At 73.5% G+C, this 57,671-nt stretch carries 31 protein-coding genes and 2 pseudogenes (2 of these 33 running past the window's edge); 11 read left to right on the top strand and 22 right to left on the bottom strand.

Features of this window, described 5'->3' with window-relative positions; translation table 11 throughout:
* The 4 genes in view from ACZ5GH_RS27725 to ACZ5GH_RS27740 are tightly spaced (at most 31 nt apart) and all read left to right on the top strand, a layout consistent with a single transcriptional unit that may run on beyond the window.
* Nucleotides 1-343, top strand: partial view of a hypothetical protein gene (locus ACZ5GH_RS27725; RefSeq protein ID WP_387758626.1) — the 3' portion only. Its footprint begins 317 nt before the window's first position; the window shows 343 of its 660 coding nt (coding positions 318-660); its start codon lies beyond the left edge, outside the window; it ends in the stop codon at nucleotides 341-343.
* A 31-nt stretch (nucleotides 344-374) separates the two neighbouring features.
* Entirely contained in the window at nucleotides 375-875 is a 501-nt protein-coding gene (locus tag ACZ5GH_RS27730; protein WP_464335575.1) for a CYTH domain-containing protein, read from the top strand.
* On the top strand, nucleotides 865-2,235 hold the full coding sequence (locus ACZ5GH_RS27735) for a nucleotidyltransferase family protein (RefSeq protein ID WP_387758629.1): 1,371 nt from the start codon (nucleotides 865-867) through the stop codon (nucleotides 2,233-2,235). Before ACZ5GH_RS27730 ends, ACZ5GH_RS27735 begins: the two co-directional genes overlap by 11 nt.
* Entirely contained in the window at nucleotides 2,235-3,230 is a 996-nt protein-coding gene (locus ACZ5GH_RS27740; RefSeq protein ID WP_387758630.1) for an aminotransferase class I/II-fold pyridoxal phosphate-dependent enzyme, read from the top strand. The genes ACZ5GH_RS27735 and ACZ5GH_RS27740 overlap by 1 nt, the downstream gene beginning before the upstream one ends.
* Before the next feature lie 99 nt (nucleotides 3,231-3,329).
* On the opposite strand, the gene ACZ5GH_RS27745 is transcribed toward ACZ5GH_RS27740, so the two are convergent.
* The 12 genes and pseudogenes from ACZ5GH_RS27745 to ACZ5GH_RS27800 form a co-directional block, all read right to left on the bottom strand.
* Entirely contained in the window at nucleotides 3,330-3,968 is a 639-nt protein-coding gene (locus ACZ5GH_RS27745; protein WP_387758631.1) for a class I SAM-dependent methyltransferase, read from the bottom strand.
* Nucleotides 3,969-4,076: 108 nt separating this feature from the next.
* On the bottom strand, nucleotides 4,077-5,306 hold the full coding sequence (locus ACZ5GH_RS27750; RefSeq protein ID WP_387758711.1) for an aminotransferase class I/II-fold pyridoxal phosphate-dependent enzyme: 1,230 nt from the start codon (nucleotides 5,304-5,306) through the stop codon (nucleotides 4,077-4,079).
* A gap of 65 nt (nucleotides 5,307-5,371) precedes the next feature.
* Complete coding sequence (locus ACZ5GH_RS27755; RefSeq protein WP_464335576.1) at nucleotides 5,372-6,523, bottom strand: alpha-hydroxy acid oxidase; 1,152 nt, start codon at nucleotides 6,521-6,523, stop codon at nucleotides 5,372-5,374.
* Complete coding sequence (hppD, locus tag ACZ5GH_RS27760; RefSeq protein WP_387758634.1) at nucleotides 6,520-7,617, bottom strand: 4-hydroxyphenylpyruvate dioxygenase; 1,098 nt, start codon at nucleotides 7,615-7,617, stop codon at nucleotides 6,520-6,522. The genes ACZ5GH_RS27755 and hppD overlap by 4 nt, the downstream gene beginning before the upstream one ends.
* Nucleotides 7,618-7,703: 86 nt before the next feature.
* Nucleotides 7,704-8,969 carry an MFS transporter gene (locus ACZ5GH_RS27765; protein ID WP_464335577.1) on the bottom strand — a complete coding sequence of 422 codons (1,266 nt, stop codon included), beginning with the start codon at nucleotides 8,967-8,969 and terminating at the stop codon, nucleotides 7,704-7,706.
* Nucleotides 8,970-9,114: 145 nt separating this feature from the next.
* Nucleotides 9,115-10,143: a pyridoxal phosphate-dependent aminotransferase gene (locus ACZ5GH_RS27770; RefSeq protein WP_387758638.1), complete on the bottom strand. Its 1,029-nt coding sequence runs from the start codon at nucleotides 10,141-10,143 to the stop codon at nucleotides 9,115-9,117.
* Nucleotides 10,143-11,189: an SAM-dependent methyltransferase gene (locus tag ACZ5GH_RS27775; protein ID WP_387758639.1), complete on the bottom strand. Its 1,047-nt coding sequence runs from the start codon at nucleotides 11,187-11,189 to the stop codon at nucleotides 10,143-10,145. Before ACZ5GH_RS27775 ends, ACZ5GH_RS27770 begins: the two co-directional genes overlap by 1 nt.
* 111 nt (nucleotides 11,190-11,300) lie before the next feature.
* Nucleotides 11,301-18,371: pseudogene (locus ACZ5GH_RS27780) on the bottom strand (amino acid adenylation domain-containing protein); the annotation flags it as partial.
* A gap of 124 nt (nucleotides 18,372-18,495) precedes the next feature.
* Complete coding sequence (locus tag ACZ5GH_RS27785) at nucleotides 18,496-28,251, bottom strand: amino acid adenylation domain-containing protein (protein ID WP_464335578.1); 9,756 nt, start codon at nucleotides 28,249-28,251, stop codon at nucleotides 18,496-18,498.
* A 498-nt stretch (nucleotides 28,252-28,749) separates the two neighbouring features.
* Nucleotides 28,750-28,962 carry an MbtH family protein gene (locus tag ACZ5GH_RS27790; RefSeq protein ID WP_387758642.1) on the bottom strand — a complete coding sequence of 71 codons (213 nt, stop codon included), beginning with the start codon at nucleotides 28,960-28,962 and terminating at the stop codon, nucleotides 28,750-28,752.
* A 69-nt stretch (nucleotides 28,963-29,031) separates the two neighbouring features.
* Nucleotides 29,032-29,190, bottom strand: coding sequence for a hypothetical protein (locus ACZ5GH_RS27795; protein WP_387758644.1), 159 nt, complete (start codon nucleotides 29,188-29,190; stop codon nucleotides 29,032-29,034).
* 251 nt (nucleotides 29,191-29,441) lie between these two features.
* Nucleotides 29,442-30,680: pseudogene (locus ACZ5GH_RS27800) on the bottom strand (IS256 family transposase); the annotation flags it as partial.
* Nucleotides 30,681-31,018: 338 nt separating this feature from the next.
* On the opposite strand from ACZ5GH_RS27800, the gene ACZ5GH_RS27805 reads away from it, so the two are divergent.
* Nucleotides 31,019-32,002 carry a helix-turn-helix transcriptional regulator gene (locus ACZ5GH_RS27805; protein WP_464335579.1) on the top strand — a complete coding sequence of 328 codons (984 nt, stop codon included), beginning with the start codon at nucleotides 31,019-31,021 and terminating at the stop codon, nucleotides 32,000-32,002.
* Nucleotides 32,003-32,153: 151 nt separating this feature from the next.
* On the top strand, nucleotides 32,154-33,146 hold the full coding sequence (locus ACZ5GH_RS27810) for a DNA cytosine methyltransferase (protein WP_464335580.1): 993 nt from the start codon (nucleotides 32,154-32,156) through the stop codon (nucleotides 33,144-33,146).
* 109 nt (nucleotides 33,147-33,255) lie between these two features.
* Here the strand turns inward: ACZ5GH_RS27810 and drmB are convergent, their stop codons facing one another.
* From drmB to ACZ5GH_RS27835, 5 genes are read right to left on the bottom strand one after another with little or no spacing between them, the layout of a single operon-like run.
* Nucleotides 33,256-35,118 (bottom strand): DrmB family protein, encoded by a 1,863-nt coding sequence (drmB, locus tag ACZ5GH_RS27815; protein WP_464335581.1) that lies wholly within the window; start codon nucleotides 35,116-35,118, stop codon nucleotides 33,256-33,258.
* Nucleotides 35,115-38,372, bottom strand: a complete 3,258-nt coding sequence (locus ACZ5GH_RS27820; protein WP_464335582.1) for a helicase-related protein — start codon at nucleotides 38,370-38,372, stop codon at nucleotides 35,115-35,117. The genes drmB and ACZ5GH_RS27820 overlap by 4 nt, the downstream gene beginning before the upstream one ends.
* A complete protein-coding gene (locus tag ACZ5GH_RS27825; protein ID WP_464335583.1) occupies nucleotides 38,369-40,285 on the bottom strand; it encodes a UvrD-helicase domain-containing protein in 1,917 nt (638 codons plus the stop codon). Before ACZ5GH_RS27825 ends, ACZ5GH_RS27820 begins: the two co-directional genes overlap by 4 nt.
* A complete protein-coding gene (locus ACZ5GH_RS27830; protein ID WP_464335584.1) occupies nucleotides 40,282-45,048 on the bottom strand; it encodes a DEAD/DEAH box helicase in 4,767 nt (1,588 codons plus the stop codon). The genes ACZ5GH_RS27825 and ACZ5GH_RS27830 overlap by 4 nt, the downstream gene beginning before the upstream one ends.
* Before the next feature lie 56 nt (nucleotides 45,049-45,104).
* Nucleotides 45,105-45,338: a hypothetical protein gene (locus ACZ5GH_RS27835; protein ID WP_464335585.1), complete on the bottom strand. Its 234-nt coding sequence runs from the start codon at nucleotides 45,336-45,338 to the stop codon at nucleotides 45,105-45,107.
* A gap of 486 nt (nucleotides 45,339-45,824) precedes the next feature.
* Here ACZ5GH_RS27835 and ACZ5GH_RS27840 point away from each other — a divergent pair, with 486 nt between their 5' ends.
* From ACZ5GH_RS27840 to ACZ5GH_RS27850, 3 genes are read left to right on the top strand one after another with little or no spacing between them, the layout of a single operon-like run.
* A complete protein-coding gene (locus tag ACZ5GH_RS27840) occupies nucleotides 45,825-47,969 on the top strand; it encodes a helix-turn-helix transcriptional regulator (RefSeq protein ID WP_464335586.1) in 2,145 nt (714 codons plus the stop codon).
* Nucleotides 47,966-48,970, top strand: a complete 1,005-nt coding sequence (locus tag ACZ5GH_RS27845) for a hypothetical protein (protein ID WP_464335587.1) — start codon at nucleotides 47,966-47,968, stop codon at nucleotides 48,968-48,970. Before ACZ5GH_RS27840 ends, ACZ5GH_RS27845 begins: the two co-directional genes overlap by 4 nt.
* Entirely contained in the window at nucleotides 48,967-49,836 is an 870-nt protein-coding gene (locus tag ACZ5GH_RS27850) for a DUF6339 family protein (protein WP_464335588.1), read from the top strand. Before ACZ5GH_RS27845 ends, ACZ5GH_RS27850 begins: the two co-directional genes overlap by 4 nt.
* Here the strand turns inward: ACZ5GH_RS27850 and ACZ5GH_RS27855 are convergent.
* Nucleotides 49,776-51,089, bottom strand: coding sequence for a DNA cytosine methyltransferase (locus ACZ5GH_RS27855; protein ID WP_464335589.1), 1,314 nt, complete (start codon nucleotides 51,087-51,089; stop codon nucleotides 49,776-49,778). The genes ACZ5GH_RS27850 and ACZ5GH_RS27855 overlap by 61 nt on opposite strands.
* 11 nt (nucleotides 51,090-51,100) lie before the next feature.
* The gene (locus ACZ5GH_RS27860) at nucleotides 51,101-51,577 is read right to left on the bottom strand and encodes a very short patch repair endonuclease (RefSeq protein ID WP_464335590.1); all 477 of its coding nucleotides are present in this window, start codon (nucleotides 51,575-51,577) and stop codon (nucleotides 51,101-51,103) included.
* 285 nt (nucleotides 51,578-51,862) lie between these two features.
* On the opposite strand from ACZ5GH_RS27860, the gene ACZ5GH_RS27865 reads away from it, so the two are divergent.
* A complete protein-coding gene (locus tag ACZ5GH_RS27865; protein ID WP_387758648.1) occupies nucleotides 51,863-53,290 on the top strand; it encodes an APC family permease in 1,428 nt (475 codons plus the stop codon).
* Between the two features lie 52 nt (nucleotides 53,291-53,342).
* Nucleotides 53,343-54,980, top strand: coding sequence for an amidohydrolase (locus ACZ5GH_RS27870; protein WP_464335591.1), 1,638 nt, complete (start codon nucleotides 53,343-53,345; stop codon nucleotides 54,978-54,980).
* A 162-nt stretch (nucleotides 54,981-55,142) separates the two neighbouring features.
* Here the strand turns inward: ACZ5GH_RS27870 and ACZ5GH_RS27875 are convergent, their stop codons facing one another.
* The 3 genes from ACZ5GH_RS27875 to ACZ5GH_RS27885 all read right to left on the bottom strand — a co-directional run.
* The gene (locus ACZ5GH_RS27875; RefSeq protein ID WP_387758651.1) at nucleotides 55,143-55,850 is read right to left on the bottom strand and encodes a TetR/AcrR family transcriptional regulator; all 708 of its coding nucleotides are present in this window, start codon (nucleotides 55,848-55,850) and stop codon (nucleotides 55,143-55,145) included.
* Between the two features lie 53 nt (nucleotides 55,851-55,903).
* On the bottom strand, nucleotides 55,904-57,268 hold the full coding sequence (locus tag ACZ5GH_RS27880; RefSeq protein ID WP_464335592.1) for a helix-turn-helix domain-containing protein: 1,365 nt from the start codon (nucleotides 57,266-57,268) through the stop codon (nucleotides 55,904-55,906).
* 109 nt (nucleotides 57,269-57,377) lie between these two features.
* Nucleotides 57,378-57,671: the 3' end of a DUF4232 domain-containing protein gene (locus tag ACZ5GH_RS27885; RefSeq protein ID WP_464335593.1), read on the bottom strand. 525 nt of this gene lie beyond the right edge of the window; only the last 294 of its 819 coding nucleotides appear in the window; its start codon lies beyond the right edge, outside the window; the stop codon is at nucleotides 57,378-57,380.

Raw genomic sequence — 57,671 nt, forward strand, 5'->3', positions numbered from 1 at the left:
CGGCAGCTACCGCCACTACCTGTACGGCGACTACGACGAGCTGACCACCGACACCAAGATCGGCGAGCCCTTCATGGTCCGGGACGAGACGCCGGGAACCGGCTACGTGATCCGCCACACGCTGGTCCACTCGGTCGCCGCGGTGCCTGACACCACCTCGCTGATCGTCCGCGGCCCGGCCGCCAAGGACCGCTTCGTGGTCATGAACAGCGACACCGGCGAGGCCTGGTGGCAGTACGGGCACGCGGTCGAGGACGAGGCGGAGATCGCCAAGCGGCGCCTGGGCGCGGAGAAGGTCTCCGGGATCCGCGACCTGCTGGTGCGCCAGGGCGTCCTCCACTGACCCCGGCCACCCCGACTCCCGGAGCGCACCCATGACCCAAGAGATCGAGCGGAAGTTCCTCGTCCACGACTTCGTCCCGCCGGCGGACGCGACCGCGCAGCAGGTCCGGCAGGGCTACGTCGCGATCACCGAGGAGGGCACCGAGGTCCGGATCCGGCGCGCCTCGGGCCGGCACACCCTGACCGTCAAGAGCGGCACCGGTCTGGTCCGGGTGGAGGTCGAACGGGAGATCGGCAGCGAGGAGTTCGACGCCCTGTGGCCCACGACCGCGGCCGCCAGGATCGAGAAGGACCGCTATCGGCTGGCGGACGGCCCGCACACCGTCGTCGTCGACGTCTACCACGGCGCGCTGCACGGACTGTGCACCGCCGAGGTCGAGTTCCCCTCCGTCGAGGAGGCACGGCAGTACACGCCCCCCGGCTGGGTGGGCGAGGACATCACGGGCGTGGTCGGCTACCTCAACCGGTCGCTGTCGACCCGCGGCATTCCCACGCACGAAGAGAGCACGAGGACCGACCACCATGGGAACTGACTTCCCCCACCCCGACGACCTGGCCGCCCTGCGGAGCCTCTCCAGCCTCCAGCCGCTGTACAGCACGGAGCGCTCGCTGGCCGCCATCGCCACGATCGGCGCGCAGGAGGCGGCCCGCTTCCTGGAGACCCTGCGGATGCGCACGCTGGTGATGTCCCGGCTCGCCCCGTACGAGGACCGGCCGGGCGTGCGCGGCTGCATGGCCGCGATGCGCCCCAAGGCGGACAGCCTCAAGCGGATGCACAAGGTCCTGGACGCCAACCTGGAGATGCTGGAGCGGATCGCCCGCGACGCGGGCCTCCAGTTCTTCGCGATCAAGGGGCTCGGCGCCCGCGCGACGTACACCGACCCCGGCGTGCGCGACTTCAGCGACCTGGACATCTTCGTCCGGACCCGGGCCGAGGCCAGCGTCCTGGTACGGGCGCTGCGCCTGGAGCACGGCTACCAGTACCTGAAGGCCGAGCTGCCCTGGATCAAGTACGACCCGACCGAGAACCTCGTGTACGGGCAGTTCCCGCTGGTCGCGCCGGACGGCGCGGACGACCTGCTGAACGTGGACATCCACTTCGGCGACTACTCGGTGCGGCACAGCAGCCGGCTCGGGCTGACCCCGCAGCTGCCCGCCGGGGAGCCCGGGGTCCGGGTCCTCGCGCCCGAGGAGAACCTCGCCTGCGTCGTCAACAACGCCGCGGGCGACTACTTCGTGACGGCCAAGGACACCAACGACCTGCTGATGGCGCTCTCGCTGCCGGAGTTCGACGTCCCGCGCTTCACCGCCCGGCTGCGTCAGTCCGGCCTGGAGGGCTTCCTCGGCTTCATCGTGGCCGAGCTGCGGGCCGGCACCGCCCTGACGGCGGCGCAGGAGGAGCGGCTGCGCACCCTGCCCGCGGTGCGCACCCTGGAGCCGGCGCCGGACCCGCGGGCGCCGCACTGGGAGCGGCGCTGCCTGGGCACCACCGTGCACGCCTTCGAGGAGGGGCGCCGACGCGGCGGGCTGGTCGGCGCGGCGAAGCTGGCGGCCGACGCGTACGGCTACTACCGCGGTCGGCTGTCGCTGAGCGTGGTCCGGCCGACCGGCGGGAAGACCGCCCGGCCGTTCGCGCTGAACCCGTGGACCTGCGTCCGGCTGGTGCCGGTGGACATCGCCGAGGCCCTGCTCGAGGGCGAGCCGGCCGTGCCGGACCCGGCGGTCCCCGCCCGGCCCAAGGCGCTCTCGGCGGACCGGGGCATCCAGCGGCTCGACACCCCGTACGGGCAGTACGTGCGGATCGAGGACGAGACCTTCCTCGCCACCGTGGACTACCGCCTGCCGGGCGAGCTGATCGCCGGCGCCCGCGCGGCCGCCGCGGGCCCGGCCTGATGATCGACCTCGGCGGTCCGCCCCGCCCCTGGCCGACGGACCTGGTGCGCCGCTTCGGAGCGGCGCACGACCGGGCCCTGGACCGGGCGGACCGCTGGAGCACCCCGCCCGCGCAGGGCGACCCCGAACTGCTGGAACGGCTGGCCGAGTCGTTCGGCGCCCCGCCGGAACGGACGCTGGTCACCGGCGGGGTGCGCCAGTTCGCCGGAAGCTGGGCGGGGCGCACCCGGACGGCGGTGGTGGAACGGCCGGGCTTCGCCGACATCGGGACGGTGCTCGCCGGGGCCGCCGGGGTCCGCGCCCTGACCTGGGAGGAGCTCCCCGGCGCGGCGCGCGGCTGCCCGGAGCCGGCGACGGTCTGGGTGACCAGCCCGCACCGCAACCCCGACGGCCGGTCGCTCGGCCCCGCCGAACGCGCGGTCCTGGCGGAACTCGCGGCACAGGGCCACCACGTGGTGGTCAACCAGGTCTACCGGTGGTTCGCCCCGCCGGAGGACCCGCCGGACGGCTGCTGGGGCGTGACGTCCCTGGCGAAGCTGTGCGGCGGCGGCAGCCGGCTCGGCTGGGCGACCCCGCCCGTCGGTGCCGCCCCGCTCCCGACGCTGCGCGCCGCCGGGCCCGCCACCACCTGGCAGCGGGCCTGGGCCGGGTTCCTGGAGCCGTCCGCGCTCGACTCGCTGGTCCGGGCGTGCGTCGAACCCACGCTGGAGGCGCGCCGGCTGTTCACCGACCGGCTCGGGGACCTGCTGGGCTGGGAGTTCACCGGGGGTGGCATGTCCCTGCTGCTGTCCTGGCGCGGTGCCGCGGAGGAACGGGTGCTGGCCGAGTTCGCCGAGCTGGAGCTCGCGGTCGGGCCCGGCTCCGCCTTCGACGCGCCGCCCGGATCGGTGCGGCTCGCGTTCTCCGGCGTCGACGCGGACGAGGCGGTGCGGGCCGCCGACCGGGTGGCCCGGCTGGCGGCCCGCACGGCCGGAGCGCTGGCGCCCGGCGGGTAGGCCGGTCCACCGCCGGCCGGTCCACCGCTGGGCGGTTCCGTTGTCGGCCGGTCCACCGCCGGGCGGTTCCGTTGTCGGGCGGTTCCGTCGTCGGACGGATCAGCGGGCGGCGCGGGCGTACGCGGTCAGCCAGTCGAGGTCGCGGTGCCCGGCGCCGTAGCGCTGCCGCTCGTTGACGACGCGCACGTCGGGCCCGGGGAAGCCGGCCGCCTCCAGCAGGCCGCGGACCCGGTCCGCGGTCTGGTAGCGGAAGAAGCGGGCGGCGTCGGCGCTGAAGGACTCGACGAACTCCTCCTCGCCCTCGCCCTCCTTGAAGCTGACGAAGAGCGCACCGCCGGCCCGCAGCACCCGGCGGAACTCGGACAGCGCGGCCGCCACCTGCTCGTCCTTGAGGTGCAGCAGCGTCGCCTGGGACCAGACGCCGGCGAAGGAGGCGTCGGGGAAGTCCAGCGCGCACACGTCCATGCGCCGGAAGTCCAGCGCGGGGTGGAGCTCCCGGGCCCGGGCGAGGAAGGGCTCGCTCAGGTCGACCCCGGTCACCGCCACGCCCCTGGCCGCCAGCAGGGCCGTGTCGCGGCCGAAGGCGCACCCGGCGTCCAGGACCGGCCCGGCCGGATCGGGGAGCATCCGGGTGAAGCGGTCGAGCTCCTCGTCCGGAACCATGCCCTTGGTGGCGGATTCGTACTTTTCGACGCCGTGCTCGTAGGCGGCGATGGTGCGTGAGAGGTAGTCAAGCATGCCTGGGAACCTACCCTCGTGGGGCCCGGAACGGGCCCGAACCGGCCGGAACGGACGCCGGAACGAGCCGGAAGGGGCGCCCCCGGCGGGACGCCCCTTCCGGGCGGGTCAGGACTGTGCGGCGAGCAGCGCGGCCAGTCCGTCCAGCCCCCGGTCGAGGGTGGCCGGGTCGACCTGGCTGACGGAGAGCCGCAGTTGGTGCTCCCCGCCCGCGCCCGGGTAGAAGTGCGACATCGGCGTCCAGATCACCCCGTACTCCGAGGCCGAGCGTTCGAGCAGCGCGTCGTCCACCACGCACGGCACCGTGAGCACCAGGAAGAACCCGCCGCGCGGCTCGTTCCAGGTCACCCCGCCGCCGGGCGGGAAGCGCCGGGCCAGGCCCTCCAGCACCAGCGAGAGGTTGCGCCGGTAGAGCGCGGCGACCTCGGCGTTGGCGGCCCGCAGGCTGTGGCCGTGCTCCAGCAGCGCGCCGCCGATCACGGCCTGGGCGATCGGCGAGGTGTTCACCGTGGTCATGCTCTTGATCATGCCGAGCAGGTCGGCGAACAGCACGGTGGAGCCCTGACCGTCGTCCACCAGCTGGTCCGCCACCACGTACCCGACCCGGGCGCCGGGCAGGGCCGTCTTGGCGAAGGAGCCGAGGTGGACCACCCGCCGGTCGGTGTCCAGCGCCTTGAGCGAGGGCAGCCGTTCCTCGCCGGCGAACACGCAGTACGGGTTGTCCTCCAGCAGCAGGAAGTCCTCCTCGCCCGCCAGCGCCAGCAGCTCCCGGCGCAGCTCCAGCGGCAGGCTGGCCCCGCTCGGGTTGGCCACGTCCGGCACCAGGTAGAGCGCCCGCGGGCGCAGCCCCTCGGCCCGGGCGGCGGCCAGTCGGCGGCGCAGGTCGGCGAGGTCCACGCCGTCCGGGCCGTCGGCGACCGCCCGTACCGGCAGGTCGGCCAGCAGCGCCGCGCCGGTCAGCCCCACGTAGGTGGGGGAGACGGCCAGCACCACGTCCTCGGGGCCGCGGCGCAGCGCCCGCAGCACCAGGAACATCGCCTCCTGGCAGCCCACCGTCACCACGATCGACTCGGCGGGCACCTCGATGCCCTCGTCGGTGGCGAGGTGGGTGGCGATCAGGTCGTGGATGATCCCCTTGGTCCGCCCGTACTGGAGCACCTGGCGGCGGGCCGCCTCCTCGGTCAGCCCGCGCTCGGTGCGCAGGTGGTCGAGGTAGCGGTCCAGGTGGCGGTGGACGGCGTCCAGCTCGAAGAACTGCTCGGCCGGGCGGCCGGCCGCGAAGGAGACCGCCTCCGGGTACCGGATGGAGATCTCGTTGAGCAGGTTCATCGAGGTCATCGCCGGGTCGGCGAGGGACGTGTGCAGACCCGCCAGCAGCAGGTCGTGCGGTGCGGCGATGGTGGTCACGGGGTGCTCCAGGTGGGGCAGGGCAGGGTGGTGGTGCGCAGGTCGGCGGCGGCCCGCAGGTCGGCGCAGCCCGCGAGGCCGAGCGCGTGCCGCAGCTCGGCGGCGAGCAGGTCGAGGACCTCGGTGCAGCCCGCCTCGCCGCCGGCCGCCAGGCCCCAGATCAGCGGGCGCCCGAGCAGCACCCCGGAGGCGCCGAGGGCCAGCGCGGTGAGCACGTCCGAGCCGCCGCGCACCCCACTGTCCATCAGCACCTGGCAGTCCTCGCCGGCCAGCGCCTCGGCGACGGCCGGCAGGACCGTCAGCGCGGGCACGGCCCGGTCGAGCTGGCGGCCGCCGTGGTTGGAGACCACCACGGCCGCGGCGCCGAGCCCGGCGGCCCGGCGCGCGTCGCCCGGGTCGAGCACGCCCTTGACCACCAGCGGCAGCGCGGTCTGCCCGCGCAGCCACTCGAGGTCGGCCCAGGTGACGCCGGGGGAGAGCAGTTCGGCGGTGTGCGCGGCGACCGCCGAGACGGCCGCGGTGGACTCGTGCGCCCGCCCGGCGGCGCCGTCCTCCAGCAGCGCCGCGCGGACGTCCCCGGGCAGTGCGAAGGCGTTCCTGGCGTCGCGCAGCCGGCGGCCCATGTACGGCACGTCGGCGGTGACCACCAGGGCCTCGCTGCCGGCCTGCTCGGCGGCCTTGACCAGGTCGAGCAGCCGGCCGCGGTCGCGCAGCCAGTACAGCTGGAACCAGAGCGTGGCACCGGTCCCGGCCAGTTCCTCGAAGCCGACGCTGCTGAGGGTGCCGACGGTGAACGGCACGCCCGCGGCGGCGCAGGCGCGGGCCGAGGCCAGTTCGCCCTCGGGGTGGAACAGCCGGTGGTAGGCGACGGGTGCCGCCGCCACCGGCAGGGTCGCCCGGCTGCGCACCAGGGTGGCGGCGGTGTCCCGGGTGCTGACGTCGGTCAGCACCCGGGGCACCAGGCCCACCCGGTCGAAGGCGGTCCGGTTGGCGGCGAGGGTCAGCTCGCGCTCGGCGCCGCCTTCCAGCCACTCCCAGACCTCGGGCGCGAGCACGGCCCGGGCCCGGTCGGCGTACTCCGCGACGGACAGTGCCGGGCGCCCGTCGGCCGGTTCGGTCGGTGGTTCGTCGCGGACGGACGCGCTCATCCGGCCACTTCGCTGGCGTTGCGCTGGAGCTCCACGGCCTCGTAGAGGGCGCGGATGTTGTTGCTGCCGAAGTTGCGGGCCCGGATGCGCTCGATCACCTCGAAGAAGAAGGTGTTCCGGGGGTGCTGGGAGCGGGTGAAGATCTGGAACAGCTGGCCGTCGTGGTCCTGGTCGACCAGCAGGTTCAGCTCCCGCAGCTGGTCGGTGGAGTGGCGCAGCGGGGTCAGGCGGCCGGGCAGGGCGTCGTAGTAGGTCTGCGGGGTGCGCAGGAACGGCACGCCGCGCTCGGCCATGGTGGAGACGGAGTGCACCGCGTCCTCGGAGGCGAAGGCGACGTGCTGCACCCCGGCGCCGCCGTGGCCGGCCAGGAAGGAGGCGATCTGGCCGCCCGCGTCCGCGGCGAGCGGCTCGATCAGGGTGAGGGTGACGCTGTGGTCGGCGCTCTGCACGACGGCCGAGTCCATGCCGAGGGTGCCGAACTCGACCCGCTCCTCGAAGATCGTCCGGAACCCGAAGACCTCGCGGTAGCGGTGCTCGGTCGTGCGCAGCTCGCCGAACGGGACCAGGACCGCGAAGTGGTCGACGGAGCGCAGGCCGACCTCGCCCTCGCCGGTCAGCGGGAGCGGGTCCGGCAGGCCGGGGATGCGGCCGGCCGGGGTCCCGGGGCCGCGCTCGACCAGGGTGTGCACCACGTCGCCGAAGGCGTCGACCACCGCGGTGACGCAGCCGTCGGCGGCCAGCGGCGGGCGCAGCGCGGCGGCGCCGCGGTCGGTCAGGGTCCGGAACGCGTCGGCGGCGTCCGGCACCCGCAGGCCGAGGGCGGCCACGCCGTCGCCGTGCCGCTCCAGGTAGTCGGTGGCCGGGTGGCCGGCGGCCAGCGGCTGGGTGACCAGCAGCCGGATCGAGGACTGGCCGAACAGGGCGGACAGGCAGCGCTCGGCGGCCTCGCCGCGCTCGGTGGGCGGGACGAGCAGCTCGAAGCCGTACTCCTCGGTCAGCCGGGTGGTCTCGGCGCCCAGGTCGGCCGTGTAGAACTCGACGTGGTCCAGCTCGACGGGGATCGGGGTGACGGTGGGAGAGGAACGGTCGGTCATCTGAGGAGCTCTCTCGTGAGGAGGAACGGGAGGTGCCGAAGGGCGGTCGGACATCGGGCGTGCGGGGTGGTGCGGGCCGGCGTCGGTCAGGTGGGCTGGAGGTCCTTGGCGTCCTGCGGCTCGGCCGGGCCGTCGCCCTCGCCCTCGGCCTGCGGCCCGGTCTCCGGGGGCTCCGTCGGGGCCTCCGGCTTGCCGATCAGGTGGGCGGCCGCCAGCAGTGCGCCGACCACCATCACGCCCAGCACCACCCGGAAGTCCAGGGCGGCCACCAGGCCGGAGCCGACGCCGACGGCCAGCGCCTGCGGCGCGGTGAGCGAGAGGTTGACGGCCGCCTGGGCGCGCCCCATCAGCTGCGGCGGGGTGGACGCCTGGGCGGCGGTGGCGAGTCCGACCAGGGCGGCCGGGATGCCCGCGCCCGCGATCACCAGGCCGGCCGACACCACGTACAGCGACGGCGCGAGCAGCAGGACGGTCCCGAGGCCGAACACCGCCGAACCGGCCATGACCGTCCGGCGCGGCCCGAGCCGGCCGATCAGCAGGCCGCCGACCACCGAGCCGGCCAGCGCGCCGACGGCCTCGGTGGTCTCCAGCACGCCGAGGAACTGCGGCGAGCGGTGCAGCCCGTGCTGGGTCAGCGCGAACAGCACCGGCTGGAGCAGGCTCAGGACGAAGCCGGCGGCGGCGGTGGCCACCACCAGCGGCCGCAGCCCGACCGAGGAGCGCAGGTGGACGAAGCCCGCCAGCACCTCGGTGCGCCACCGCAGGCCCGAGGGCTCCGGCTTGACCTCCGCCACCCGCAGGGTGAGGAAGCTCAGCGCCGCCAGCAGCAGCACGGCGAGGTCGGCCACGGCCACCACGTGGCCGCCGAACCAGCCGTAGAGGCCCGAGCCGAGCAGCGGCGCCACCAGGGTGGTGCCGGCCCGGGCGCTCTGGGTCAACCCGGCCGCCGCGCCGAAGTCCTGACGTTCCGTCAGGATGCTGCGCAGCAGCGCGCTCTGGGCCGGCGCCAGGACGGCTCCGGCCAGACCGCAGACCGTGGCGGTGCAGTAGATGATCCAGACGGTGTCCCGGCCGTCGACCAGCAGCAGCGGCAGCAGCGAGGCCGCCACCGCCAGGTTGACCCCGACCAGCAGCGGCTTGCGGCGGACCCGGTCGGCGAGCAGGCCGCCCAGCGGCAGCAGCAGCAGCGGCGCGGAGAAGCAGAACAGCACCAGGCCGGCGGCGGAGTTGCTGCCGGTCAGCACCTTGGCCCAGATGCCGAGGGCGATGGAGAGGGCGCTGTCACCGAGGACGGACAGGGTCTGCCCGGCGAGGTAGCGCCGGAACTCCGGGCGGGCCAACAGCGGGTGCATGGCGGTTCCTTCGCTGCGCCGACGGCGCTTCGGGTGTGCGGGTGCATGCGGTTCGTGCGGTGGTGCGGGGGCCGGGGCGCCCGTGGGCGCCCCGGGTGCCCGGGGTGCGCCCTGACGCACGCGGGGTGCTCAGGGCGCCGGGCGGTCAGGCGACGGGGTGGGCCGGGGCCAGCGGAGCGACGGCGGCGAAACCCTCGATCACCGCGTCGTTGGCGTCCTTCTCGCCGATGGCGACCCGGATGCCCTGGCCGGGGTAGTAGCGGACGGCCACGCCCAGGCGCTCCAGCTCCGCGCGCAGCGGGAGCTGGTCGCCGGGGGCGTCGACCCACAGGAAGTTGGTGACGCTGGGCGCCACCGTCCAGCCGAGCCGCAGCAGTTCGGCCTCGGTGCGGGCCCGCTCCGCCGCGATCTCCTCGATCCGCCGCGTCATCTCGTCCTCGGCGGCGACGGCGGCGAGCAGGCCCGCCTCCTGGAGCCTGTTCACCGCGTACGGCACCTGGTGGTCCCGCACCCGCTGCGCCAGGGACTCCTCCGCCAGCGCGTAGCCGATCCGCAGCGCGGCGATGCCGTGCGACTTGGAGAGGGTGCGCAGCACCACCAGGTTCGGCCACTCGGCGATCCGGGCCGGCACGTCCGGGGCCTGCCAGTCCCGGGCGAAGTCGACGTACGCCTCGTCGAGCAGGATCAGCGCGGTGGACGGCACCCGGCGGAAGAACTCCGTCAGCTCGGCCCAGGAGTAGACCGTGCCGGTCGGGTTGTGCGGGTTGCACAGCACGACGATCCGGGTGCGCTCGTCCATCCGCCCGGCCATCGCCGCCAGGTCGTGCCGGGCGTCGGGGCCGAGCGGGACCGGCCGGGCCTCGGCCCGGGCGATCTCGCAGAACAGCGGGTACGCGTCGAAGCAGGGCGCCGAGTGCACCACGTTGTCGCCGGGCTCGACCACCGTGTGGAAGAGGTCCAGCGCCACGCCCGCCGAGCCGTGGCCGACCACGACCTGCCCCGCCGGGACGCCCTGCCAGTCGGCGATGATCCCGGCGATCCGCTCCGGACGGAAGTCGGGGTAGCGGTGCAGGTCGGCAGCGGCCTCGGCCAGCGCGGCCAGCACCGACGGCAGCGGCGGGTACGGGTGCTCGTTCTGCGCCAGCAGGTATCTGGCGCTCGACGGGGCGGCCATCAGTCGGCCTGGAGGACGTAGAGCCAGGAGTGCGGGGTGGCCAGCGCCTCGACGCGGTCGATCCGCAGGCCGGCGTCGGTGAAGAGCTCCTCGTAGGTGGCCTTGGTGTGCAGCGGGACGCCCATCATCGCGTGCGCCAGCTCGAAGCCCACCGAGAAGACCGGCTGGGCGCCGTCGGAGGTGCCCGGGTCGCGCAGCATGGTGTCGCCGAGGACGAAGGTGCGGGCCTTCGGGAAGGCCTCCCGCATCCGGGTGAAGATCGAGGAGCGGGTGGCCGGGTCGGCCAGCAGGTCGTGCAGCAGGAAGAAGCTCATCACGGTGTCGACCTCGGCCACCTCGGCGGCCTCGGCGTCGTTGTCGATCTGGGTGCCGAGCAGGCCCAGCACGTCCGCGCGGACGGCGGTGACCCGGTCCTGCATGCCGGCCTCGACGATGTCGCGGCGGGCGATGTCGGTGGCCGGGCGGCTGATGTCGATGCCCAGGCCGCGGGTGCCCTCGCGCTGCGAGACCACCCGGCGCACCCGGGCGGAGGTGCCGGAGCCCAGGTCGGCGATGGTGCGGAAGTCGATGCCGTTGAGCACGTCGGTCAGCTGGGCGGCGAACAGCGACTGGTCGCACTGGGCGGAGCCGAGGGCGACCATCGCCTCGTCGCGGAAGACGTCCTTGTCGTACTGGTGGGTGCCGGCGCTCAGGTGGCCGGCGCGGCCGAACACGTCGTGGTAGCCGCCGACGGCCCAGGTGAAGTAGCCGCGCGCGGCGGCGATCTCCAGGCCCGCCTCGGTCGGCAGGTAGGCGTCGCCGTCGGCCTTGAGGTAGCCGTAGTCGGAGGCGGCGCGCAGCACGGCCTCGGTCCGGGCGGTGTCGCCGGCCTGGGCGGTGGCCTCGGCGGCCGAGAGCGGCTCGCCGCGCCCGATCTGCTCCAGCAGGCCGATCCGGTCCAGCGCGAAGATCACGTTGGCGGCGATGAAGCCGTTGTAGGCGTCGGTCGAGGTGAGCGGCGACGGGGTGATGCCACGCCAGGTGTCGGGGATGGCCGCAGTCGTCATGGTGGGTCCGTTTCTCCGTGGGCGGGCCGGGTGCGGTCCGCGTGGTGTGCGCAGGTCGGTCGCCTGCGGTCGGTAGGGGTGCTGAGTCGGTGGGTCGGTGGTGCCGGTGGGTCAGGGAGTCAGGTGGGCGGCGAGCACCGGGCCGATGACGGCGAGCGCCTCGGAGCTCGTCATCGCGCCGTGGGTGCTCGGCACCTCGTGGACGTCGAGCCGGCCGCCCAGGTACGGGAGCCAGCCCTCCGGGTCGGGGGCGTCGGCCGGCCGGTCCTTGGCGGCGGTGAAGAACACCGCGTCGCCGTCGTAGCCGGGCAGCGGGAGCTCGTGGGACAGCTCGGCGTTGGCCTGGAAGACCGCGACCACCCGGGCCACCCCGGCGCCGCTGAGGCCGGCGAGCGGACCCTCGTCGCCCTGGACGAGCGCGGCGTAGCCGTCCTCGTCGGCCGGCCAGGCGGTGACCTCCCCGGCCGGGTGGCCGAGCGAGTCGAGGATCACCGCGAGCTGCGCCGGGTCGTCCCGCCACCGCTCGGGCCCCGGCTCGCCGGTGCCCGGGTAGGCGTCCAGCAGGGCCAGCAGCCGGACCTCCTCGCCCTGCCGGCGCAGCAGCGCGGCGATCGCGTGGGCGACGGCCCCGCCGAAGGACCAGCCGAGCAGGGCGTACGGGCCCTCGGGGCGGACGGCGCGGATCTGCGCGAGGTAGGTCCGGGCCAGCTCCTCGACCGAGGCCGGGTGGGCGGTCGGGTCGGCCAGGCCGGGGGCCTGGAGGCCGTAGACCGGCTGCTCGGCGTCGGTGTGCCGGAGCAGGCCGGTGTAGACCCAGCTGATGCCGGCGGCCGGGTGGACGCAGAACAGCGGCGGGCGCGAGCCGCGGGTGCGGATCGGCAGCAGGACGGGGAAGGTCTCCGCGGCCGGGCCCTGGGCGAGCCGCTCGGCCAGCCGGGCGACGGTCGGCGCCTCGAACAGCGTGCGGACGCCGACCGCGGAGTCCTCGCCGACCAGTTCGCGCAGGCCCGCGACCAGCCGGCTGGCCAGCAGCGAGTGGCCGCCGAGCTCGAAGAAGTTGTCGTCCACGCCGACCTTCTCCAGCCCGAGCAGGTCGGCGAACAGGCCGCAGAGCAGCTCCTCCTGGGGCGTCGAGGGCGCCCGCCCGGAGCCGAGCCAGGTGGTGTCGGGGGCCGGCAGGGCCTTGCGGTCCACCTTGCCGTTGGCGGTCAGCGGCAGGGCGTCCAGGGCGACGATCGCCGAGGGCACCATGTAGTCCGGCAGGGACGCGCCGACGTGGGCCCGCAGCTCGGCCTGGTCGACCGTCCGCCCGGGGTGGGCGACGGCGTAGCCGACCAGCCGGCGGTCGCCCGGGCGGTCCTCCCGGACCAGCACGAACGCCTGGGCCAGGGAGGGGTGCCGGGCGAGCACCGCCTCGATCTCGCCGGGCTCGATCCGGAAGCCGCGGATCTTGACCTGGTGGTCGGTGCGGCCCAGGTACTCCAGGGTGCCGTCGGCCTGGCGGCGGACCAGGTCGCCGGAGCGGTACATCCGGCTGCCGGGCGCGCCGTACGGGTCGGCGACGAAGCGCTCGGCGCTCTGGCCGGGCCGGTTGAGGTAGCCGCGGGCCAGGCCGGCGCCCGCGATGTACAGCTCGCCCTCGACCCCGGCCGGGACCGGCTGGAGCGCGGCGTCCAGCACGTAGAGCCGGGTGTCCAGCACGGGCCGGCCCATCGGCGGGGCGATCCGGCCGCTGAGCGGGCTGCTCATGCTGGCGCAGACGGTGGACTCGGTCGGGCCGTAGGCGTTGACCATCCGCAGCCGGGCCGACCAGTGCTCGACCAGGTCGGGCGGGCAGGCCTCGCCGGCGACCACCAGGGTGCCGCCCTCCGGCAGCGCGTCCGGGGCCAGGACGGCCAGCGCGGTCGGCGGCAGGGTCAGGTGGGTGACGCCCTGCTCGGCGATCAGCGCGGTCAGCGAGGGACCGGGCAGCAGGTCGTCGGCGTGGCCGAGGACGGCCCGGGCGCCGGTGAGCAGCGCCATGCCCAGCTCCCAGACGGCCGCGTCGAAGGACGGCGACGCGAACAGCAGCACCCGGCTGTCCGGGGTGACGGCCAGGCCCCGGCGCTGGCTCTCCACCATGGCGGCGAGGCCGGTGTGGGTGACCACCACGCCCTTGGGGCGGCCGGTGGAGCCCGAGGTGTAGATGACGTACGCGGCCGAGTGCGGGGTGATCGCGACGCCGGTGAGGTCGTGCGCCGGGTGGCCGGAGGCGTCCAGGTCCTCGATCAGCAGCCGCGGGACGGTGCTGTCCGCGAGCAGGTCGTCGACCAGCGCCTTGCTGGTGAGGACCAGCGCGGGCCGGGCGTCGTCCAGCATGTAGGCGATCCGGTCGGCCGGGTAGCGCGGGTCCAGCGGCTGGAAGACCGCGCCGGCCTTGAGCACGGCGAGCTGGGCGACGATCAGCTCGATCGAGCGCTCCAGGGCGATCGCGACGAACCGCTCGGGGGCCGCGCCGTGCTCGATCAGCAGCCGGGCGAAGCGGTTGGCGCGCTCGTTCAGCTCGCGGTAGGTGACCCGCTCGGTGCCGAAGGAGAGCGCCACGGCGTCCGGGCGGGCGGCGGCCTGCGCCTCGAACAGCGCCGGGAAGGTGCCGAGCGGGAGGCCCTCCAGGGTGTCGTTCCAGCCGGTGAGCAGCTGCTCGCGCTCCTGCGGCGCCAGCACCTCGACCCGGCCCACCCGCTGGTCCGGGTCGGCCAGCACCGCGCGCAGGGCGCGCTCGAAGCGGGCGGCGGTGGCCTCGGCGGTGGCCCGGTCGAACAGGTCGACGGCGTACTCGACGGTCAGGCCCAGCCCGGCGGGCGCGCCGGCCGCGTCGAAGCTCTCGCTGAAGGCGAAGGTCAGGTCGAACTTGGCGAGGTCCGAGTCCAGTTGCTCGACCCGGCCGGGCAGGCCGCCGAGGCTGATCCCCTCGGCGTCGCCGCCGGAGGTCAGCATCACCTGGCAGAGCGGGTGGCGGGCGGTGGAGCGCACCGGGTTGAGCAGCTCGACCAGCCGCTCGAAGGGCACGTCCTGGTGCTCGAAGGCGTCCAGGGTGGTGACCCGGACGCGCTCCACCAGCTCCCGGAAGGTCGGGTCGCCGGAGGTGTCGGTGCGCAGCACCAGGGTGTTGACGAAGAAGCCGACCAAGTCCTCCAGCGCCTCGTCGGTGCGCCCGGCCACCACGGTGCCGATCGGCAGGTCGGTGCCCGCGCCGATCCGGCCCAGCGTGGTGGCCAGCGCGGCCTGCATCACCATGAACACGCTGGCCCGGCTCCGCTGCGCCAACTCGACCAGGGAGGCGTGGAGTCCGGCGTCCATCCGGAGCTCGACGGCGGCGCCGCGGCGGCTCGGGGCGGCCGGGCGGTGGCGGTCGAAGGGGAGCGTCAGCTCCTCCGGGAGGTCGGCCAGGGCCCGCTGCCAGTAGGCGAGCTGGTCGGTCAGCAGGGCGCTGGGCCGCTCGTCGGTGCCGAGCAGCTCGTGCTGCCAGAGGGTGTAGTCGGCGTACTGCACCGGCAGCGGCCGCCAGTCGGGGGCGGTGCCGGCGGTCCGGGCCCGGTACGCCTCGGCGAGGTCGCGCAGCAGCGGGACCACGGACCAGCCGTCGGTGGCGATGTGGTGCATCAGCACCAGCAGGACGTGCTCGTCGCCCGGCAGCGAGAGCAGGGTGGCGCGCACCGGCAGGTCGCGGGCGAGGTCGAAGACCTGCGAGCCGGCTTCGGCGAGCGCCGCCGCGAGCTCCTCCTCGGTGGCCACCGGCACGGTGTGCAGCGGGAGTCCGGGGTTCTCCAGGAGCAGCTGGTGCGGCTGCCCGTCGGTGGTCGGGTAGACGGTGCGCAGCACCTCGTGGCGGTCGAGCAGGTCGGTCAGGGCCGCCTGGAGGGCGGCGGTGTCGATCCGGCCGGTCAGCCGGACCGCGCACGGGGTGTTGTAGAGCGCGCTCGGGCCCTCGAACTGGTCGATGAACCAGAGGCGTTGCTGCGCGGGCGAGAGCGGGACGCGCTCTGGCCGCTGGACCGGCCGCAGCGCCGGACGGGCGGCGCCCGGGGCGGGCAGGGCGGCGGCCAGGGCGGCCACGCTGGGGGCGTCGAACAGTGCCCGGACGGGCAGTTCGGTGCCGAGCGCGGTGCGGATGCGGCTGACCAGCTTGGTGGCGAGCAGCGAGTGGCCGCCCAGGTCGAAGAAGCTGTCGTCGATCCCGATCCGGTCCAACCCGAGGACGTCGGTGAACAGTTCGCAGAGCGCGCGCTCGGTGTCGGTGCGCGGGGCGCGGCCCTCGGCCGCCCCGGTGTAGTCGGGGGCGGGCAGGGCGCGGCGGTCGACCTTGCCGTTGGCGGTCACCGGGAGGGCGTCGAGGACGACCACCGCGGCGGGCAGCATGTAGCTGGGCAGGCTGTCGGCGACGGCGGCGCGCAGCTCGGCGGGAGTGCCCTCGCCGGTGGCGTAGACCACCAGGCGCTTGTCGCCGGGCTGGTCCTCGCGGACCACGGCGAAGGCCTGGCCGACGGTCGGCAGGGCGGTGAACGCGCCCTCCACCTCGCCGAGTTCGATCCGGAAGCCGCGGATCTTCACCTGGTCGTCGGCCCGGCCGAGGAACTCCAGCACGCCGTCGGCGGTCCAGCGGACCAGGTCGCCGGTGCGGTACATCCGGCTGCCGGGCTCGCCGAACGGGCAGGCCACGAAGCGCTCGGAGGTCAGGCCGGGGCGGCCGACGTAGCCGCGGGCCAGGCCGGCCCCGGCGATGTACAGCTCGCCGGCCACGCCGGCCGGCACCGGGCGCAGCGCGGTGTCCAGCACGTACGGCCGGGTGTTGGCCAGCGGGCGGCCGATCGGCACCACGGCGGGGACGGGCTCGCCCGGCTCCATGGTGAAGGTGGTCTTGATGGCGGTGGTCTCGGTGGGCGCGTACACCGCGACCACGGAGGTGTCCGGGCAGGCCCGGTGGATCCGGCGGACGGACTCCGGCGGGACGACGTCGCCGCCGGTCCACACCTGCCGTACGTGCCGGAAGGCGGCCGGGTCCTCGTCGGCCATCAGCCGCAGCAGGCCGGACGGGGCCTGGACGAGCGTCACCCGGTGGGTGGTGACGGTCTCGGCGAGGCGGCGGATGTCCAGTTCGCCGGGCTCGGCGAGCACGATCGCCCCGCCGGTGACCAGCGGCGCCCAGATCTCGGTGGTGGAGGCGTCGAAGGCGGTGGGCGAGTGCAGCAGCACCCGCTCGTGGTGGCCGGCCCGGAACTGCGGGTTGCCCAGCAGGTCCACCACGTTGCGGTGGGTGACGGCGACGCCCTTGGGCACCCCGGTCGAGCCCGAGGTGTACATCACGTAGACCAGCTGGCCGGGCAGGACCGGCACGCCCGGGTTGCCCGCCGCCGGGGCCCCGGCGAGCAGCGCGTCGGTGACCTCCAGGGTGGCGAAGCCCTCGGTGGCGAGCACCGGGTGGCCCCGGTGGGCCGGGTCGACGAGCAGCAGGCCGGTACGGGTGTCGGCGAGGATGTGCTGGAGCCGGTCCAGCGGGTAGCGGTCGTCCAGCGGGACGTAGGTGCCGCCCGCCTTGGCGATCGCGAGGACGGCGGTGAGCAGTCCGGCGGAGCGCTCCATCAGCACCGCGACCGGCTGTTCGGTGGTCAGGCCGCGCTCCAGCAGCAGGGCGGCGAGCCGGTTGGCGCGGTCGTTCAGCTCGGCGTAGTCGAGCTGTTCGGTGTCGGAGACCAGGGCGACGGCGTCGGGGGTGGCGGCGGCCTGGGCCTCGAACAGCCGGGGCAGGCTCTGCTCGGCGACCGGGGCGGCCGGCCCGTTCCAGCCGGTGAGCAGCTGCTCGCGCTCGGCCGGGGCGAGGATCTCGATGCCGCCGATCGGCGCGTCCGGGGTGGCGACGGCGGCGCGCAGCACGCGCACCAGCCGCTCGGCGACGGAGTCGGCGGTGGCGTGGTCGAAGAGGTCGGCCGCGTAGTCCACGGCGGCGCGCACGCCCAGGCAGGTGCCGTCGGCCGCGAGCCGCTCGACGAAGTTGAAGTTGAGGTCGAACTGGGCCTGGGCCTCGCCGACCTCGACCGGGGTGCCCACCGCGGCGCCGAAGACGAGGTCCTCGGCCCGCTCCGCGTTCAGGGTGACGACGGTCTGGAAGAGCGGGTGGCGGGCCGGGGTGCGGGTCGGGTTGAGGTGTTCGACCAGGCGCTCGAAGGGGATGTCCTGGTGGTCGTAGGCGTCCAGGTCGGTGCGGCGGACCCGGTCGAGCAGTTCCCGGAAGGTCGGGTCGCCGCTGGTGTCGGTGCGCAGCAGCAGGGTGTTGACGAAGAAGCCGACCAGGTCGTCCAGGGCCTCGTCGGTGCGGCCGGCCACCGGAGTGCCGAGCGGCAGGTCGGTGCCGGCGCCGAGGCGGGTGTAGAGGACGGCGACCGCGGCCTGCAGCGCCATGAACAGGCTGGCGTGCCGGCTGGAGGCCAACTCGGTGAGCGCGGCGTGCAGTTCGGCGTCGAGCTCGAACTCGGCGGCGCCGCCGCGGCGGCTCGGCAGGGCCGGGCGCGGCCGGTCGTAGGGCAGCGCCAGCTCCTCCGGCAGGCCGGAGAGCTCCTTCTGCCAGTGCGCGAGTTGCAGCGAGACGACGCTCTCCGGGTCGTCCTCCTCGCCGAGCAGCTCGCGCTGCCAGAGGGTGTAGTCGGCGTACTGCACCGGCAGCGGCTCCCACCGCGGCTCGGCGCCGGCGGTCCGGGCCCGGTAGGCCTCGGCGAGGTCGCGGAAGAGCGGGGCGACCGACCAGCCGTCGCTGGCGATGTGGTGGGTGAGCAGCAGCAGGACGTGCTCGTCCGGCGTGGGCAGGGCGTACAGCCAGGCCCGGAGGGGCAGGTCGGCGGCGAGGTCGAAGACCTGCCCGGCCGCCTCGCGCATCAGCTCGTGCAGCTCGGTCTCGTCGGCCGCCGGCACCCGGTGCAGCGGCGGGCGGCCCTCGGCGAGGATGTGCTGGTGGGGCTGGCCGTCGGTGGTGGGGAAGACGGTGCGCAGCACCTCGTGCCGGTCCACCACGTCCCCGAGCGCGTCCTCGAGGGCGGCGGCGTCGAGCTCGCCGGTCAGCCGGAGGGCGAACGGAGTGTTGTAGAGGGCGCTCGGGCCCTCGAACTGTTCGATGAACCAGAGCCGCTGCTGGGCGAACGACAACGGGATCAAGGTCTGCCTCCGACTGGCGACGTACGGCTGCTGGGGCTGGTGGGGCGGTGGTGTCTGGTGCGGCGGGGCGGTCGTGCGGCGGGGGCGGGCCGCCACCGGTGGGCGGCCCGCGTCCCGCCTCCGGTCAGTCCTGGCCGGGGCGGCGCATCCGTCGCAGGGCCGGGCGGGCCTTCTTCGGCGCGGGCGCCTCCTCGCCCCCGGGCAGGACGGCGGCGAGGGCGGCGACCGTGGGCGCGTCGAACAGGGTGCGGATCGGCAGCTCCGCGCCGAGGGTGGCGCGGATGCGGCTGACCAGCCGGGTGGCGAGCAGCGAGTGGCCGCCGAGGTCGAAGAACCGGTCGTCGATGCTGACCGTGGGCACGCCCAGCACCTCGGCGAACAGGGCGCACAGCTCCCGCTCGCGCTCGGTGCGCGGGGCGCGGCCCTCGGCCGCCCCGGCGTACTCGGGGGCGGGCAGGGCGCGGCGGTCGACCTTGCCGTTGGCGGTGACCGGCAGGCTGTCCAGGACGACCACGGCGGCCGGGAGCATGTAGCCGGCCAGGCGGTCCGCGACGAAGGCGCGCAGTTCGCCGTCGGTGGCCTTGCCGGTGGCGTACACCACCAGGCGCTTGTCGCCCGGCTGGTCCTCGCGGACCACCGCGAGCGCCTGGCCGACGCCCTCGTGGGCGGTGAACGCCGCCTCCACCTCGCCGAGTTCGATCCGGAAGCCGCGGATCTTCACCTGGTCGTCGGCCCGGCCGAGGAACTCCAGCACGCCGTCGGCGGTCCAGCGGGCGAGGTCGCCGGTGCGGTACATCCGGCTGCCCGGCCCGTCGAAGGGGCAGGCGACGAAGCGCTCGGCGCTGAGCGCCGGGCGGCCGACGTAGCCGCGGGCCAGGCCGGCCCCGGCGATGTACAGCTCGCCCGCCACCCCGGCCGGCACCGGCTGCAGGCCGGCGTCCAGCACGTACAGCCGGGTGTTGGCCAGCGGGCGCCCGATCGGCACCGTGCTCGGCACCGCCGCGGCGTCGGGCATCGGGTACTGGGTGGCGCACAGGGTGGTCTCGGTGGGCCCGTAGAGCGCCCGCACCGCGATGCCCGGGACGGCCTCCAGCACCCGGCGCACGGCCGGGGCGGAGACCACGTCGCCGCCGGTCAGCACCTCGCGCACACCGGCGAAGATGCCCGGGTCCTCCTCCGCGATGACCCGGAACAGGCCGGCGGTGACGTGCACGTGGGTGAGCGCGTGGACCCGGACCAGCTGCCGGATGGCGGCCGCGTCCAGGTCGCCCTGCGGCGCGACGACCACCTGGCCGCCGGAGAGCAGCGGCACCCAGATCTCGTAGGTGGAGGCGTCGAAGGCGTGCGGCGCGTGGAACAGCACCCGCAGGCCCTCGTCGTGCCGCCAGCACGGGTCGGTGGCGAGCTGCACCACGTCCCGGTGGCTGATCGCGATGCCCTTGGGCTCGCCGGTGGAGCCGGAGGTGAACATCACGTACGCGAGCTGCTCCGGGTGGGGCGCGGCCCGGTGGGCGCGCCGCTCGCGCGGACCGTCGAACCAGCCCGGGGTGAGCGGCAGGACGGGGCAGGGGGCGTCGGCGGCCAGCGGGTGGTCGCGGTGCGCCGGGTCGACCAGGACGAGCGCGGCGGCCGTCTCGGCGGTGATCCGGCGCAGCCGCTCGGCCGGGTGGCGGTCGTCCAGCGGGACGTAGGTGCCGCCCGCCTTGGCCACCGCGAGGATCGCCGTCAGCAGGTCGGCGGAGCGGTCCATCAGCAGGACCACCGGCGTCTCGGCGCCGACCCCGGCGCCGGCCAGGTGGGCCGCCAGGTGCTCGGCCCGGGACTCCAGTTCGGCGTAGCTGAGGGTGCCGTCCTCGGCGACCACGGCCGGCGCGTCGGGGGTGGCGGCGGCCCGCGCCTCGAACAGCTCCGGCAGGGTCGCGTCCGGGAAGGGCGCGGCGGTGTCGTTCCAGCCGGTGAGCAGCTGCTCGCGCTCGGCCGGGGCGAGGACCTCGATGCCGCCGATCGGCGCGTCCGGGGTGGCGACGGCGGCGCGCAGCACCCGCAGCAGCCGCTCGCCGACGGCGGCCGCGGTGGCGTGGTCGAAGAGGTCGACCGCGTACTCGACCGCCACCGTCAGACCCGCCTGCGGGCCCTGCTCGGTGAAGCGGAAGGACAGGTCGAACTTGGCCACGTCCAGCTCGAAGGGGTGCTCCGCGCAGCCCAGGCCGCCGAAGGAGTCCGGCACCGTGACCCGGCTCTCCAGGGCCACCAGGGTCTGGAAGAGCGGGTGGCGGGCCGGGGTGCGGGTCGGGTTGAGGTGTTCGACCAGGCGCTCGAAGGGGATGTCCTGGTGGTCGTAGGCGTCCAGGTCGGTGCGGCGGACCCGGTCGAGCAGTTCCCGGAAGGTCGGGTCGCCGCTGGTGTCGGTGCGCAGCGGCAGGGTGTTGACGAAGAAGCCGACCAGGTCGTCCAGGGCCTCGTCGGTGCGGCCGGCCACCGGGGTGCCGAGCGGCAGGTCGGTGCCGGCGCCGAGGCGGGTGTAGAGGACGGCGACCGCGGCCTGCAGCGCCATGAACAGGCTGGCGTTCTGCGCTGCCGCCAACTCGCCGAGAGCACTGTGCAGGTCGGCGTCGACGGCGACCTCCACCAGGCCGCCCCGGTGCCCCGGCACGGTCGGGCGCGGACGGTCGTAGGGGAGCGCCAGCTCCTCCGGGGCGTCGGCCAGGGCCTGCTGCCAGTAGGCGAGTTGGTCGGTCAGCAGGGCGCTGGGCTGCTCCTCGGTGCCGAGCAGTTCGCGCTGCCAGAGGGTGTAGTCGGCGTACTGCACCGGCAGCGGCGCGCGGTCCGGCGCGCTGCCGGTGCGGCGGGCCTGGTAGGCCTCGGCGAGGTCGCGGAAGAGCGGGGCGGTCGACCAGCCGTCGGTGGCGATGTGGTGCATCAGCACCAGCAGGACGTGCTCGTCGTGCGGCAGCGACAGCAGGGTGGCGCGCACCGGCAGGTCGTGGGCGAGGTCGAAGACCTCCTCGCCGGCCGTGACCAGCGCGGTCCGCAGCTCCGCCTCGTCCGCCACCCGCACCTGGCGCAGGGAGAACCCGTCCGCGTCGGTCACCAGTTGGTGCGGGCGGCCGTCGACGGTCGGGAAGACGGTGCGCAGCACCTCGTGCCGGCGCACCACGTCCCGGACCGCCTCCTCCAGGGCGGGGACGTCGACGGCGCCGGTGAGCCGGACCGCGACCGGGGTGTTGTAGAGCGCGCTCGGACCCTCGAACTGCTCGATGAACCAGAGGCGTTGCTGGGCCGAGGAGAGCGGCACGCGCTCCGGCCGCTCGGCCGGCCGCAGGGCCGGACGGGCCGCCGCGGAGTCGGGCAGCGCGGCGGACAGCAGGGCCACCGTCGGGTTGTCGAAGAGGGTGCGGATCGGCAGCTCGGCGCCGAGGCCGGCCCGGATGCGGCTGACCAGCTTGGTGGCGAGCAGCGAGTGGCCGCCGCGGTCGAAGAAGTTGTCGTCGATGCTGATCCGGGTGAGCCCCAGGACCTCGGCGAACAGCCCGCACAGGGCCTGCTCGGCGGCGTTGCGCGGCTCGCGGCCGCCGTCGGCGCCGTTGTAGTCGGGCGCGGGCAGGGCCTTGCGGTCCACCTTGCCGTTGGGGTTCACCGGCAGCTCGTCGAGGACCACGATCGCGGCCGGCAGCATGTAGCCGGGCAGCCGCTCGGTGACGAAGTCGCGCAGTTCCTCGGACCGCACCTCGCCGGTGACGTACGCGACCAGGCGCTTGTCGCCCGGCTGGTCCTGGCGGACCGCCACGCAGACCTGGCCGACCGCCGGGTGGGCGGTGAACGCCGCCTCCACCTCGCCGAGTTCGATCCGGAAGCCGCGCAGCTTCACCTGGTCGTCCGCTCGACCGACGAACTCCAGTTCGCCCGTGGGCGTCCAGCGCACCACGTCGCCGGTGCGGTACATCCGCCCGCCGGGCTCGCCGAAGGGGCAGGCCACGAAGCGCTCGGAGGTCAGGCCGGGGCGGCGGACGTAGCCGCGGGCCAGGCCGGAGCCGCCGATGTACAGCTCGCCGGCCACGCCGACCGGCACCGGGCGCAGCCCGGCGTCCAGCACGTACAGCCGGTTGTTGGGCAGCGGCCGGCCGATCGGGACGATGTTCGGCACCTCGGCGGCCGAGGTCATCGGGAAGTGCGTGGCGAAGGTGGTCGTCTCGGTCGGCCCGTAGACGTTGATCAGCCGCAGTCCGGGGCAGGTGTCCAGCACCCGCCGCATGGCGACCGGCGAGGCGATGTCGCCGCCCGTCCACACCTCGTGCAGCCCGGCGAAGGTCTCCGGGGCCTCGGCGGCCAGCACGTTGAAGAGGCCGACGCTGATCCAGGCCGAGGTGGTCCGCTCGTGGCCGATCACCGCCGCCAGCTCGGCGATGCCCAGCCGGCCGGCCGGGGCGATCACCAGCTGGCCGCCGGAGAGCAGCGGGGTCCAGATCTCGTAGGTGGAGGCGTCGAAGGCGGAGGGGGCGTGCACCGGGAGCCGCTCGTGGCCGCCGCCGGTGAACTGCCCGCCGAGCGCGAGGTCCACCACGGCGCGGTGGGTGATGGCGATGCCCTTGGGCACGCCGGTCGAGCCGGAGGTGTGCATCACGTACACCAACTGGTCGGCCCGCTGCGGCAGTCCGAGGTTCTCCGGGTGCTCCTCGGCGTGCGGGTCGAGCACCGTCAGCCCGGCCAGCGCGGGGTGGTCGCGGTGCGCGGCGTCGGCCAGCACCAGCTCGGCGCCGGCGTCGGCGAGGACGGTCCGCAGCCGGTCCGTCGGCTGGGCGTCGTCCAGCGGCACGTACAGGCCGCCGGCCTTGAGCACGGCCAGGATCGCCACGATCTGGGCGGCCGAGCGGTCGATCATCAGGGCGACCGGGGTCTCCCGGACGACCCCGGCCTCGACCAGCCGCCGCGCCAGGCCGTTGGCCCGGGCGTTGAGCTGGGCGTAGGTGAGTTCGGCGTCGTCGGCGGTGAGCGCGATCGCGTCCGGGTCGGCGGCGACCCGGGCCTCGAACAGCTCGGGCAGCGAGCCCTCCGGCAGCGGGCTGCTGGTGCCGCTCCACCCGGTGACCAGCTCGGCGCGTTCGGCCTCGGTCAACACCTCGACGGTGCCGACGAGTTCGGCCGGGTCGGCGACGATCCGGTCGAGCAGCGCGAGGAAGCGGTCCAGGAAGGCGCGGGCCTCCTCGGGGCCGAAGGCGTCCGGCTGGTGGTCCAGGCGCAGCTGGAGGCCGTCGCCGGGGGTGAGGGCGAGCACCAGCGGGTAGTGGGCGCTGTCGACGTCCTCGACCAGGGTGACGCGGGTGGCGCCGCTCGGGTCGGCGTCGTCCAGGGCGGACGGGTCCGGGTAGTTGCCGTACACCGTGACGGTGTCGAACAGGCTGCCCATGCCGGCGAGTTGCTGGATCTCGGTGAGGCTGAGGTGCTGGTGGTCCAGCAGCGCGGACTGCTCGTGCTGGAGGCGCAGCAGCAGCTGGCCCCAGCTCTCCGCCTGGTCCAGGCGCACCCGCACCGGGACGGTGTTGATGAGCAGGCCCATCATCCGCTCCACGCCCGGCAGGTCGTGCGGCCGGCCGGAGACGGTGGTGCCGAACAGCACGTCCTCGCGCCCGGTGAGCCGGGCCAGCAGCACGCCCCAGGCCGCCTGGACCAGGGTGTTGAGGGTGACGCCGTAGCGGCGGGCGGTGCGGGACAGCGCCTCGGTGGTCTCCGGGCTGAGCCCGGTGTGCAGGCGCAGCGGCAGCTGCGGGGCGCCGGCGGAGCGGCCGGGGGCGAGCAGGGTGGGCTCGTCGGCACCGGCCAGGGCCTGGGCCCAGGCGGCGCGGGCGGCCGCGCCGTCGCGCCGGGAGATCCAGCGCAGGTACTCGCGGTACGGGGCCGCCGGGGCCAGCGGCTGCTCGAAGTACAGGCCCCACAGCTCCTCGGCGAACAGCGGGGTGGACCAGCCGTCCAGCAGGATGTGGTGCGCGGAGGCGATCAGCTGGTGGCGCTCGGGGGCGAGCCTGAGCAGGGTGTAGCGCAGCAGCGGCGGGCGGTCGAGGTCGAAGCGCCGGCCGTACTCGGCGGCGGCGATCCGGGCGGCCTCGGCCCGCGGGTCGGCGTGGGCGCTCAGGTCGACGACGGTGAAGGGCAGTTCGACGCCGTCCGGGACGACCTGCACGGGCGGACCGTCGTGCCGCTGGTGGAACGCGGCCCTGAGGTTCGGCTGGCGGACCAGCAGCGCCTCGGCGGCGGCGCGCAGCCGCTCGGCGTCCACCGGGCCGGTGAGGTCGAAGGTCACGACCGAGGTGTAGACGTCCGCGCCGTCGGCGTCGTACGCCGAGTGGAAGGCCATGCCCTGCTGGAGCGGCGAGGTGGGCCAGACGTCCGCCAGGCGGGCGGGGGCGTGGTGGGCTGCGAGCCCGTCCAGCTCGTCCTGGGTGACGGTGACCAGCGGGAAGTCGGAGGGGGTGTGCCCGCCCGCGTCCGGCCGTTCGGCGTGCTCGGCGAGCGCGCCCAGCGCGGCGAACCAGGCCTCGGCGAAGGCGCGCACCCGCTCCTCGGAGAGCAGTCCGGTGGCGTAGGACCACTGGGCGACCAGCAACGGGCCCTGCGGGGTGTCCACGGTGGTGGCGTCCAGGCCGAGCACCCGGCCGAGCGCGAGGCCGGTCGCGGCACCCTCGCTCATCGCCTCTGTGCCGTCCAGCACGTCCTCGGCGGTGACGCCCTCGGGCGCGAAGCGGCCCAGGTAGTTGAACTCGATCTGCGGGTCGGCGCAGGCTTCGAGGACGGCGGCGGTGGCCGGGTTGAGGTGGCGCAGCAGGCCGAAGCCGATGCCGTTGTCCGGGACGGCGCGCAGCTGCTCCTTCACCCGGCCGAGGGCCCGGCCGAGCTCGGGGCCGGCCGCGGTGACCTCGGACCAGTCCAGCTCCCCGGGGGCGAGCCGGACGGGGTAGACGGAGGTGAACCAGCCGGCGGTGCGGTGCAGGTCGACGCCGTCGACGATCTCCTCGCGGCCGTGGCCCTCCACGGTGACCAGCACGGCGCCGTCCGGCCCGGTGGTCTCCCGGCCGCGCCAGTGGCCGAGGGCCAGCGCGAGAGCGGTCAGCAGCACGTCGTTGACCTGGGCGTGGTAGGCGGTGGTGACCTTGGTGAGCAGCGCCTGGGTGGTCTCGGCGGGCAGCACCAGCCGCAGCAGGCCCTCGGTGGCGTAGGTGTCCTGCGCCGGGTCCAGCGGACGGTCGCCGAGCAACGGGTCCGGGGTGTCCAGCGCGGCCTGCCAGAAAGGGAGTTCGGCGGCCCGGCGGTCGGTCTGCGCCTCGGCGGTGAGCCGCTGCGCCCAGCGGCGGAAGGAGGTGGGCACCGGCGCGAGCTCGACGGCGCGGTCCTCGCGGAGCGCGGCGAGCGCGCCGAGCAGGTCCTCCTCGACGATGCGCCAGGTGACGCCGTCCACCACCAGGTGGTGGATCACCAGCAGCAGCTGCGAGGGCTGCTCCGGGCCGGCGTCGAAGCGCACGGCCTGGACCATCCGGCCGTCCTCGGGGGACAGCCGCCCGCGGGCGGCGGCGGTCTCGGCGCGCAGCGCCTCCGCGGTGGCCGGGCCCTCGACGCGGCGCAGCACGCCGTCGGCGGGGACGGTGCCGGGCTCGGGCACGTGCAGCGTCCACGGGCGCTCGGCGAGCGGGGAGGTGCGGGCGCGGAACAGGTCGTGGTGGTCGAGCAGCGCCTGGACGGCGGTGGTCAGGTGCTCCTGGGTGGTGCCGGCGGGCAGGGTGAGCAGGGTGGACTGGTAGAAGCTCTCGACCGCGCCGTGCTGCGCCGCCAGCCAGTGCACGATCGGCGTCGGCGGCACCTCGCCGAGGCCGGCCCCGGCGGGCTCGACGACGACCGGCCCCTCCAGCGGACGGGCGATCTGCGCCAGCGCCTCGACGGTCGGGGCGAGGAACACCTCGCGCGGGGTGAGCTGGAGGCCCGCGTGCCGGGCCCGGGAGACCAGCTGGATGGCCACGATGGAGTCGCCGCCCAGCTCGAAGAAGGAGTCCGTGACGCCGACCCGGGGCAGGCCCAGGACCTCGCCGAACAGCCGGACGAGGGTGTGCTCCAGCTCCCCGGCGGGGGCCCGGCCGTCCTCCTCGCCGGCGCCGAACACCGGCGCGGGCAGGGCGCGCTTGTCCACCTTGCCGTTGGGGGTGAGCGGCAGCCGGTCGAGCACCACGACGGTGGGCACCATGTGGTCGGGCAGCCGCTCGGCGCAGTACGCCCGCAGCTCGGCCGGGTCGGCGGCGCCGACGGTGTAGCCGACCAGCCGGCGCTCGCCGGGGCGGTCCTCGCGGACCAGGACGACGGCCTGGCGCACCTCGGGGTGGGCGGAGAGGGTCTGCTCGATCTCGCCGAGCTCCACCCGGAAGCCGCGGATCTTCACCTGGTCGTCGGCCCGGCCGAGGAAGTCCAGCTGGCCGTCCGGGCGGTAGCTGCCGAGGTCGCCGGTGCGGTACATCCGCTCGCCGGGCCCGCCGTACGGGTCGGCCACGAAGCGCTCGGCGGTCAGGCCGGGGCGGTTCAGGTAGCCGCGGGCCAGGTGCGGGCCGGCGAGGTACAGCTCGCCCACGGTGCCCGGCTCGACCGGGCGCAGCAGCTCGTCCAGCACGTGGATGCGCACGTCCTGGCAGGGCCGGCCGATCGGGGGCAGCTCCTCGCCGGTGAGCGGCTCGCTCATGCTGACGATGACGGTGGCCTCGGTGGGCCCGTAGCTGTTGAGCATCAGCCGGCCGCGGCCGCAGCGGGCGGCCAGCTCGCGGGAGACCGCCTCGCCGCCGCCGATCAGGGTGCGCAGCGAGGGCATCGGCAGGTCGGGCAGGGTGGAGATCATCGCGGTGGCGACGTCGGCGTGGGTGACGCCGAACCGGTCGATCAGGGCGGCCAGCGGCTCGCCGACCAGCTGGCTCTGGTCGCTCGGCAGCACCAGGGCGGCGCCGGTGGTGAGCGCCACGGACAGGTCGGAGACGGAGACGTCGAAGCTGAGCGAGGAGGCCTGGAGCACCCGGCTGCCGGGGCCGACCCCGGTGGCGGCGACCTGGGTGCCGACCATGCTGGGCAGCCCGGTGTGGGTGACGGCCACGCCCTTGGGCACGCCGGTGGAGCCGGAGGTGTAGATGACGTACGCGGTGTTCGGCGCGCTGACCGGCCGGATCCGCTCGGCGGCGGTGAAGGGCGCGGCGTCCCGGGCGGCGAGGTCCGCCAGGTGCTCGGCGGAGTCGATCAGCAGCCGGGGGGCGTCGGTGGCGGGCAGCTGCCCGGCGGCCGCGGCGGTGGTGAGCACCAGGGCGGCGCGGGAGTCGGTCAGCATGTGGCGCAGCCGCTCGGCCGGGTAGGCCGGGTCGGCGGGCAGCCAGGCGGCGCCGGTCTTGGCGACGGCGAGGATCGCGGCGATCGCCTCGGGGGACTTCGGCAGGGCCAGCGCGACGACGTCCTCGGTGCCCAGGCCGCGGGCGGCCAGCACCCGGGCCAGCCGGTTGGCGCGGGCGTCGAGTTCGGCGTAGGTGAGGGTGGTGCCCTCGGCGTACAGCGCGGGGGCGTCCGGGGTGCGGGCGACCTGGGCGTCGACCAGCTCGGTGAGGGTGGGACGGGTGTCGGTGCCGGCCAGCCGGGCGGCCAGCGCGGCGGGGGTGGCGGCGTCCGACAGGACGGCCGGCGCCAGGCGGACGCCGAACTCGGCGTGCACCCGGGCCAGCAGCCGCTCGGCGGCGGGCTGGTCGCCGCCCAGGTCGAAGAAGCCCGCCGCGGGGTCGACCGACTCCCGGCCGAGCACCTCCGCGAACAGTCGGCACAGCACCTCGGCCGCTTCCGGCCGCTGCTCGGATCTGTGCGTCTGCTGGACCCCGGACATGTGACTCTCTCCCTCGTGCGGCTGGCCCCCGCGGTGACGGGAGCGGCGAGCTGGGTGACCCCGGGGCGGTCGGCCCGACGGTCGGCGGAGCGATGTTGCGGTCGTTGTGCGGTGCTGCGGTGTGCTTCGTGTGACGGCCGCGCGGCGCACCGGTGCGGTGCGGCGGTGCGGAGCGTGGGTACGCGCCGGTGCCGTTCGATGCACGCGCGTAGACGTCGGACACGGGAACGTGCCGACGGCGGGACGGTGCGGCCGCGCGGCGGCGGGGTGTCGCGGGGGTGTGGTGACGCGGTGTCGGCGGGTTCCGGCGGATCGGTGGGCCGACGACCGGGGGAGCGGCCGGTGGGGGGCGGCTCCGGCGTGGTGCTGCGCCGGGGGAGCGGCGGGCCGGGCCAGGCGCCGAGGCGGGGTGGCCGGGTGAGCGGCCGCTCGGCGTGGAGCCCGTACGGGGACCGCGTGGAGTTCAGCGGTCCGTCGGTCGGTGCGCGGTGACCGGGGTCAGTGCTCGGACAGGTGGGCGATCAGGCTCTTCGGGCGCAGGTCCTGCCAGTTCTGCTCGACGTAGTCCAGGCAGTCCTGCCGTCCGGCGGCGCCGAACACCTGCTGCCAGCCGGCGGGCACCGGGCTGAAGGCCGGCCACAGCGAGTGCTGGCCCTCGTCGTTCACCAGGACGAGGTAGCTGGCCTCGGCGTCCTCGAACGGGTTAGCCATCGTCGGTTCCTCTCTGGATCGGAGCGTTGCGAGAAGGGGAGGAGCGGGCTGGTCGGACGGAGCCGCGGCTCACGCACCCCAGCCGGAGTCGTCGCTGGGACCGTGGTGGGCGGTGACGGAGACCGTGGACAGGGACTGCCCGGCGTGGAGTTGGAGGCCCACCACGGCGGCCAGCAGAACAGCGAGTATCCCGAGCATCTTGTGGACGCGTACGGCAAGGCTTGGCATCGCGAATTCCTCTTCCTGAGGAGGGCGGTCTGCCCTCTTCGCTCTGAAACGCATCCTGCCGAAGGCTCAAACGTGCTTGGAAGCTCTGACTGTGATCGTGAACACGCAATGCGGGAACCGGAAGCCCGGGCAGATCGTGTCAAAAGCAGACAGACATGATCCAAATCCCACCGGGCCCTGTCAGATCAGTGGTGGGAACTCTGATGGCGGGGACATCGGAGCGCGGGGGCGGGCACTCCGGCCCGCCGCAGCGAACCCCGGCGCAGTTCCTCCCGGACCGCGGGCCAGTCCTCGACCCACGGCCGGCCCGTCCCGGACGGCGACTCCAGGGCGAGCGTCGCCAGGTAGGCGCGCTTGAGCGCGGCCCGCTCGTCCTGCACCCGGCCCGCGGCCTGCTCGATCCGGCGCAGCCGGGCGTGCAACCGCTCCAGCGCGCCCCCGCCCGTCAACAGCCGCCGCGCCTCCGGGCCGAAGCGGAAGCCGGGCGCCAGCAGCGGCCAGGCCGACCGCCACACCCGGAACACCTCGCGGTGGCTCGGCCCCCACTCCCGCTCGGCCTGGCCGAGCCGCTCCAGCGCGGCGGCCTCGGTCGGCGCCGTACAGGTCTCCCGCAGCGCCCGCGCCAGCGCGCCCCAGTCCTCGCCGGGCGCGTGCCGCAGCGCCGCGTGCAGCAGATGGGCCACCGAACCGTGCACCACCGTGCGCGGCCACTGCTCGGCCGCCGCCTCGGCCAGCACCGCGCCGGTGCCGCCCACCAGCACCCAGACCTCCCGCACCCCGCGCTCGGCGAGCCCGGCCAGCACCTGCGGCCACTCCTCCCCGTCCGCGGCCGGCCACAGGCCCAGCACCTCGCGCCGGCCCTCGACCGAGATCCCGAGCGCCAGGTGCACCAGCGGCCCGCCCGAGCGGCCGCTGCGCACCGAGTCGACGAAGACCACCGGGTAGACCGGGTCGAGCCGCCGCCCGCGCCGCTCGGCCAGCTCGTCGAGCACCTGGTCGGTGATGGCCGAGACGGTCTCCCGGCTGAGCTCCACGCCGTACACCTCGGCCAGGTGCGCCACCAGCTCGCCCGAGCTGAGGCCGCGCGCGGTCAGCGAGATCACCAGCCGGTCGAGCCCGGGCAGCCGGCGGGCCCGGGGCAGCACGGACTTGGGGGTGAAACTGCCCTCGCGGTCCCGGGGCACCCGCACCTCGACCGGACCGATCTCGGTGAGCAGCCGTCTGGCCCGGGCGCCGTTGCGGCCGTTGGTGCCGGTGCCGGAACCCGTACCGGAGCCGGAGCCGCGCAGGTGCTCCTGGAGTTCGAGCTCCAGGGCGCCCTCGATCAGCTGCTTGGCGAAGGCCTGGAGGATCCCGCCGTCGCCCAGCAGCCGGACGGCGCCGGAGCCGACCTGTGCGGCGGCGGCCTCCGCCAACTGTCGTACCAGGCGCTGGTCCACCAGACCGGCGAGGGCGGCGGGCAGTGCCGCCGGGTCGGAGTCAGCTCGCAACTGGGGGTGCCTTCCGTCTGTAGGCCGTTCCATGCACCGGTCACCCGCTCCCGGCGCCCCGGACGGGACACCAGGTGCGATGCGCCGGCAATCCCCCGGTCACCGCCGCCGGGTGAGGCCGTGTCCGCGACCGTCACCGTCGGCTCCCCCACTTGCGTGCACGCCCGACTACCGTCAGCCGATGATTTCCGCGCCCATTGGGCGTACACTCACGGCTGTCGGAGCCCGGGGGGCGGCCTCCGAACGGCAGTCGATTCCATCTTGCCGGTTCGGATGCCTGGCGGTAGCCGGTACGGGCATTCGTGAAATCGCAATGCCGAAGCCGGAAGGATGCCCAGATGTGCCCAACCCAGGACAATTGCGCGGAAACGGGAACCCCCCAGCTCTGCGACCGGGGCATCGAGTTCTACCGCATCGCGCTGGCGGAGGGGGAGGCGAACGGTGAGGCGCCCGAATGCCTGCTCGCGATGGGTCTGCTGCGTCCGCTGCCCGGCTCGGGCGAGCGGCTGGCCCCCGTCCCGCCCGACATCGCCGCCACCGGCTTAACGCGACCGATCGAACTCGCCGTCCTGGCCCAGCAGGAGCGGCTCGCCGAACTGCACACCTCCTTCACCGCCGCCGAGCACGCCTACCGGGACGTCATGCGCCGGGCGCAGTTGCCGATCCGGCTGCTGGCCGGGGAGGAGATCAACCCCGCGCTGGAGAAGGCCGTCGCCGGCTGCACCGAGGAACTGCTCACCGCCCAGCCCGGCGGCGGCCGCGCCCCCGAGCGACTGGCCGACGCGCTCCCGCGCGACCTCGCGCTGGCCGACCGCGGCGTGCGCCAGCGCACCCTCTACCAGCACACCGTGCGCTCGCACGGCCCGACGCTGGCGTACATCGAGCAGGTCACCGCCAAGGGCGCCCAGGTGCGCACCCTGCACGAGGTCTTCGACCGGGTGATCATCTGCGACCGCTCCACCGCCTTCATCCCGGCCGGCGCCGACCGGGAGGCCGCGGCGATCCTCATCCAGCTCCCGCCGCTGGTCGAGTACCTGCTCAAGATCTTCGAGCTGATGTGGGACCGCGCCGAGCCGGTCACCTACCAGCAGGGCCACCACCGGCCCCGGCTGCTGACCGCCCGCACCCGTCAGAACGTGCTGCGGCTGATGGTCAACGGCTACACCGACGAGGCCATCGCCTCCCGCCTCGGCATGAGCACCCGCACCGTCTCCAGCCACATCCAGAAGGCCAGCGAACTCCTCGGCAGCCGCAGCCGCGGCCACCTCGGCTACATCATCGCCCGCCAGGGCGTCCTCGACGAACCCCTCGACGAACTCTGAGCATCACGGCCCGCACCCGCCGGCTCGAGCACCACAGGGCAGTGGGTGCGGGCAGTGCGCCGTGCGTATCCTGACCGTCGACTCCCGTCAGCGGGGACAACGTCATCGGCGGTCAGGGCCCGGCCGTTGCGGAGTTCTCCGAAGAACCCAAATGGTGATCATGGAAACGTCCCATCCCGACCGTCTGACCTGCCTCGCTGTCTGCGCCGGCGCGGGTGGCCTCGCGCTCGGCCTCGAACAGGCGGGGTTCCACCCGGTGTTGCTGCTGGACAACCGCCCGGTGGCTTGCGAGACGTTGCGGCTGAACCGTCCGGACTGGAACGTCCTCGAAGCCGATCTCCTCGACTTCGATCCGGAGGAGCACCGGGAGAGTTACGACGTGGACCTGCTGGCCGCCGGCCTGCCCCGGGTGAAGGCGAGCGCCGCGGTGCGGCGCGAGGACAGCGCGGAGGAGCTCCGGCTGCTCGAGGCGACGGTCATGCTCCTGCACGGCGTCCAGCCGCGCGCCCTGCTCGTCGAGAACCTCGCCGAGTTGGCCTGCAAACCGGCGTACGAATCCATCCGCTCGGACGTCGAGACCGAGCTCGGACATCTCGGGTACCAGCACCGCTGGTTCGTCGTCAACGCCATGGAGCACGGTGTGCCCCAGGACCGCAAGCAGGGGATCCTGGTGGCACTGAAGGGGGAGCGCATCCGGGACTTCGTCCCTCCGGCCGTCGACACCGAGCCGCCGCTCACCGTGGGCGAGGCGCTGGGCGAATCGATGGCGGACGGCGGTTGGCCGCACGCCGCCGCCTGGGCCGCCCAGGCCACACGGGTCGCGCCGACGCTGGTCGGGGGTTCCTGGAAGCGGGGCGGGGCGGATCTCGGTCCCACCGGATCGAAGCGTTCCTGGGCCCGGATGCGGGTGAACGGCGGCACCGTCGCCGATGCGGTGCCCGGGCCCGACCATGCCTGGGATCCCGCACCCGACGGCGCGGACCTGGTGGCGCTGACCGTGGAGCAGGCAGCGCGACTGCAAGGGTTCCCCGCCGACTGGTCCTTCGCCGGCCCCAAGACCCTTCGCTACCGTCAGGTGGGGCAAGCGGTGCCGCCCCCGGTGGGCCGGGCCCTGGGGCTTGCGATCCGGGCAGCGTTGGGGTGACACGGGGCCGTACCGCGGAGCAGCCGGTGAATCGAGCCGTGCGGGCCAGGTGACGCCGGGGCCGGACGGCACACTCGGTGTCATCCGGCCCGGCGTCACCGCCCGGTGCTCAGTGGGTGAGCAGGTGCGAGAGGAAGCCGATCGACGGGTCCTCCGGCGTGCCGACGAGCAGGGCCCGGTCCAGCAGGCCGTTGTTGTACTCGCAACTGGTCTCCGGCAGCATTACGCAGGCGTGACAGGCAGCCAGATTGGTGCCGCCGGCGCCGGAGATCTCGGTCTCGATGCAGAGCGGGTCGGCGGAGCACCACTCGGCCCGATGGACGGCCGAGCGTACGGCCTGGGCCAGTCGGTCGACCTCCCCCTGGGCGACCAGGCCGCCGAGGCTGCCGGCCGAGTCGCTGGTGGCCGTGTAGATCAGCACACCGGCCATCTCGTCGCCCGAGTAGATCCGTTCGCGCAGCGAGGCGGCGGGGTAGCCCGAGTCCAGGCTCCACTCGTTGATCATCACGTGTGCGAAGGTGTGCAGCAGTGCCATCCGCGGGGTGGCGGGGGAGTCAGGCACCCTGGCCGGGTCGGAGGCCCGCTCGGTGAGGACCTGTTGGTGGCGGTGTCGCATGCCTGCCACGCGGTCGGCGACGGCGGGCAGTCCGGCCCATGCGTCCAACCGCTCCTCATCGAACCGGAGGAACACCCCCTCGCCGTGGACCTCCATGGCGGGCAGCCAGTCGGTACGAGTGAGCGACAACTCCGCCTCGTGGCCCTCGGAGGACGTCTCCGGATCGATGACCCGAGTGAAGGCCTTGAGGGCGCGGACCTCGCGGAGCTTCTTCACCAGCATCGGAGTGACCAGGCCGAGGTCGATCAGGGGCTTCTCGTCGCCGATCGGCGGCTCACAGACGAACTGCTCGGTGTGACGGCCGGATTCCTCCGGGTTGCCTGCGCAGAGGCGCTGGTACTCCAGGTCGCGCAGGGCGCGGTAGCGCTGCTCCTGGTCGCGATCGGGAGTGTCCTCGGTGGACGGGTCCTCGGCTTCCATCGCGGAGATCAGGTTCAGGACCTGCTGGGGGCTCACCGGGGGTGTGGACCCCTTGAAGATGTACTTCAGGTGGATGGCGATCTGGTCGAGGTCCGAACACGTGCGGAGATCGTCCCAGTGCTCGTCCAGGGCGTGCACCCGGGTGTCGCTCCATGGCGGGATGGACAGGGCCGAGCGCAGCACCGGCTGCCAGACGGAGGATGAACCGCGCTGGAGGGTCCGCGGAGTCCGGGAGCAGGAAACCCTATCGGCACCCTTCAGCCACGGGCGCTCGCCCGGACAGTCGATGTTCAGCTCCTTGAGGGCGCCGGCCCGGAAGGATCCCTCCATCGACACCTCGGGCACCCCGCAGGAACAGGAGAGCACCACCGAACGGAGGGACGAGGTGCGACCCGACGACCGAAGGCTCATCCGGCCGTCGCAGACCACCGGCACGCCTTCCCCGCGACGACGCCGGTGCAGCCACCCTCGGTACGGGAAGTCGGAGATGTGCCCGTCCTCGCAGGCGATCACGAAACGGGAGGGCACCAGCGGTTCCCCGCACTCGCCGCACTCGTTGCGTCCGGGAGGAGAATTGAACTTTCGCACGTGGTCCAGCGCGTGGCACTCGGGGCAGTGGTGCCAGAGCGGGAAGCGGCGCACCCGGATGCCGTCGCGGCTGCCGTCGCCGGAGGCGGGCGGAAGCCGGAAGTGCGTCACTCCCAGCACCCGGGCGAGGCGGGGTTCGCAAATCACCGGGGCCTCGTCGCGGGGCCACTGCTCGGCCGCGCCGTCGATGCCCGAGACGATGAAGGACTCCTGCTCCACGGCGACCAACGAACCCACACCGTAGGTGGTGATGGCCTGGGCCCGACGGACCGCGCCCCGGCGGGGCAGGTTGTGGGCCGGAGCGGCGGAGCCGGCGGTGCGCCGTCGACGGGACGGGGGCGGGGTCATCGGGATGCCTCCATGAACAGGGCGGACTCGGCGTCGACGTCACGCAGGGACCACAGGGTCTCCCACGCCTCGACGTCCTCCAGGGCGTCGTCGTAAGGCTTGAGCAGCGAGGGAGCGGAACGTCCGCGCTTCGGTTCGTAGCACAGGCCGTCGTTCGCCTCGGCCTCGTCGTACCACCACTGGACGAACTCGTCGAAGGCCGCCTCGACGTGGGCGAGCTCTTCCGGGGCGACGTTCGCGACCCGGTCGAGGATCAGCGGGCGGATCCGGTCCCGCAGCTCCTCGTGGAAGACGTCGATCCTCCCCGCGTCCTCGTCCCTGCGGGCCGCCGGGATCAGGATACGGGCCAGCGCGACGATCACCGCGTGCAGGCCGCGATCGCGAGCCCGGGCCGAGAACGGCGTGACCGAGGTGGATTCGACCTCACGGTAGAGCGCGGAGTGGAAGCGCTGGAAGTTCTCGTAGTGTGAACGGTCCCGTGAACGAGCAGAGTTGAGCATCACCGCGACCAGCCCCGGGTGGGCGCGGCCGACCCGGCTGGTCGCCTGGATGTACTCGGCGGTGGTCTGGGGCTGGCCCATGACGGCCATCAGGCCGAGCCGGTCCACGTCCACGCCGACGGCGATCATGTTGGTGGCCAGGAGCACGTCCACCACGTCCGCCGCGTCGCCGTCCGTCAGTCTGCGCTCGATCTGCTTCAGACGGGCCGGGATGTCGCTGGCGTCCACTCGGCTGGTCAGCTCGGAGTAGTTGCCGACGGAGCGCGGCTCTTGGCCGTCGCGCTCGGCCAGGTGGTCCAGGTAGGCCACGACGTCGTCGTGGACCTGGAGTTCGGCTGCGGACAACAGACGAAGGCTGTTGAAGTAGCCGACCAGGGTCCAGTAGGCGTCACGCACGTCCTCGTCCGCGTCGGTGCGCAGCGCCTGGTGGAGCAGGGTGGCGTAGGTGCGGATCAGCAGGGTGGACTGGCTCGTGCCGGGGGTGAGCAGACCCACGTAGCGGCGGGACGCCTTCTCGTTCGCGGAGGTCTCCACGGCGAACCAGGAATCGCGGGCGTCCAGTCCGGCGGGCGGGAACTGTCGCACCTCGCGGGAGAACAGCGCCCTTCCCTGGTCGGCAGCCCGGCGGATCGTCGCGGTGGAGGCGATCACCTTGGGCCGGTCCGCGAGCACGTCGACGGCGGTTTCGTACAGACCGGTCAGGGTGCCCAGCGGTCCGGAGATCAGGTGCAGCTCGTCCTGCACGATCAACTCCGGTGGAGGGGTGGAGTCCTGGCGGTCCCGGTTGAAGAGGGCGGCGGTCTGTTCGCGCCACGGCATCGAGGCGAACTTGTCGACGGTGGCGATCACCAGGGTGGGCCGGGCCGCGTACACCGCCTGGTCGACCAGGTGAACCGGTAGTCCGCCGGAGAACGGGCAGTCACTGCCTGGGCAGCGTACGTCCATCCGCTTGGCCTCCTCGTCCACCGAGTAGCGGTGGGCGTCGAGAGCGGTCCCGCACCACGGACAGGCGTGCAACTGGACGGGATTCTCCGTCTGGAGCACCCGGCCGGCGCGGGCGGCGGCGAGCTGCCGGGAGGCCGCCTCCAGGGTGTTCGGAGTGGCGGAGCGGCCCACCCACATGCCGATGGAGATCTCCTCGTGGCCCAGTTCCTCGGGGTTCTCCAGGCGCATCCGTTCCATGGCGCAGATCAGGATCGCGGCGCGCTCGAACTGCTGGAGGGTCAGCAAGCGCAGGGTGTAGCGCATCAGGACGGCGACGCCGCCGCCGGCCGGGCCCAGTCGCTTGCGGCGCAGGAAGGTGGTCAGCGCGATCAGGCCCAGGTAGGCCTCGGTCTTGCCACCACCGGTGGGGAACCACAGCAGGTCGGACACGCCCCGGTCGGGGTGCTCCCGTTCGTCCACCCCGGCCAGGCACAGCAGTACGAAGGCGATCTGGAACGGGCGCCAGCGTGCCTTGGCCGGGTCGGGTTCGCCGATCCGACCGTCCTTGACCCAGCCGGCCCGGGCCCGTTGGGTCGCCATCGCCCGATTGGCCAGGCGGAACGCCCACATCAGGTCGGGCTTGTCGCGCAGCAGCGAGATGCCCTCCCGGATCCGTTCCAGGGCCTCGCGACAGGCGCGAACCTGATCGGTGGCGGCCGGTCCGTAGGAGGTGTCGGCGAGTTCGGCGGCCTCGTCCCGCTTCCGCTCGATCCAGCGCTCGTAGCCGTCGGCCAGCCCTTCCAGCGCGGCGATCACCTCGGCGTCCGCAGCCTCGGCGAGACCGAGCATGGTGAGGGCGCTCGCGTCGATCGTCGGGTTGGAGTCGGTGAGCAGCACCTCGTGCGTCGGCACGAACTCGGTGCGCACCTCACTCACCCCGGCCGGGACCACGTCGGTGAGGCCGATCGGGGGCGGGGTCCAGTCCCACACCGCTGCGCAGCCGTGGCCGGTGGCGAAGGTGGGGGCGTGCCGGTGCAGAAGTCGGCTGCTCTCCAGCTCGGAGTCCACGGCGGACAGGGTGGTCGAACGTTCCACGAAGGCGCTCGATCCTTCGGCGGCACGGACCGTCAGCCCCACCTGGAACAGGGCGAAGGCATCCTGGAGTTCCCGCTCGCCGACCCGCTGCTCGTTCACCAGGGTGACCGTGACGGTGACCGTGCCGGTCTCCTGTGACGGTCGGCGGACGTGCACGTCCAGTCGGACCTTGCGGTCGATCGGGTAGTACTCCTCACGACGACCCGGGCTGTCGAGGTCGATCGGGACGTCCGGCAGGTCGAGCTCCACTCGGCGCCAGTGCTCCCGCTGGTCGGAGGTGGTGCGGGCCTCGCTGCGACGCGCCGAGATCCTGCGGCCCTCGGCGTCCTCCGGTTCGTACGCGGCGGCGCGGGCCGAGACCACGATCTGCCGGCATTCGGTGAGGTCGACCGCGAAGGTCAGGCCGACGCTGGAGGGCCGCCGGCCGCCGGAGTCGGGGCGGTCCACGTTGGGGCCCGACTCGTCGAGGCCGGCGGACCTGGGCAGGGGCTCCTCGTCGAGGCCGTTCTGTTCCTCGTCGTCCTCCGCGAGGCGCCGGGTCGCCGCGGCGTCCGCCGGGCGGGGGTAGAGCACACCGATGGGATAGCGGGTGATCGGGGCGTCCTGATCCAGGACCTCGGCCCGGTCCTCGGCGGTGTCTCCGGTGTCGGGACCCAGCAGCTCGCGGCGGAGCCGGGACACCAGGTCCTCACGGACCCGGTAGTGCTGGGCATGCTGCCCTGCGTGGATGGTCATTCCTGCTCCTCCTCGGCTCCGGCGTCGTGCCGGAACCGTCCGATTCCGCTGATGCGAGGGGCGATCCACACCCCGTGGTCACCGAGGCCCGCGTTGGCGCCGGCAGCGGGACTGCCCGCCACCGACTCCAGACAGTCGATCCGCAGCCCGGAGATCTCCCGGGGCCAGCGGATCTCCCACGTCGAGCCGACCTTCAGGACGGAGTGCAACTGGCTTCGGAAGGCTTCGGAGGCGTCACCGATCTCCCGACCGTCGTGCAGCAGGGCGTACCGAGGGCTCTGGTCGGGGCCCATGGGGAAGTCGTCGCGCAGTCGGAACGCCACCGCGTCCCCAGGCCGTACCCGCTCCAGCAGGTACGCCTGGGCGCCGGGGGCGTCGGCCTGGGCGTCGGCAGGTTCCAGGGCGTCCACGTCCCCGGCCCGGACCTCGATGCCGTCGCGCCGCCACTGCAGGCGCTGGTTCGGGACTCCCCGGTACAGCCGTCCGGTCGGTTTGTGCCGGAGCACCGTCACAGTGTCGGGCGGGGCGACGCGGTACAGATCCTCCCGAGCCCGGGTCATCGCCACGTAGAGGGTCCGGGCCTCGGCGGGCACGTCGAGTTCCTCGATCCGCCGGCGCAGCTCGGCGACGGTGGGCGGATTGAGCACGATCACCCGGTCGAACTCGAGACCCTTGGAGCGGTGCACCGTGGACACCACGAGCCGGGCCGGTTCCGGATCGGCCAGCTCGTCCGGGAACCGGCGCTCCGCCACCAGGCGGCGCAGGCGCACCACGTCGACGGTGCCCCGGCCGGTGCCGCGTGCCGCCGACCGCAGGGAGCGCCACACCCGGTCGAGGTCGGTGCCCTCGGGCAGGGGGACAGCGCTGAGCAGTGCGCGCAGTCGCTCCTCGGTCAGGGTGGCGGCCGCGGTCCGACGCAGGACTTCGGCGACCCAGTACGGGATCGGCCGGTCCCGCAGCGGGTGACGCAGGGCGTGCGGGACCCCCTGGGTGTGCAGCAGTTCCGAGACCACCAGTGCCTGTCGGTTGTCGCGACACAGGATCGCGCAGGTGCCGGGGAAGGACCGCAGGGTGTCCAACGTGAACGAGTCGGTGAACGAGCCGAGGTCGGGCAGGTCGAGCAGCAGCTCGCGCAGCTCCTCGTGAAGGCGTTCGGCGGCCGCGTCCGCGCCCTCGGGGGCACTGCCGATGGCCTGGACGGCGGGTCCGAGCGCGAGCGCGGTGCGAGCCTCGGGGGTGACGGCCCGGAAGTTCCGGGTCAACCGCAGCTCCTCCAGATCGTCGGCGTAGGAGATCCGGACCCAGCGGAGGAAGAGGTCGGCGCGATCGGCGTATTCCTCCGGGTCCTCGATCTGGAAGTCGTAGATCGCCTGGGCCGAGTCGCCGACCAGGGTGAACCCGCAGGAGTCCTGGAGCCGGTCGAGCAGCGACTCCACCATCTCTCGGCGCGCACCCACCAGGTCCTGCACCTCGTCGATGACGACGTGGGTCGGCGGCCCAGCCTCCAGGACCTCCAGTGCTCCCTTCTCGATCGCGTCGGTGGCCGCCCGGATCCGCTCGTCGAAGGAGAGCGCCGACCACTCGCCGTCCGGATGGGCCTGGAGCAGTAGGGAGTAGGCCCAGGAGTCGAAGGTCTGCACCCGTACCCGTCGCGCGTGTTCGCCGTGCCGGGCGATCCGGTCCCGCAGTTCCCGGACGGCGGCGCGGGAGAAGCTGAGGACGAGCAATTCGGAGGCCTCCAAGCCCTCGTCCGGGTCGACATGCCCGACGAGCGCGTCCATCCGGCGCACCAGGGTGTGGGTCTTGCCCGTCCCTGCCCCCGCGGTGACCAGCAGCCGGGTGTCCCACGGCCGGTCCACGACGGCCTGCTGCTCGGCGGTGAGGGCGGGACCGTCCTCGGGGCGGGTGGTCATCGGTTGCTCCACAGGTGCTCGAACTGCGTGAAGGCGAGGGCGGTGTCGAAGTTCCGGATGTTGTCGCGCACGTTGAGGATGAGGCAGGTGTCCTTGCCGCCGTTGCGAGGGCCCCGTAGGCCTCGTCCGATCATCTGCTGGTACACGTTCGGGCTGTAGACGGGGCGGGCGACGACCACCGCGCGGGTGGCCGGGGCGTCGAAGCCTTGGGTGAGCACGCCGTAGTTGGTCAGCACCCGCACCCGGCCGTCGCGGAAGTCCCGGATGCGGGTCCGACGGTCGGCGTCGGAGGTGGTGGCGTCCACCGAGGAGGCGGAGATCTCCTGGTCCACCAGCATGGCGGCCAGGAGCTTGGCGTGTTCCACGGAGGTGGCGAACACCAGCACGGGCCAGCTCTCGTCCATCGCCGCAACCTCTTCGACGATGCGGCGGCTGCGGTCGTGGTCCTCCGCCAGCCGCTGCTCGGCGGCCTTGGACAGCAGGCTGAACTGTTCGGCGCTCTCACGCTCCTGGCGGGACAGCTCGATGGTGCCGCCGGTCAGCTCCCTGTGTTCGACGCGTGCCAGCACGCCGATCTCCTGGAGGTACCCGTAGGCGTCGTCGGAGGGGAAGACCCCCTCGTCCAGCCTCCGGGAGCCGAACCTGTTGACCAGCCGGCGGGTCTCCTCCTCGTTGTGGCCGCGGAACGGGGTGGCGGTGAGGCCGAGCAGGTGCCGTTCCGTTTGGTGCTGGGTCAGACCGAGCAGGCTCAGGATCTCGGTGTAGCTCGGACTGGTCGCGACGTGAGCTTCGTCGACCACCACCAGCGCGGCTTTCCGCAGCCAGGCGTAGCGGTCGGTGTCCAGGCACACCCGGAGCTTGGCATCGGTGGCCACCACCAGTTGAGGCCCGTGGGTGACCGGGGCAGCCTCGTTCGACGTCCACAGCCGGTTGATCGTCAGCCGCTCCTGCGCGCCGGCCTTGCTCCAGACGAACTGCCAGCTCTGCACGGCCTGTTCGCACAGTTCCTCGGTCTGGGCGATCCACAGGATCGGCCCCTTCAGCGTGCCGGCCTGCTTGACCCAACGGATGACGGCCTCGGCGGTGACGCGCGTCTTGCCGGCGCCGGTGGGCAGGGAGAGCATGGCACGCTGCGGGGCGAGTCGGTCCAGCATCTCGAAGATGTTGAGGGCGAGACGCTCCTGGTAGTCGTGCAAGCGTGGGAAGTCCCGAGGGCCTTCCACGGTCAGGCTCTGTTCGAGGGCCGGGGCCCGGTAGCCGGCGAAGGGAGCGGGCAGACCGAGCTCGGCGACGAAGGAGACCGCTGCCGGCCCCCCGGTGTAGGAGGACGGGGCACTCGGGAAGCGTTCCTGGATGTCGCGTGCATGGGTCTTGAGCACGGTGTCGCCGTGCGCGTTGAACGCCATCTGCGCGATCCGTCGGCCGGTGGGCTCCTCCTCGCCCGGGACCTGACGCTCGGCCTCCATGAGGCCGGAGGGAAGACGGTCACGCAGAGCCTCCGCGCCGATCAGCAGTTCCAGCTTGGCCGTCACGTCCTCGGCCTCACGGATCGCCTTGAGCGCGGACCGCACCTTCTCGTCCTGCTCCTGGCGGGCCTGGGCCTCCAGGAGTGCCCGGCAACCGGCCTCGCCCATCCGAAGGCCCAACTCGCGGTCCACGGCCCGGAGGGTGCCCAGCCGGTCCAGCGAGTCCACGACCTTGATCACGTTGCCCTGGCGGGCGCTCTCCAAGGACTTCGCCCGGGCGCCGTGCGGGGTGCGGACCACCTCCTCCAGCGTCGAGCAGCGCAGCATGGAGTAGGTGCCGACGGAGCTGCCCATCTTCTGCCGCAGCGTCGGGAACTCCTCGCCCAGCGGAACCGGTTCCACGCTCGACTCGTGTCGGGTCTCCCGGCTGACGACGTCGTCGTGGCGCAGCATGCCCCACTGCTCGACCATGAGGTCGGCGGACTCCCGGTCCGGCATCAGCAGCGCGGGCACCCGCTCGGCCTGCAAGGAGCGGTACTCCTCCTGGTTCGCGGCGACGGCGATCTCGCCGTCAGCCCGGGTGTCCCAGGCGTCACCGATCCGGCAGCGGGTGAGGGAGTCCTCGGGGAAGGGGATCTCCAACCGGGTCAACAGCGCGTAGGTGGAACCGACGAAGGTGTCGTCCTCGCTCTCCTGGAGCTTCCCCAGGAGCTGCTCCCACTGCTTCGGACGGACCTTCTCGACGCTGTCGGCCAGCCCCAGCTTGCGGGCCTTCTCCGCGCTGATCGATGCCACCGGGAGCACATCACGGTACGCGGCGAGCTGAGGCCCCACGGCCTCGGTGAGGAGCTTGAGGCCCTGCGAGGTGCTCACCCGGCCGTGCCGGGTGAGCACCCAGCGGACCGGGGACCACACCGCCTGGCGGGTACCGGTCTGCGCCCCGATCTGCAGCGTCCAGTTCGCGAGCAGCGCGTCTTCGGGCAGTGCCTGGAGGAAGTTCGCACGGGCCTCCTCCGAGAGCCGGGGCAGCAGGTGCAGCGGCCCGCCGACAGCAGCGCCCTCGATCCTGGTCCTGGCCAGGGTCGGCCGGCTCGCCTGGTCATCGAGCGTGCGGCAGTACGCCTTGTGGATGGCTTCCCGGTACTCCTCGAACCAGGGCTCCTCCTCGGGCCTGTGACCGGAGGTCGGGCGGTCCCGCAGGCCCAACCCGCGGAAGAAACCCGCGTCATCGGAGTGGAAGCGGATGTCCACCGCGATCTCGGGGTCGCTCTCGGCGGTGACGACCACACCGGGAAGCAGGCAGTCGCGCATGGCATGGAAGCGGCCGTCCGCTGTCCGTACCATCAGCGTCTCCATCGGCGCGGCCACTCGCTTGGTCACCTCGTGGCCGACCACGGAGGCGCCCGCCCGGTGGAAGAGCTCCCAGAACCGGTTCCACTCCTGTGGGCCGTAGGAGCCGAAGCCCTGCTCGAGGACGCTCACGAAGCGCCCACGGACGTCCGCCTCCTGGATCCCGAGGGCGGTGAGGGCGGAGTGCAGTGACGGGTCGTCGGACAGGGCGCGATCCACGTAGACCAGCGACTCCCGCAGGCCGTCCTCTTCGGTGCGGCGGTACACCACACTGCCGAGCGGGGCGACCAGGCCGTGTTCCTCGGTGAGCACGATCCTGGCCCGGCGGGCCTCCGCGGCGCAGCCGGCGTTCGAGCCGATCATGTCGGCGACGATCCGGACGGCGGCCGCCGAGGCCTCCGCGGTGCCGTCGGAGACCAGTGCCTCCAGCCAGTCGACGACCGAAGCCCTCCCGCGGCGGGCCGCAGCCAGGATGTGGTGAACCTTGCCCGCCCTCAGATCGGTGGCCTCGACCGAGGGGTGCACCCAGTCACGGGGGCGTCCGGGGTAGGCGTGCCATACACCCAGCCAGCGGTTGACCGCGGTGCTGTCCTTCCCGAGGTCCGGGTGGATGTTCAGGCTGCTGGGGACGCGCAGGACGCCGTCCTGGTCGGGCAGCGACGGACGCGCTGCGGCGGTGGCCCAGATCTGCTCGGTGAGCAGCCGGTCGGCCCAACTGATCGTCTCCACGCCCTTGGAACGCCCCGGCAGCAGCGGGAGGTACGCGCCGGGGTCCTCCGCCGGCGCGAGTTCGGGCAGCGAGTCGACCACCAGGCCGGCAGCGGTCCGGATCATCTCGACGTTGAACGGTGAGGAGTCCAACAGGTTCTGCCTGTCCTCGTTGGTCTTCCACGCCCCGTTCAGGATGCCGCTCAGGGTCATCTCGTACTTGGTCGGGAAGAAGGACCAGAACCGGCCGCGCCCCCGGGCATCGGTGGCGCCGAGCAGCCCCCGCTCGTCCGCTGCGCTGTAGGCCGGGACGGCCCAGGCCAGGTCGACGGTCAGCCGGTCGTGCAGCTCGCCGGCGTCGCGTCGGGCGACCTCGCTCGGTTCGTGGGTGCGGGTGAAGACCCGCCACCGCGAGGTCGCCGGCGTCTTGCCGATCCGCTCCTCCCGGATCGTGTGCAGGTTGCCGGCCTGCTCGGAGTGCAGGGCCCGGCGTGCGACCGGGCGGGGCCGGCGGTCCTCCAGGACCACCTGACCCACGTGCGGGGAGAACAGGTGGAAACCGGAGGGGAACTCCTCGCGGGTGTCGTGACCGGCGGTGCCCTGGTGGCCGTGCATGTCCTTGCCCAGCCGGTCGGCGGCGCCGGGCAGCAGCGGGAGGCGGACCACCGTGGTGGCCCACTCCAGCAGTTCGTCCAGTACCTGGTCCTTGAGGCGCTCGGCCGCCATGTCCAGTTCCCGCGCCATGCGCAGTACGGGCGCCTCGAACTCTGCGCCGAGCCGCTCGCGCACTCCGGGCACGTTCCGGATCAGCTCGTAGGACCAGGCCCGGTCGAACCCGAAGCTGCCCTCGCGGCTGAAGAACTCGGGCGCGTCGGTGACCACCAGGACCGACTTCACCCCCACGCCGAACCGGCCGATCTGACCGCCGCGCTTGCGGGACATGCTCATGCGCAGGATGGTCTCAGCGCCATCGGGCGTCACGGGGTTGCCCTGGTTGGCGCAGTACAGGTGGGTGCCGGTGAGCACGACGTGGATCCGGCCGCCGGGCTCGTCGCGCAACTCGTCGGCCGCGTTCTGGACGAGCTCGAAGAGCTGCCGGTCGCCGTACCCGCCCTGGGTGATGCGGCGTTCGCCGTTGGCGTGTTCGGGGATCAGGCCCGGGTCGACGGCATAGGTCTCCAGGACGCGGCGGGACTGCTCGACGACGGTACGGATCACGGGGGACTGCGGGTCGGCCACGGATGGTTCCACTTCGGGTGCGGAGGGAGGGTGGGCGAGGGACGCGATCGGTGGCGTCAGCGGCCGCGGCGCAGCGTGAACCTGACGATGCGCTGACAGTTGGTCGGATTCCGGCGCGGGCGGCGGGCATCGGCGTCGCGAACGGCGTTCCGGTAGGCGGCGACCATGCCGTGGTCGATGCCGTAGAGGTAGAGGTAGGCACCCAGGTCCTGAGGAGCCTCGGCGGCGATCCGGTCGTACGCGGAGACGATGGAACGGAGTCGACGGAGCGGAAAAGTCTGCGGGGACACCGAGGTACCTGTGCTTTCGTGAGATGTACACGACGAATTGGCGCGAGGTGGTGCAGCGATGCAGAGGGGAACGAGCCGCTTGAGAATGCACGGAATCAGTGAGAATGAGGATTCCGGGACGGCCGAAGAGAATTCCCCCCCATGGGAAAACAAGACGATCCGGGCCCTTGTGTAGGGCCACTTCTCCGGCGCCAGCCGGGAAGTGGCGACTACATTGCCATGGATCCGATGCGCGCGCAAGGGCCCTTCATGGGTCGCTGTCCCTGAAGTCCAGTGGCGGCGTAATTCGCCTTTCGGGGGGAATTCGGGCAAAGCGGAAGCGCTTGCGAGTTCCATTCCGTTTCGTTTTTCGACCGTGCTCGATGCCTGCTCCCGCCGGGCGGCGCATGTGTCAAGTGAAAGTTGACAAGAGGGTGTCGCTGTCAATAGTGATGCGGTAGCGTGGCTCCCACCTCGTGAAACAAGCCATGCGGAAGCAGGTGGGACGTGAAGGCGGCTGAGGACTTCGGCCCCTGGCTGGCACGCCAGCTCAGGAACGCAGGGAAGAGCCAGACCGATCTGGCGATGGACCTGGAAGTGACCCGGGCCGCCGTCTCGGCCTGGATCGTCGGCCGATCGGTGCCCCGGGACGAGACGGTCCGGCGCATCGCCGAAGTGCTCAACACCGACCTGGAGACCATCCACACCCGCAGCTCCGACGCCCAACTCGCCTTGCCCGTCGACTGGTACCACCGGCCGGCCCATGTCGACGGCGGGCGTGAGTACGGCAACGCAGCCGCGTTCGCCTTCGAGGCCGATGTCTCGGTGCTCGCCCGCGAGGCCACCCAGAACAGCCTCGACGCCCGCCTCGATCCGGTGGAGCCGGTCCGCGTACGCTACACCCTGCATGAGCTCACCGGGGAGGCCTTGGCCCGGTTCCGCGAGGCCATCTACTGGGATCGCTTGCTCCCGCACTACGAGGCGTTGACCGCGGACGGCGGGAAGCAGAGCAAGGTCTCCCGCACGATCGCGGCCGGGCTGCGCGACATGTACCAGCACGACCGCCTGGTGCTGCTCCGGGTCGACGACTACAACGCCACCGGTCTGACCGGCGACGACTACGCGGACGGCCTCTTCGCCGCCGTAGTCCGTCGTCAACTCGACAGCCACAAACGGGATCTCGGGGCGGGCGGTTCCTACGGCCTGGGCAAGGCCACCTTGTGGGCGACCAGCCGACTCGGCCTGGTGCTGATCAACTCCACTCTCTCCGAACCGCACGAGGGCCGTACCGAGCGGCGTCTCATCGGCCGGCTCGACCTCCCCTGGCGCGAGGTGAACGGCAAGGCGTGTGCCGGCCCTGCCTGGTTCGGACGTCCCGACCCGACCAGCCCGTCCACGGACGTGGTCCGTTCCTGGTGGGCCGACGAGGAGACCGTCGAGAAGCTCCACCTCACCCGCGAGAGCGCGGCCCCCGGCACGTCCTTCCTCATCGTCGGCGCCCACGACGTGGCCAGCCTGTCGGCCGTCAACGGTGCCGTGGACGAGGAGGAGACCACTGAGGACGACGACTCCGTCCACCGCATGCACGCCCGGCTGGTCGATGCGCTCGGTCGCAACTTCTGGGCTGCGATGACCGGTGGCGGCGACCACAAACCGCATCTGGAGGCGTCCGTCCGCACCTATCGCAACGGTGAGGTGCTCATCCCCGAGGAGCACGTGGATCCGGCCGTCGCCCAGCCTTCCCGTACCCACGCCCTGAGGGCCTTCCTGGAGGGGACCACCGTCGACCGTCTCACCGGCCGCGGTCAGGTCGCCCGGGCCACCGTGCAGCTCAAGGTACCGCTCCATGGCGGCCCGGCGCGCGGTTTCGTGCCGCACGATGCGGTGGTCCTGGTCACCGATGCCGAGGACGCCGACGGCCGCTCCAACCGTGTGGTCTCCATGCGGGGCAACCGCATGACGGTCAAGGACAGCGCCGTTCCCAACCTGCCGATCGGTACCAATCCCTTCCAGGCCATCCTCCTCGCCGGTCGCGCGGCAGGCCCGGATGCCCTCGGTGCCGAGGCCGCCGAGGAGTTCCTCCGCGCCTCCGAGCCACCGGAGCACGACAAGTGGGGGCAGACGGAGGAACTGCGGCTCTCCTACTCGCCCTCCGCCTATCGGCGCATCAACAGCCTGACCACCGAGGTGAACGCCGCCGTGCGCGACCTCGTCGCCGTGCCCAAGGCCAAGCGCCGCAACGGGGGAGAAGCCAAGATCGCCGGCCGGCTCAAGGTCGGCGGCGCCACGAAGCGGCCACGTCAGGTCGTGACCTCGGCCCTGCCCGAACTGGACAACGTGGACGCGATGATCGACGAGACGGGAGCCTGGTCGGTCACCGTGGACCTCCGGGTGCCGTCCGGTACGGACCCGGATCGCCCGGTCACACCGGTCGCCAAGTTCGACGTGCGCTCCGGCCCGCGGCCGGCCGCGCCGTGGAAGGAGCTCGTGGCCGTCAGCGGCTGCGAGGTGGTGGACGGGTCGCTGCAGCTGTCGCCGGGCAGTCGCAAGGCCGTCTTCCGGGGTGTCACCGACGTCTCCCGGCACCCGGTCCGGGCCCAACTCACCGGGCTCGTCGTCGAACTCCGCAGCGGGAAGGGGGAGCAGGCGTGAAGGTCTACCCCTACCGGCGGTTCACCGGAAACGTGTCCTGGCGCGTCGACAGCGCCCAGCTCAAAGCCGAGGGCGAGCCCTGGGAGGACGTGGAGAGCAAGTACCTCTCCACCGTCGAACGCGTCGTCGCCCTCGGGCCGGACGAGGACCGGCCCGACTGGACCCAAGCCCGGCTCCGTCTCTCCGCCGAGCTCCCGGCCAAGGTCCTGGATCCGTCCGGGCCCTGGCAGAACGTCAAGGTCGTCGGGGTCCTCACCGAGCGCGCCACCAACACCCGTACGGCGGTGGAGTTCTCCGCGGTCTCCGAGGACGGCCGCGATCGGACGGCCGAGTTGTACCTGCACCGGTGCGACCTCCTCGACCGGGCCTCCCTCGCCGTGCATGTGGTGGCCACCGTCGACGATGTGTCCGGCCGGGTGATCGCCACCTCCGACCTGGAGTGGTTCGTCGACGTGACCGAAGCCGTGCCCTCGCTCGCCCGTGAACTGGACGTCAAGATGGTCAAGTTCGGTTCGGGAGCGAGTCGGCTCCAGCGGTTCAAGGACTCGCCCTGGATGGTCGACACCACCGGTCGGATCCCGGCCGTGCGCGTCAACTCCGACTTCGAGGGGCTCGGCGACCTGATTGGCGCAGACGGGGGCAGCGGCCCGGAGAAGACCGTCCGGGAACTCCTGCTGGCCCAGATGTGCTCCGAGGTCTGGACGGCGGTCTTCCACTCCGCACTCGCCGACCTGGAGGTCGAGGAGGACGGCACCCCGGTGTTCCCGCACGGCTGGCAGGGCGAGGTGCTCAGGGAGATGCTCCCCGACGTGTACGCCGACCGCGGCCCGGAGGCCGCCCTGCGGGCGGTCCACACGGCACGCACCGGAGTGTCCGCCGCGGGATGGGGGGAACTCCAGTCCCGGATCCACTACGCCGCCACTCGGCGTGCGGGTGTCCCCAGAGCGCTCTCCACCACCATCCACGACCTGGAACGCCTCACTCAGGGGGACGACGCATGACCGACCGGCCCGACCACCTCCCGGAGCGACTCGCCCTGTTGTCCGGCGCCGACGCGACGGACTTCGTCACCGAAGGCCTGCTCGCCGGTCGCGAGAACGTGCCGAGCATCAAGCTCAATCAGGTCACCGAACCGCTCCCGCACGCCGACCGACGCGGTGAACTGCGTCCCCTCCGGGACTTGGTCGAGGACGCCATGGCCTACTGCCGGGCCGGTGGGCTCAAGGCCACCCAGGCGGATGCGTGGCTGGCCCCCCGACTCCATGCGGCGCTGCGACTCACCCGCCGCGAGGCGGCCGACCCCGGCTTCTGGAACTACCTCGCCCTCGGCGTCGCCCCGGACTACGTGGTCTGGCGGCATCTGGCGGACGGGAAGGTCGCTGCCGAGCGCTTCCGGGGGCAGTACCACAAGCAGGCTTTCTCGCGTCTCTGGTGGGCAGCCGAGCTCTTCCGCGACGGTCCGGACTACGGCCCGGTCGTCACGGCTTGCGGCGTCCAGGACGTCCTCAACACTGCCCTTCGCATGTCCGCGATCAATCACCGGCCCACCGCGCAGGCGATCGTCCGGTTGATCGCGAAGGGAACGGTGACCACCGGTCGTGAGGTCAACGCCCTGGCCGGGGCCGTCAACATCTCCGCGGCGACGCTGATGTACGACGTGATCGCCCCCGATGCCGAGCGTGAGTCCCGCCCGCTGCTCGACTGGATCGACGAGGCCGAGACCGCCCGACAGGTGTCACGGAACGTGCTCCCGGTCGGCCCCGACGAGGAGCCGACACCGGAGCTGTCCGTGAGCACGTTGGTGGACTACTTCGCCGGCCTCTTCGCGGATGCGCCGATCCGGGGACGGGAGGAGGCCGAAGGCTGATCCTTCCTGGGCTTCGGGCAGTCGGGACCGCAGCCGGCGGACTCTCCACACCCGTTCTTGCGCAGAACGGCGCGGTCCTCGGCCGAGACCGCGGGCCAGTCCGCCCGGACCTTCTCCTCCTGGGGGAGCGGAAGACCCAGCGCCGCCGCCAGCACGTGCATGCCGAACAAGGGGGGCACGGCGTTGCCCACTTGCTGCGACTGGTCGCCGCCACTCCACGGATAGTCGGGCGGGAAGGTCTGGAGGACGCCGGCTTCGGCGATGAGCAGACGGGCCGGGTCGAGTTCTCTGCCGTCCGGGTGCCGAACGGCGTTGCGCGAGACCTTTCCGGTGACGGTGAACGACGGCTGCTTGTCCGTACGGATGCCGCGCTTCCTCGGATCTCCACCGCTGCCGTAGTTCGACACGATCTCGAAGGGGGGCTTTCGGCTCGTGAGCACTTGCCGCATCGCGACCCAGGGCTTGAGCGGCTCCGACGTCCCGTTCACCGGCAGGGTGGTCTGGGTGTCCTCGGGGCCCCCCTGCTCGGGCTTTCGCAGGTTGAAGGTGTGATGGGTGGGCGTGGGGATCCGCGGGGCGTCGTACTCGGCGAGCCGTGCGATCAGGATCGTTCGGCGGCGGGTCTGCGGGACGCCGTACGCCTCGGTGTGCAGCGTGGCGACCTCGGCGACCTTGTACTTCACCCTCGCCCCGTCCTTGCCGGGCAGGCCGGTCTCCAGGGCCTCCTTGTACACCTCCCAGAGAGCCTTGACCTGAGGCACCTGCTCCAGAACGATCACGTCGAACGGTCGCTCGTCGCGCTTCGGGCAGCTGAGAGCCTTGATCGCGTAGCGAAGGGGTTCCAGGACCAGGGCGGTCCTGTTGTCATCTCCCAGCTTCGCCAGGCGGGCGTCGATCTCCTCGTCGTCAACCCGGTCCATCAGGGCATGGAGGACCTTCTCGACCTTGTCCAAGGAGCGGCGGCCCGCGCCCTTGCCGGCCACCGAATAGGTCTGGCACGGAGGCCCACCCGCCAGCACGTTCAGCTCCGGGGGCAGTTCCTGGAACCGCCTTCGCCGGAACTCGCTGACGTCCGCGTGCCATGTCGCCAGACCAGCCGAGTAACGGGTCTCACAGGCGTCCTTGTCCCACTCGATGCCGAGGGAACGCACACCGAGAAGGTGTGCGGCCACGTCAAGACCGCCCGGGCCGGCAAAAAGGTCCAGAATGTACGGTTTTGCGAGAAATGAAGCGGCGGCGCCCGAGCTGGTCATGTGGCCAGAGTCTAGCCGGCGGCGGAGCGTGTGATGTACTCGGTCGGTTCGAGAGGCGGCTTCCGTCCGCTGATTGCCCGTCGCTCGTGGACCAGACCGATGATCCGCTCCGCAGCCTCCGCCGCGTTCTCGTGCTCCCAGACGCGGACCGACAACCAGCCGGCTTCGGCGAGACGGGCGTCCGTGTCGATGTCCCGCGCGCGATTCTTCTCGATCTTCTCCCGCCAGAACTCGGCGTTGTTCTTTGGCCACGTCGCGTGTTCGGGGCAACCGTGCCAGAAGCAGCCGTCGACGAAGACCGCGATGCGGGCCGGGCCGAAGAGGACGTCCGCCTCGCGCCGTACACCCTTGAGCGGCTTGCGGTGGACGCGGTAGCGGAGTCCGGCCGCGTGCAGTGTTCTGCGGAGCGCGACCTCGATGCCCGTGTCGTGATTGCGCTGCTTGCTCATCCGGGCGCGGATCTTCGGAGTGGTCTCCAGGGAGGACATGATCCCATTCTGGCGCCGGGCGCCGACATCGGACCTGTGCAGCCGCTTGGAGCGCCGTATCGGTGGTCAGTGGTCATGCCGAGTCCCTCCTTATGACAACGGCATTGACGTGTGGCGGCACCGCCGGTTTCATGGCTGCACTTCCCGCCCGCGTCACCCCCCTGCGACCGGTGCGGGCGTTCCCCCACACGCGCACCCCACGACCAAGGCGGTGATCCGTTGGCATCGACGGTGAAGGACACGGGCGGCGGCCCGAGAAGCGATGCGCGAGGCTCCCACGTCGCGATGCGCAAGTCGCTCGGCCTGCTGGACGGAGCGGCGATCGCCGCCTCCAGCACGGCCGCCACCAGCAGCATCGGAATCGGCCTGGGCCTGATGGCCGGGGTGGTCGGCCTGCACCTCCCGGCGATCATGCTGCTGGCCTTCCTACCGGTGCTCGCCATCGCCGGCGGGTACGGGCGGCTGAACGCCGTCGAGCCGGACGCGGGCAGCAGCTACCGGTGGGTCGGGCGCACCCTCAGCCCCTGGCTGGGCTTCCTGACCGGGTGGGTGAACACCGTGGGGACCGTGGTCTTCATGGCGTACACCACGACCGTCACCGGCTCCTCGGTCATCCAACTGCTCGACGAGGCCCACGTGCGCAGCGTCGCCGGGCTGCGACTGGACGCCGACTCGACCGTCCAGTGCACCCTGCTGGGCCTGGTGGTGCTGGTGGGCGCCGCGGTGGTCGCGGTGCGCGGGCTGGACCTGGCGGCGCGGCTGCAGAAGGCGCTGCTGGTCTTCGAGTACGTCGTGCTGCTCGGCTTCTGCGGCTACGGGCTGTTCGCCGGCGACCAGCCGTTCTCGCTCCAGTGGTACAACCCCTTCGACATCCCCTCCTTCGACGCGGTCGCGCAGGGCATGGTGCTGGCGGTGTTCTGCTACTGGGGCTTCGAGTCGGTGTTCAGCGTCGGCGAGGAGGTGCGCGACCCGCGGGACGCCTCCCGCGGCGGCCTGCTGGCCCTGGTGGTGATGCTGGCGCTGTTCCTGCTCGCCGGCACGGCCTTCCAACGGGTGCTGCCGATCGACGAGTTGGCCGACAACGGTGCCCACGGGCTGACCTACTTCGGTGCCAGGCTCGCCGAACAGCCGCTGGCGGCGCTGCCGTTGATCGCGCTGATGTTCTCCGCCGTGGCCTCGCTGCAGTCCTCGGTGATCCCGACCGCGCGCGGGATGTACGCGATGGGGCGCGACCGGGTGCTCGGCCCGGTCTGGACCCGGCTGCACCCCCGGCACGCCACGCCCGCCGTCGGCACCCTGCTGATCACCGGCGTCGCGGTCGCGCTCGCGCTGGCCTCGATCGCCATCCCGACCGTCAACGACCTGATCTCGGCCGCGGTCAACGCGATCGGCATCGTCGTGGCCCTCTACTACGCGCTGACCGCCGTCGCCGCCGCCGTCCGGTTCCGCCACCTGCTGCGCACCGGTCTGCTGGAGGGGCTGCGCGCGGTGGTCGGGCCGCTGCTGGGCGCGGCGGCGCTGCTGGCCGTCGGCGGCTACCTCGCCTGGACCTTCTACGACTCCACGGACCACTTCGAACTCGCCGCCGACAACGGTTGGTTCGAGCTGTCCGTGGTGATCATGATGATCGTCAGCGGGCTGCCGGCGGCGGCCTGGGCCCGCTGGCGGCGGCGCTCGCCGTACTTCCTGCGGGAGGGCGCGGCGGCCGAGTGACACCCGTACGACGCAACACCACGCACCACCACGCGAGAACGGAGCACCACCCATGACCCAGGCCGATCTGGTCTTCACCCACGGCCCCGTCCACACCGGCGACGCGGCCCGCACCCGGGCGAGCGGCCTGGCGGTCGTCGGCGAGCGGATCGCCGCCGTCGGGCACGACGAGGTCCGGGAGCTGATCGGGCCGGGGACGGAGGTCGTCGACCTCACCGGCAAGCTGCTGCTGCCCGGCTTCCAGGACGCGCACGTCCACGCGGTGGGCGGCGGCGCGGAGCTGGCGTCCTGCGACCTCACCGGGACGGTCGGCGTCGCCGACTACCTGGCGCGCGTGCGGGCGTACGCCGAGGCCAACCCCGAGCTGGAGTGGATCACCGGCAGCGGCTGGTCGATGGAGAGCTTCGAGGGCGGCCTGCCGACCCGGCAACTGCTCGACTCCGTCGTCCCCGACCGGCCGGTCTACCTGACCAACCGGGACCACCACGGCGCCTGGGCCAACACCCGGGCGCTGGAACTCGCCGGCCTCACCGCCGACACCCCCGACCCGGCGGACGGACGGATCGAGCGGGACGCCGACGGCATCCCGAGCGGCACGCTCCAGGAGGGGGCCACCGCCCTGGTCGCCCGGCTGCTGCCGCCCTCCACCGAAGCCGACCGCCTCGACGGGCTGCTGCGCGCCCAGCGGCTGCTGCACTCGCTCGGCATCACCGGCTGGCAGGACGCGTTGCTCGGCGAGTTCAACGGCATGGCGGACCCGTCCGGCGCCTACCTGGCCGCCGCCCGCTCCGGCGCGCTGACCGCCCGGGTGACCGGCGCGCTCTGGTGGGACCGCGACCGGGGCGCCGAGCAGATCCCCGAGCTCGTCCGGCGCCGCGAGGAGTTGAGCCACGGGCGGTTCCGGGCCGGCTCGGTGAAGATCATGCAGGACGGCATCGCGGAGAACTTCACCGCCGCGATGACCACCCCGTACCTGGACGGCTGCGGCTGCGCCACCGCCAACTCCGGCCTCAGCTTCGTCGACCCGGCGGCGCTGCGCGGGTACGTCACCGAACTCGACGCGCTCGACTTCCAGGTGCACTTCCACGCGCTCGGCGACCGGGCCGTGCGCGAGGCGCTGGACGCCGTCGAGGCCGCCCGCACCGCCAACGGCCGGCGCGGCACCCGGCACCACCTCGCCCACCTCCAGGTCGTCCACCCGGACGACCTCCCGCGCTTCGCCCGGCTCGGCGCCGTCGCCAACATCCAGCCGCTGTGGGCCGCGCACGAACCGCAGATGGACGAGCTGACCATCCCCTTCCTCGGGCCGGAACGGGCCGCCTGGCAGTACCCGTTCGGCGCCCTCCAGCGGGCCGGCGCCACCCTGGCGGCGGGCAGCGACTGGCCGGTCAGCAGCCCGGACCCGCTGGAGGGGCTGCACGTGGCGGTCAACCGGATGGAGCCGGGCGCCACCGACGGCAGGGTCTTCCTGCCCGAGCAGCGGCTCGACCTGGCCTCGGCCATCGCCGCGTACACGGCCGGCAGCGCCCACGTGAACGGGCACGACGACGCCGGCGTGCTGGCGGCCGGGCGGCTCGCCGACCTGGTGGTGCTCGACCGGGACATCCTCACCGGGCCGCCGGAGGAGATCGCGAGCGCCCGGGTGCTGCGCACCTACGTCGGCGGGGAGCTGGTGCACGCGGCGGACTGAACCGGTCGGCGCGGGCGGCGACGGGCCGCCGGTGGTGGGCGCACGTGGGCCCACCACCGGCGGCCCGCGCGTTCCGGGGCCCGCCGGGCCGTGCCATGTCCTGCCGGTGGGCCGGGCGGGACCCCCGGCGCCTCGCCCCGCCGCCTCGCCCCGCCGCCCTCCTCAGCCGCCGACGGCCCGCAGCCGGGCCTCGGCGGCCTCCAGCAGCAGGTCCAGGGCGTACGGGTACCCGCTGCGGCGCATGTCGGCGGTGAGCAGGTGGGCGGTGGCCGCGATGTGGGGGTGGTCGGCGGCGTCGAGCCGGGCGTAGGAGGCCTGCCAGACCTGGAGGTCGGCGTTCTGGGCGGCGGCCGGGAGGGCGAGCATGGCGGCGTCCAGGGCGGCGAAGCCGAGGCTCTGGTCGACGAAGGCGTGGTAGATCCGGACGGCCTCCGGGTCCGGGAAGCCCGCCGTGCGCAGCACGCCGAGGATCGCCTCGACGGCGGCGATCTCGTGGGTGCGGCCGGTGGTGCGGTGGGCGGCGAGGATGGCCGCCTGCGGATGGGCCTGGTAGCTGGCGTGGATGCGCAGGCCGATGGCGCGCAGGTCGGCGCGCCAGTCGCCGGTGGGCCGCCAGCCCTGCTGGGCACGGCCGATCAGCTCGTCCGCGACGGCCAGCAGCAGGTCGTCGGTGCTGTGGAAGTAGCGGTAGACCGCGCTCGGGTCGGCGCCGAGCGCGGCGCCGAGCCGACGCACCGTGAGGGCCTCGGCGCCGTGCCCGCCGATCAGCCGGATCGCGGTGTCGACGATCATCTCGGTGGACAGCACCACGCCCTGCCGGGTGGGGCGGCGCCGACGCCGTTGCGGTTCGGGGACTACGCGGTCGGTCATGCGGCGAGGTTATGCCAACACCGTTGACATGGGCCAGGGCGGCGGCGACGGGCTCAGCCGTCGGTCGGGGTCGGGGCCCAGGCCCGGCCGTCGTGGAAGTAGCCGGGCGCGCCCTGCAGGCCAGCCGTGCGGAACGGACGGCCGTGGTCGTCCACCGTCATGGTGTCCTGCTGCCCGCCGCTGCTCCACACCAGGTCGAGGTACCAGCTGACGTCCGAGGCGCGGGTGGTGGCGTCCACCTCGATCACCTGCGGGTCGCTGTTCGAGACCCGGTACGGGAAGTCGGTCGGCGGGGTCTTCCGGGTGCCCTCCCGGCCCGGAGCGGGGAGGGCGCGGGGCTGCGCCGCGTCGAGGTCCACCGAGAAGGAGGCCGGGGTGAGCTCGCCGCCGCAGCCGGCCCCCGGGGTGTAGGCGTTCCACTTGGGGGCGGGCTGGGTGCTGACCACCCGCACGTTCGCCCCGAGCAGCACGACGGGCGTGGTGCTCGAACCCTGGGCGGTCAGCTGGAGGCGCAGGTGGCCGGCCGGGACGGCGTGCTGGGCGGCCGCCCAGCGCTCGATCCCGGCGGTGCTGTCCGGGGGCGGGCCCACCTGGGCGGGGGTGCGGGAGGACAGGAACCACTGGCCGCAGGGGCTGCCCCAGTTGTCGGTGAGGACGGTGACGCGGAAGGGGGCGGGCGCATGTCCCTCGGGGGGCGTCGAGGCGGCCGCGGGCGGGGCGGCCGTGGCGGGCCCCGTCGCGGCCGGGGTGGCCGTGGCGGTCGGGGCCGGGTCGGTCGGCGTGGGGACGGTCGCGGCCGGGGTGCCGGTGGGCGCGGCCGTGGCGGCGACGGCCGGCCCGGACGCACCCGTCGCCGAGCGGTCCGAGGTGCCACCGGTGTTGCGCAGGACGAGGACCGAGACCACGGTGGCCAGCGCGGCCACGGCGGTGGCGCTCAGCAGCACCCGCCTGCGGGCGCGGAGGCGCGGTTCGGCGGTCGGGGTCACGGGCTGCACGGTCGTCACCTCCTCCTCCGGTGCGGCGGCGGCGCCCGGCTCGGGCGGGGCCGCTGGGGTCGGGGCTGCCGGGGCCGGAGCCGCGGCCGAGGCCGGCTGCGGTACGGGGGCGGGCTCGGCGGTCGGTGCGGGCCGCGCCGCGGCGGCGGCCGGAGCGCTCGCCGGGGAGGACTCCCGGCGGCGGGCCGCGTCGGCCAGGATCCACCGGCGGTGCAGCTCGACCAGTTCGTCGTCGCCCGCCCCGCAGACCCGGGCCAGCCGCTCCACCGGCGCGTACTCGGTCGGCACCGCGGCGCCGTTGCAGTAGCGGTGCAGGGTGGAGGTGCTGACGTGCAGCCGGGTGGCCAGGGCGCCGTAGCTGCGGCCCGAACGCTCCTTGAGCTCGCGCAGCATCGCCGCGAACTCCTCGGTCTCCACACTCATGTGCCGCCCTTCCCCCACCCCGGCCCGGCCCGGGATGCCGTTGATCCGCAGATCACGGTACCCGTACCCGGGGCGCGGGCCCGGCGCAGGGGGAGCACAGCGGGGCAGGTCAGGCCTGCCGGTCGGCGGTGGCGGCGGAGGCGGCCGCCTCGGCGACGGTCGCGCCGTACAGGCCGAGCTTCGGCCTGCCCGCCTTCGCGCCGGCGCCCAGCGGGAAGTTCCGGGTCTCGGCGGTGGGCATGTGCTCGCCGTCGGGCAGGACGTTCAGCTGGTCCACGCCGGCCGCCCCGCCGCCGCCGGGGTTGAGGTCCAGCACCGCGTACGCCGTCTGACCGGGCGCCACCGCGTAGGCCGGGGCGCCGCCCAGCCCGCTCGGCACCAGCGGCGTGACGTCCTTGCCGTG

Source organism: Kitasatospora sp. Xyl93 (genome assembly GCF_055383135.1).

What these genes read in the sequence shown, in the direction of transcription:
- ACZ5GH_RS27730 (WP_464335575.1), top strand. Translation starts at nt 375, where the DNA reads ATGACCCAAGAGATCGAGCGGAAGTTCCTCGTCCACGACTTCGTCCCG.
- ACZ5GH_RS27735 (WP_387758629.1), top strand. Translation starts at nt 865, where the DNA reads ATGGGAACTGACTTCCCCCACCCCGACGACCTGGCCGCCCTGCGGAGC.
- ACZ5GH_RS27740 (WP_387758630.1), top strand. Translation starts at nt 2,235, where the DNA reads ATGATCGACCTCGGCGGTCCGCCCCGCCCCTGGCCGACGGACCTGGTG.
- ACZ5GH_RS27745 (WP_387758631.1), bottom strand. Translation starts at nt 3,968, where the DNA reads ATGCTTGACTACCTCTCACGCACCATCGCCGCCTACGAGCACGGCGTC.
- ACZ5GH_RS27750 (WP_387758711.1), bottom strand. Translation starts at nt 5,306, where the DNA reads ATGACCTCGATGAACCTGCTCAACGAGATCTCCATCCGGTACCCGGAG.
- ACZ5GH_RS27755 (WP_464335576.1), bottom strand. Translation starts at nt 6,523, where the DNA reads ATGAGCGCGTCCGTCCGCGACGAACCACCGACCGAACCGGCCGACGGG.
- hppD (WP_387758634.1), bottom strand. Translation starts at nt 7,617, where the DNA reads ATGACCGACCGTTCCTCTCCCACCGTCACCCCGATCCCCGTCGAGCTG.
- ACZ5GH_RS27765 (WP_464335577.1), bottom strand. Translation starts at nt 8,969, where the DNA reads ATGCACCCGCTGTTGGCCCGCCCGGAGTTCCGGCGCTACCTCGCCGGG.
- ACZ5GH_RS27770 (WP_387758638.1), bottom strand. Translation starts at nt 10,143, where the DNA reads ATGGCCGCCCCGTCGAGCGCCAGATACCTGCTGGCGCAGAACGAGCAC.
- ACZ5GH_RS27775 (WP_387758639.1), bottom strand. Translation starts at nt 11,189, where the DNA reads ATGACGACTGCGGCCATCCCCGACACCTGGCGTGGCATCACCCCGTCG.
- ACZ5GH_RS27785 (WP_464335578.1), bottom strand. Translation starts at nt 28,251, where the DNA reads ATGTCCGGGGTCCAGCAGACGCACAGATCCGAGCAGCGGCCGGAAGCG.
- ACZ5GH_RS27790 (WP_387758642.1), bottom strand. Translation starts at nt 28,962, where the DNA reads ATGGCTAACCCGTTCGAGGACGCCGAGGCCAGCTACCTCGTCCTGGTG.
- ACZ5GH_RS27795 (WP_387758644.1), bottom strand. Translation starts at nt 29,190, where the DNA reads ATGCCAAGCCTTGCCGTACGCGTCCACAAGATGCTCGGGATACTCGCT.
- ACZ5GH_RS27805 (WP_464335579.1), top strand. Translation starts at nt 31,019, where the DNA reads ATGTGCCCAACCCAGGACAATTGCGCGGAAACGGGAACCCCCCAGCTC.
- ACZ5GH_RS27810 (WP_464335580.1), top strand. Translation starts at nt 32,154, where the DNA reads ATGGTGATCATGGAAACGTCCCATCCCGACCGTCTGACCTGCCTCGCT.
- drmB (WP_464335581.1), bottom strand. Translation starts at nt 35,118, where the DNA reads ATGACCCCGCCCCCGTCCCGTCGACGGCGCACCGCCGGCTCCGCCGCT.
- ACZ5GH_RS27820 (WP_464335582.1), bottom strand. Translation starts at nt 38,372, where the DNA reads ATGACCATCCACGCAGGGCAGCATGCCCAGCACTACCGGGTCCGTGAG.
- ACZ5GH_RS27825 (WP_464335583.1), bottom strand. Translation starts at nt 40,285, where the DNA reads ATGACCACCCGCCCCGAGGACGGTCCCGCCCTCACCGCCGAGCAGCAG.
- ACZ5GH_RS27850 (WP_464335588.1), top strand. Translation starts at nt 48,967, where the DNA reads ATGACCGACCGGCCCGACCACCTCCCGGAGCGACTCGCCCTGTTGTCC.
- ACZ5GH_RS27855 (WP_464335589.1), bottom strand. Translation starts at nt 51,089, where the DNA reads ATGACCAGCTCGGGCGCCGCCGCTTCATTTCTCGCAAAACCGTACATT.
- ACZ5GH_RS27860 (WP_464335590.1), bottom strand. Translation starts at nt 51,577, where the DNA reads ATGTCCTCCCTGGAGACCACTCCGAAGATCCGCGCCCGGATGAGCAAG.
- ACZ5GH_RS27865 (WP_387758648.1), top strand. Translation starts at nt 51,863, where the DNA reads ATGCGCAAGTCGCTCGGCCTGCTGGACGGAGCGGCGATCGCCGCCTCC.
- ACZ5GH_RS27870 (WP_464335591.1), top strand. Translation starts at nt 53,343, where the DNA reads ATGACCCAGGCCGATCTGGTCTTCACCCACGGCCCCGTCCACACCGGC.
- ACZ5GH_RS27875 (WP_387758651.1), bottom strand. Translation starts at nt 55,850, where the DNA reads ATGACCGACCGCGTAGTCCCCGAACCGCAACGGCGTCGGCGCCGCCCC.
- ACZ5GH_RS27880 (WP_464335592.1), bottom strand. Translation starts at nt 57,268, where the DNA reads ATGAGTGTGGAGACCGAGGAGTTCGCGGCGATGCTGCGCGAGCTCAAG.